The following is a 57,671-nucleotide window of genomic DNA, read 5'->3' on the forward strand; positions in this document are numbered from 1 at the left end:
AACATGCAAATCTCCAAATTCTAAGCAGTTCAAGTCGGCTAAAATCATTTCATGGGGCTATAGTACGCAAAAGTACAGCATAGAGGAAACAGTATGTTTTTATGAGTTCGATCGGTTTTTTGAATTTTAGATTCAATAATGGTTTTTTTAATCATTTAAAAGCTGATCAAATAGGAAAGTGCTTCAACTTGTTATATAACTGCAATCATTTCATGGCATAACTAGAAGGTAAGTCGTATGACATTACAACGTGGTATCTATCAGCATTATAAAGGACAGCTTTATCAGGTCTTTCATGTAGCACGACATAGTGAAACTGAAGAGGAGTTGGTGGTGTATCAATGTTTGTATGGCGATTATTCAATGTGGGTACGCCCATTGAGCATGTTTACAGAGACTGTTCAGGTTGCCGATGGTCAAGTCATACCGCGATTTAAATTAATACAAAGCATTTAATTGCACTAAGCATTAAGTTTTGAGCATCATCGGAGAGTCTAAATATGACCAGCACAGTATTTTTACAACGTATTGCTGATTTGTATGACGAATTTAAACAGCATGATGCTCGACAGTCTGATCGTTTAAAACGTTATCGCAATATTGAAGCAGAATCTGCAAAGTTGCTGGCCATGTTGGTGCGTTCACAACAATCCAAAAGAATTTTGGAAATTGGCACATCGACAGGATACTCGACGCTATGGTTAGCTGAAGCAGCAAAGGCTGTCGGCGCTAAAGTTCAGACCTTAGAAATTAATGCATTTCGCAGTGCTCAAGCAAAAAAATATGCTGAAGAGTTTGGCTTAGAGCCTTTTATTGATTTTTGGGTAGGGGATGCATCTGTCTATTTGGCAGAAGCGAATGAACCATTTGACTTCATCTTATTAGATGCCGAGCGTGGTAGCTATGTGAGTTATTGGGAAGATTTAAAACGTTTGATGCAATCTTGTGGCAGTAGTTTAATCATCGATAATGTCATTTCCCATACTGCTGAAGTAAAGCCAATGCTTGAGTTAATTCGACAGGACGAAAACTTTATGAGTACCATCTTGCCTGTTGGGGCTGGTCTATGTTTAGTGGTGGCGCGCTAATCTTTATTTGTGATGATTTAAACGATAGCTCTGTGGACTGCAGCCCATGACTTTATTAAATGCACGCGTAAAGTTGGCAGGATTGGAATAACCTAATTCATAAGCAATGTGTGTGATGGTAAAGCTGGAGTTCTCAAGTAAACCTTTAGCACGTTCAATACTGATTTCTTGTTTCAGACGGTGAAATTCAACACCTTGCTGCTGTAAATAACGCTGTAGTGTTTTAGTCGAGATGTTTAATACTTTCGCGCATTCTTTTAATGTAGGAATTTGATTGGCCTGACGCAGCATCATGCTTACCCATTCTACAATTTCACCTTCATGGTAAATCTTTTGGATTTGTTCCTGACAGCGCTGCTCAACCACTTTTAAACTATGTGCATCTGCTAATGGTAAAGGTAGGGCAAGTTGTTGTTGGTCAATTACCACACGTATACCCGAGATCCATGCATCGTTAAAATGGAAGTTCGCTTTTATTAAATGTACATACAGTTCTTTATATTTTGGTTCGGGTACGCTAAGATAGATTTGATAACGTTGCAGTTGCTGTCCTGCTAATTCTAATAAACTGTAGTAAAAAGTGACGGCAATAGCTTCAATATGGAAGGCAAGACATTGTTTATTCATTTGCAAGATGGGTTCAAACAATAACTCAACTTTTTGCTGATCTGTTAAATACTGAATAGACAACTTAAAGCTTGGCATGATGAGTCTAAAATATTGTGCAATCAGTCGTAGAGCATGTTCGAGATGGGGACTCGTCATCAATGCATAGCCTACTAAGCTATGAGAGCTTAATTTAATATTTCTGCCTAATTGAAATGCTAGGTCTTCAGTATCGGGGAGGCTTAAAGCAAGCTCAATGAACTGTTCAATTTGTTGGATAGACAACAGGTCAGATGTGGAAATTTGCTCTCTAAAGACAGTTAGTATTTGATTATTATAATGATTTGTCTGAATCAATATATCAATTAACCGTAAATAATAACGAGAAGGAATGACAGGAATTTGTGATTGTTGCATTTTAATTAGGCAGTAAAGTCTTAAAATGATAATAGCAAGTCTTAAAATGATAATAAAGGACAACTTTAAAAGAACACAATTCAAGCAAGAAAACCAATATTTGATGAAAGGAGTTTCTAATGAATATGCATACACAGCTCGATATAGAACAAGCGACTGTTAAATTTAGAGACAAGAAACGACATTGGTGGTTATTGGGTTTGGCGGTTCCCGCAATCGCAATGAGTGGCTTGGCTGGCTATCAGTTTGGCCCAAAGAAAACAAAAAAGTTTTTTGCTTCATTTGGTCCATTATTTTTGCATGGTGTGATTCCTAGTCTAGATAAATTAATAGGAGAGGACACTGAAAATCCGCCAGTGGATGCGATTGCAGATCTAGAAGCTGATCCATATTATGCACGTATTGTGAAGCTCTATATTCCTTTGCAATACGCAACAAATATATATGGAGCTTATCTAGCAAGCCGAAAAAATACGTCTGTTTCGGATCAAATTTTATTAGGTACATTGGTGGGTATGGTCAATGGAGTCGCGATTAATACAGCACACGAACTCAGCCATAAAAGTGGAAAGCTGGAACATTATTTATCACATTTAGCATTGGCACCGTCAGGATATAATCATTTCCGTATTGAGCATCCTTATGGACATCATCGTCGTGTTGCGACGCCTGAAGATCCTGCTTCTTCACAGTTCGGTGAAAGCTTTTGGAAATTCTTGCCAAGGACAGTTATTGGGAGTTTTAAATCTGCCATTGAAATAGAAAAGAATCGCTTAGAGCGAAAAAAACTACCATTTTTTTGCAAAGAAAATGAATTAATACATGGTTGGGCGATGTCTGCCATTTATCATGCAGCCATGTTAAGCAAATTTGGTATCCGCTCTGTGCCATTCCAAGTCACGCAGGCTGCTTATGCCATCACCTTGTTTGAGTCAGTTAATTACATCGAACATTATGGTTTAAAACGTGAAAAGAAAGCCAATGGCCAATATGAGCGAACCTTGCCAGAACATAGTTGGAATAACAATAATGTGGTGACGAATTTATTTTTGTATCAGTTGCAACGACATTCTGACCACCATGCCAATCCTGCACGTAGTTTTCAAACCTTACGACATTTTGAGGATGCACCCCAACTACCTGCAGGTTATGGGGCTATGATTCTACCTGCTTTTGTTCCAGCTTGGTGGTCGAAAATCATGGATGATCGAGTGGTAGAGCACTACAAAGGTGATCTCAATCGAATCAATGTTTATCCTGAAGCAAAAGAAAAAATGTTTGCTAAATATGCTGAGTAGCTTGAAGCAAAATAAAATATCTCTACTTATAAGTCAGCTCATTATTGGGCTGATTTATGAGGATGAAGCTGAGATACATAATCGTTTAAAGTGAAGATCAAATTCGAGATATTTATGCACAAATGCGGTTTTATCTGTAGAGCGGAGTAAATTATTATAGATAAATTCAGGAACAGGATGATAAAGCTCACCAGAGCCATTATTATAAAAAATCTTCAAATAACGCGTAGAAACATCATATTTCCAAGAGGTTACAATAACATTTTTTTTCATCTATTTACCCCCATCTCATATTGATCATTTGTTACATATACGAAAACTCTTTATTCCATAATTTGACACTACTCCAAGTCACGCAGCCTGACAATTGATAAATGAAGATTGCAATGAAGATATAAGTATAAGAATTGTTAATAATTTAATAATGATATCGCGCTAAAAAAGAAACCACCCTTAGAGGGTGGTTTCAGACTCATTGGGATAATCTAATGAATTAGATTTTACCAACTAAGTCAATCGATGGAGCAAGAGTCGCTTCACCTTCTTTCCATTTAGCTGGGCAAACTTCACCTGGGTGAGTGTGAACGTATTGAGCAGCTTTTACTTTACGAAGTAATTCGTTTGCATCACGGCCGATACCACCAGCGTTGATTTCAACGATTTGGATTTTACCTTCTGGATCGATTACGAATGTACCGCGATCAGCAAGACCAGCAGACTCAATTAAAACATCAAAGTTTTTAGAAAGAGTCCAAGTAGGATCGCCGATTAATGGGTATTGGATTTTCTTGATTGCTTCAGAAGTGTCGTGCCATGCTTTGTGCGTGAAGTGAGTGTCAGTAGAAACACCGTAAATTTCAACACCTAGTTTTTGGAACTCTGCATAGTTGTCAGCCAAATCTTCTAATTCAGTTGGGCAAACAAAAGTAAAGTCAGCTGGATAGAAGAATACTACTGACCATTTGCCTTTAAGATCAGCTTCTGTAACTTCAACAAATTGACCGTTATGGTATGCAGTCGCTTTAAATGGTTTAACTTCAGTATTAATTAAGCTCATCATTGTCTCCATGATTGAGGTTTATCTTTAAACTAGGAACTTGTTTACGAGATGTAGAATAAATAATTTTTCATTATTGGGGAAATAGTATTTTTACATGACTGAAATCGGAAAAACGAATGATTCGATTTAAGTCCATATTTTTCCCCAAATTTATCCTGATTTGACGCCAACTTCATGACGACAAGATGACAGGACAGTTAAAATTAATGTGTTAGACAACATGCAGTTTCTGATACCAAAATTCAAGGGTAGAATTGAAAAAATTATAAAAATGTTTAATTTCTAGACTATAATTTAGACTTTGAGCCAAGTTGCTCGTGTAGATAGCGATTTAATATTAACAATGACTGATCAATTAAGAGCAAAATTTGAGAATTTAGAACTGAATGCTGGTCTAGGAAAAATTAGCGCCTTTATTTCGGTTTCTTTGGGGGGATTAAGCATATTTGGTGCGTTATGTTTTTTATTTCCAACTGTGCTCACCATGCCAGAACTTCGTCCTTTTTATACACAATATTATGATGTTTTTTATTTTAGCTTAATGACCGCAATCGTTCTGAGTGTTGGCTTTGGTGCGTTTAGCTCAATTGTTCGCCAAAATCGTTATGGTTTTTATGGGCTTTGTTTTGCTTTAGTTGCTGCGGTTCTAGGTTGTGGTTTGATCAAAGCACCAACACTGCCAACTTTATCATTTTATGCTGGTATTGATTATTTCATCTTAACGCTTGTCATTTTAGCGCTTGTCTTTATTCCACTAGAAGGTTTTTTCGCCAAAAATCCTGAACAAAAAATTCTACGTGTGGGGTGGGTGACTGACATGAAATATTTTATGTTTAGTCACATCGGAATCCAGCTTTTTACATTTCTGACAGTCATGCCGATTCAGTATTGGATTACGCATCTTCCGAACAATCCAATCGTTCCTTATGTACAAGCTCAGCCGATTTGGTTGCAGTTTATTGAGTTATTGATTGTTGTGGATTTTGTGGTGTATTGGCTACATCGGGCGATGCATGAAGTCGATTTTCTTTGGCGTTTTCATGCGATTCATCATTCTACTGAACATATGGATTGGCTAGCTTCATCACGTTTGCATGTGGTTGAAGTATTAATGACGCGCTTTATCGCAACTTTGCCGATTTTCTTATTGGGTTTTCATACCTCGGCAGTATTTGCTTATCTGATTTTTATTTCCTTTCATGCGATTTTTATTCATTCGAATGTGCGCTTTCGCTTTCCTTATTTACGCTGGTTAATTGCCACACCTGAATTTCATCATTGGCATCATTCATCAGAGAAACCGGCGATTGATAAGAATTATGCTGCATTTATTCCTGTATACGATGTCATTTTTAAAAGTGTATATATGCCGAATCATTTGGCAAGTGTATATGGAACAGTGGGATATAAGATCCCAAATAGTTTTATCCAGCAATTTACTTGGCCATTTAAAAAGTATGTTAAACGGTTGCGTAATCGTTTTAATCCTTCATCCAAACCATAAACGTTGAGTGGTAACTGCATCGAGAGTGTGAATTGATGCAGTTTCTTTGCATAGCGTGGCTTTAAGGCGTAAAATAGCCGACTATTTTGTTTTTCAGGAAAGCTGTTCAGTGCAGAGTCATTTAAATGTAGATCAATTGGTTATGGCACGTGACCGTCACCGTTTAAATCGACTGCGCAAGGATAAAAAAACAGAAACAGCAGAAATCGAAAAGCTCTTTGAACAGTCTAATCATAAAGTCAAACAGCGTCTCGCTCGATTGCCTCAGATCAAGCTCAATCAAGATTTACCTGTTACTCAATATGCTGATCGTTTAATTGAAGCGATTCAAAAGCATCAAGTGATTATCGTGGCAGGTGAAACAGGTTCAGGTAAAACCACACAACTGCCACAAATTGCAATGCTAGCAGGTCGTGGCTTAACAGGTATGATTGGTCATACCCAGCCACGTCGTTTGGCTGCACGCAGTGTTTCGCAACGTATTGCGGAAGAAGTGGGCCAGAAACTGGGTGAGGCGATTGGTTTCAAGGTACGCTTTAATGAGCAAGGGTCACAAGATTCAATTGTACGTTTGATGACCGACGGTATCTTGTTGGCTGAGCTGACCAATGACCGCTTTCTTTCAAAATACGACACGATCATTATTGATGAGGCACATGAGCGCTCACTCAATATTGATTTTATCATGGGCTATCTCAAGCAACTTTTACCAAAGCGCCCAGACTTAAAAGTGATCGTTACTTCGGCAACCTTAGATGTAAATCGCTTTAGTCAATATTTTAATGATGCACCTATCTTTGAGGTGGAAGGGCGAAGTTACCCCGTTGAAGTTCGCTATCGTCCTATATCTGAATTGAGCATTGTTGGTAGTGATGATGATGAGTTTGATGATTTTGAAGAAAATCTTCCTCGTGCAGTCGTACAAGCGGTTGAAGAGTGTTTTGCTGATGCAGAGGGCAAAGGCCACCCCGAACATGCCGATATCCTGATCTTTGCCAGCACTGAACAAGAAATCCGCGAATTGCAGGAAACCTTACAAAAGTATGGACCTCGTCATACTGAGGTTCTACCTTTATATGCCCGTTTGGCCTTGGCAGAGCAGCAAAAGATTTTCAGTCCAAGTGGTAAAGGCAGACGTATTATTATTGCCACCAACGTTGCGGAAACAGCGTTGACGGTTCCAAATATTCGCTATGTGATTGATAGTGGTTTTGCCCGTATTTCACGTTATAACTATCGTTCGCGTGTGCAACGTTTACCGATTGAAGCGATTTCACAAGCTGCAGCCAATCAGCGTAAAGGGCGTTGTGGTCGTATCGCTGCAGGTGTATGTATTCGCTTATACAGCGAGGAAGACTTTTTAAGCCGTCCAGAATTTACAGAACCTGAAATTAAACGTACCAATTTGGCTTCTGTAATTTTACAGATGCAAAGTCTCGGCTTGGGTAACTTAGAGGATTTCGATTTTATTGAGCCACCAGATTTCCGTTTGGTGAATGATGGTCGTAAGTTGCTCATCGAGTTGGGGGCATTAAATGAACGGAAAAATGAACTGACAAAAGTCGGTCAAATGATGGCGCGTATGCCGATTGATCCGCGATTAGCGCGTATGATTATTGGTGGCGCGCACTTTGGTGTGCTCAAAGAAACCTTGATTATCGTCAGTGCACTCGCCATCCAAGATCCACGTGAACGCCCTGCGGACAAACAAATGCAGGCGGATCAAAAACATGCGTTATTTAAAGAAGCGGATTCAGATTTTTTATTTTATTTAAAGCTATGGAATACCCTGCAAACCAGTCCTGACACCCAATCAGAGAACAAGCGTCGCCAATTTGCGCGTCTGCATTTCTTGAGTTGGTTGCGATTGCGAGAGTGGAAACAAACCCATCAGCAATTAGTTGAACTCGCTGAAGGTTTAAAGCTGAGTTTTAATGAAAAAGGCGCGAATTATGAAAATTTACACCGCGCGCTCTTAACAGGTTTGCTTTCTTTTATTGCCAATAAAACGGATGAACGTAATACCTTTATGGCAGTACGTCAGCAGAAAGCCAAAGTTTTTCCAGCCAGTACCTTACATAAAACCAATACCGCTTGGGTCATGGCCTTTGAAATGGTGGAAACTTCGCAAGTGTATTTACGAACATTGGCAAAGATTGATCCAGAATGGATTTTGCTGGCAGCACGTGATCTATTGAAATATCACTATTTTGAGCCGCATTGGTCGAAAAAAGCAGGCATAGTAAATGCTTATGCGCAAATTTCATTATTTGGTTTGATTATTGAACCCAAACGTATGGTGAATTTTGAGAAAGTAGATCAACCAGCAGCGCATGAAATCTTTTTACGTGATGCCCTGACGACTGGGAACTTGGGTATTACACCGCCGTTTTTGAAACACAACTTGCTAAAGCTAGAAGAAGTTGAGCGTGTTGAGGATAAATTACGTCGTCGTGATTTGGTGGTGGATGAAGAAACCATTTATCAATTTTATGCCGAGAAAGTTCCTAAGGAAATTGCGAGCCGTCGTAGTTTTGAAGACTGGCGTGCAACAGTAGAGCCAGATCATCCGCGTTTCTTATTTGTTGATGATGACGCATTGTGGATGAATGATCGTCCAACCACGCAGCAATTTCCAGATTATTTACATAATGGTCAATTGCGTTTGGCTACGAGCTATCGTTTTGATCCTAGTCATGATGAAGATGGTGCAACCATTAAAATCCCAGTACAGGCTTTAGCACAAGTGGATGAAAAGCAATGGTCGTGGGGGATTCCCGGTTGGAGACAAAATCTGATTGAAGCTTTGTTAAAAGCTTTGCCGAAAGATAAGCGCCGTAATTTAGTTCCTATACCTGATACTGCGAAAAAGCTGTTACAGGGGATCGATGCTGTACATTTAAGAGAGCATTTATTTAGCTATTTAGCATTTGCTTTACGTGGTGAACAAATCACAGAAAAAGATTTTTCTTTTGAAAAAATTGATCAATATCTAGTGCCTTTTATCAAAGTACTGGATGAAAAGGGCAAATTAATCGCACAAGGTCGTGATTTAGAAGAGCTAAAAGCACGTTGCCGGATTGAAACGCATCGTCCTGTGAAGCAACAACAGGGTGAGTTCCAAAACTTTCCTGAGAGTTTTGTATTTGAAGCATCACAAAAAGTAACTGGTGTGGTGGTGCAACAATATCAGGCATTGGTTCCTACCAAATTATTTGCTGAGCTTGATGCTAAAGATGAATCTGGTGTGGTAGTTCAAACCTTTAACGATCAAAGTGAAGCGATTAAGCAACATCGAGAAGGTGTGATTCGTCTCGTACATTTGCAGTTAGGGGATTTAATTCGTCAATTGAAAAAGCAGATTTCCAAACCTTTGGCTTTGGCCTATTCACCTTTAGGGGATCTTGCAAAACTAGAGCAGATGCTGGTTTATGCCACGCTGCAAGTCTCGATTCTGGAACTTCCTAAACATGCGGATGAGTTTCAGCAACTTTTACTTGAAATCAAAAAGCATTTTTTGACAAATGGTCAAAAGGTTTTAAGTGATATTACGGAAATCTTTACGCAGTGGCAGAAAATTCGTCGTGAGTTATTGGTGCTTGATCAGAGTATCTTTGGTCGGAGTATAGATGACATAGAAGATCAACTTGATTTAATGTCATTAGTGGACTTTGTTTATAGTCGTCCTGCTGATCTTTGGCAGGAATATCCACGTTATTTAAAAGCATTGCTATTGCGTTTAGACCGTTTGCCAAATAATCTACAACGTGACCTTGCGGCAATTAATGATGTCGATCCATGGATGGACAAAGTATTTAAGTTCAAAAATGATCCTAAAATCAAAGAAATGTATTTGATGTTAGAGGAGTTGAGAATTTCCTTGTTTTCTCAACCGATGAAAACAAAGATGCCAATTTCACCAACTAGATTACAAAAACTATGGGATCGATTAGCAATCGGTTAAACTGAGCGACAATGAAAGTTAGAACCATTCTTTACAGGAGTTTTACATGGGCATCCGTATAACAGGTACAGGTTTGTTCCACCCAACCGAATCTATTTCCAATGAAGAGTTGGTTGAAAGTTTAAATGCTTATGTAGAACAGTATAATCAAGCCAATGCTGATAAAATTGCAGCGGGTGAACTAGAAGAACTGCGTGGCTCTAGTCCTGAGTTTATTGAAAAAGCTTCAGGGATTAAGCGTCGTTACGTGGTTGAGAAATCTGGTATTCTTGATCCAACACGTTTGCGTCCTCGTTTACAAGAGCGTAGTAATGATGAGCTTTCACTTCAAGCGGAGTGGGGTGTAATTGCTGCAAAACAAGCGATGGAAAATGCAGGGGTTACTGCTGAAGACATCGATGTCGTGATTTTGGCATGTTCAAATATGCAACGCGCATATCCAGCCGTTGCCATTGAAATCCAGTCAGCATTAGGTATCAAAGGTTATGCTTATGATATGAATGTGGCTTGTTCAGCAGCGACATTTGGTTTAAAGCAGGCCTATGATGCAGTGAAATGTGGTGCTCGCCGTGTTTTACTGCTTAATGTTGAGATTACATCAGGTCATTTAGATTATCGTACGCGTGATGCACACTTTATCTTTGGTGATGTTGCGACAGCTTCAATTATTGAAGAAACTGAAACAAAATCAGGTTACGAAATCTTAGATATCCATTTGTTTACCCAATTCTCAAATAATATCCGCAATAATTTTGGTTTCTTAAACCGTAGTGAAGATGCGGTTGTCGATGACAAATTGTTCCGTCAAGATGGCCGTAAAGTTTTTAAAGAAGTTTGCCCGCTTGTTGCGAAAATCATTACCGCGCAATTGGAAAAACTCCAATTAACACCTGAGCAGGTTAAGCGTTTTTGGTTACACCAAGCCAATGCTAATATGAACGAGTTAATTTTAAAACTTGTCGTTGGTAAAGAGGCGAATTTAGAACGCGCACCAATTATTTTAGACGAGTTTGCCAATACCTCTTCTGCTGGCGTGATTATTGCCATGCATCGTACAGGCGAGCAAGTGAATGATGGTGAATATGCTGTGATCTCTTCGTTCGGTGCTGGTTATTCTGTCGGCTCGATTATTGTGCAAAAACATATCGCATAAATTTTTATAAATAAAAAAACACCGCATTTAAAAATGCGGTGTTTTTTTTATTTAAGCATGGGCATTTATTTCAACATAATCGCGAGATCTATCAGTTGAGGGGTCGTGCTGCTACCAATCGTTGAGGCAGCTAGATTGGGTGTACCGTCTACATTAATAGCAAGTCTAGCCCTTGGTGTCATAATCGTTGTATCATTATTTAAATCAATCCGATATAAAACAGATGGTCCTGTCATTCCTGAGACGGTTGCTAAGGCAAAACCGTTATCACCACCCGCAATATCAAAGCCATTATCTAGCCCTAAGTTGATGCCTAAAGCACCAATTGAATTGAGTACACCATCGTTTGGTGGACTTTGTTTAACTAAAAGTTGGTTGCCTTGATCTAGGTTAAATAATTCTGTACCAATCATTGCGATCGGTGTTTGGAAGCTATTGGTGTAAGCTGCTGCGGTTACAACAGCACCTTCGATTCCATTGAGTTCACCATCGGTAATGGTGTCACCAGTGTCAACATTGATACGTAAGCTCTGTCCGGTATTGCTAATAACACGTAATCGGTCTGCTGCTGGGTTAAAGTCAACGGCAAAGTTGGTACCTAGCAGTGTAGTGAATGGATTATCATCACCCATTGCAGCTTTCAATGAGGTTTGAAGGGTGGCCATACCTGTTTGCATATTGATAGTGTATAGATTTGATTGATCACTTAATCCATAAAGCATGCCTGATTTATCGGTCATAGTTTTGAATCTGAAATCTATCCCGATAATTTTTTCTCCAACCTTTAAACCTGTGATATTGGTCTGTTTGACTGTATTTGGGCTATTTACCATAAAGTGCAGTAATTGATTATTCGCACTGAGGCCAAATGCATGAGCGCCACTATCTTTGGCACTTTCAAGTGCTAAACCGCGAATTCCAGCAGTTTGAAACAGATTTGGTAGGTTTTTACTTTCTACTACAGCAGCATTGTCTGAACCTACAGCGGCAAGGTTTAAGTGGTGAAGTTGATAGTTTCCAGCAGCTTTGAGGGCTGCATAGCCGACATTATTAATAGGATCAATATCAAAACCACCGCCACCAGAAATGTTAACACCCTGAGCGAGCATTGCTGAGTTACTCAAAGTACCTGCATTGGCGTTTTGCAGATAGATACGATCAGTATTTTGATCAATACTAAATAATCGTGTAGAACCCGTACCAGCCATTGCGTTGGTATATGCGGCAGCGATAATCGAAACTGAGTCAGTACCTGAACTGATATTGCCATCGGTGATGGTTGCGCCTGTATCTACATTGATTCTTAAATTTTGCCCGTCATTGCCAATTACTCTTAGACGGTCAGCTGCTGGATTGAAATTTACAGTCATTAAATCAGGATTACCCGTTATTTTGCTGTAAGGTGCATTGCCATCTGTTGTATCACTTGGGTCTGCAACTAATTTACTTACCCATGTAACTCGACCTGTTTGAGGATTAAGTGTGTAAATATTGCCCATGGTGCCAACAGCATAAAGTTTGCCGTCTTTGGGGCGGTGGTCAATACCGATGAGTTGTTCATCTGCTTGTAAGCCTGTAATTTTAAGATTGGATACTAATTTTTCAGGTTGATCACGGTTAATTGAGCTGATCATCCCATTGGCTGTTAAAATTAGTACATCGCCCGTATTGGTAGCTGAGGGCTTAGAATCATTATTAGAATCACTGTTACATCCTAAAAGAAACACGCTACCGAGGATTGCAGTGCTTAGTGATAAAGTTTTTCTATTCATTTTTTCATATCCTGATTAATACTTTTTTGATAAGAAGTTGTTGGTTTTATTCCGTACCATGTATAAAACGAGAACTTCTAATGATTTTGTGATGAGTTATAAATAAAGATTGAAACCTCTATTTTTTTCATTGTTAGTTCAAATAGTTTTTATCAACCTTAATCAGGATATAAGTGTGAGTATTCAAAGTAAATTTATGTTTTTAAGTGATTTTTTTGTAATAGGGTTTTGAGTTGTAATTCTTCACGCCGAATTCACGGCTGATCAGAAAGGCTTAAGTTGTGACATGATCTGGTTGAAATATATTGTAAAAAAAAGAGAATATAATATTCTCTCTTTCAGCTAAATTATTGAGTTAGGATTAGGCTTCTACAGTTTGTACTGCAATCTTTTTAGCTGGATCTACTTTGCGGCGTACTGCTGGTACAGGCTCACCATGATATTGGCGATCAGCAAAGTAGCTTGAACGAACCATTGGTGCAGACCAGATATTTCTGAAACCGAGTTTACGACCATGTTCTGCATAACGCTCGAATTCTTCTGGTGTGACAAAACGGTCGATTGGTGCATGTTGCTTAGATGGTTGTAGATATTGACCAATCGTTACGTAATCAACATCATGAGCACGAAGATCATCAAGCAATGCAATCACTTCTTCTTCTGTCTCACCAATACCAACCATCAAGCCGCATTTAGTGGGTACATCAGGGCAGTATTCTTTAAACATTTTCAAAAGATTTAAAGAATGTTGATAGTCTGAACCTGGACGCATTGCTTTATATAAGCGCGGAACAGTTTCAATATTGTGATTGAAAACATCAGGTGGGCATTCAGTCATGATACGTAAGGCGATATCCATACGACCACGGAAATCAGGAACTAGAATTTCCAATAATGTTTTCGGACTCAAATCGCGGGCTTCTTTGATACAATCAACAAAGTGTTGAGCACCACCATCTAGAAGATCATCACGATCCACCGATGTAATTACGGCATACTTTAAACCAAGATTGGAAATCGTCTCAGCCATATGGCGTGGTTCATCAGGATCAAGTGTATTTGGTCGCCCATGCGCGACGTCACAGAAAGGACAACGGCGAGTACAAATATCACCCATAATCATGAATGTGGCAGTACCACCACCGAAACATTCTGGTAAATTAGGACAAGCTGCTTCTTCACACACGGTATGAAGCTTTTGTGAACGTAAGGTTGTTTTGATGCGCTGAACTTCGTCTGGCGCAGTCATTTTGACGCGAATCCAGTCTGGCTTGCGAGGCACTTCAACCGTAGGGATAACTTTTACAGGAATTCTTGCGACCTTTTCTGCGCCACGAAGTTTTTGACCCTGTTCAGGTTTACGGTGTTCAGACATATCTTTTCTACAACCTTTGATTTCAAATCTCTTGTTATTATAGTCAAATTTGCTGCGGGATAGGACGAATTAGGTATTCATTTTAAAAATGTCTATATATAAAATATACGATTGAGAAATATATCAATTCAACGCATATTAGTTATCATATATTTAGAAATACGCAGCGAGAAATCAAAGGAGCTTTTAATGCCACGTAAGAAAGAGGTCGTTGGTGGGAATATTGTCAAATATGATGCAGTAATTCTCGGTTCTGGCCCAGCTGGTGAAGGCGCGGCAATGAAGCTAGCTAAAGCAGGTAAACGTGTAGCAATTGTTGATGTTCGTGATCAACTTGGTGGTAACTGTGCACATGTAGGTACAATTCCAAGTAAAGCATTACGACAAACTGTTTCGAGTATTATTCGTTACCAGCGTGATCCAATGTTTCAAAAAGTAGGTGAATGGAAACAGTTCACGATGAAACAGGTATTACGTAATGCGCACAAAGTGATTCAACAACAAGTAGATACACATACCCGTTTTTACGATCGCAATAAAATTGAAGTTTTTCATGGTCGTGCATATATCCAAGATAAAAATACAGTTTTAATTTTTGGTCAGGATGGTATTAAAGATACCATCATTTGTAAACAGATCGTGATTGCTACAGGTAGTCGACCATATCAACCGCAAGGTCTGGACTTTAATCATCCACGTGTTTTTGATTCAGATAAGATTTTAGATCTTGATTATACGATTCAAAAGATCATCATTTATGGTGCAGGTGTAATTGGTTGTGAATATGCCTCTATTTTTATTGGGCTAGACCATAAAGTTGATTTGATTAACACACAACAAAAGTTACTCAGTTACTTGGATGATGAGATCGCAGATGCATTGTCATATCACTTACGTGAACAAGGTGTATTGATTCGTCACAATGAGCAAATTGATCGTTTAGAAACTTTTGATGATCATGTGGTTTTACACTTGCTCAGCGGTAAGAAAATCAAAGCAGATGCAATCTTGTGGTGTAATGGGCGTTCGGGCAACACGGATGGTCTGGGCTTAGAAAATGTTGGCTTAGTACCGAATAGCCGTGGTCAATTAATGGTAAATGATCAATATCAAACTGAAGTGGAAAATATTTTTGCAGCAGGTGATGTAATCGGTTGGCCGTCACTCGCATCGGCAGCATATGACCAAGGGCGTTGTGCGGGTGCTAATATGGTTGGCGAGAAAAATGTCAAACCAATTAAAGATGTACCGACTGGCATTTACACCATTCCAGAAATTTCCTCGATCGGTAAAACTGAACAGGAACTGACTGAAGAAAGAATCCCATACGAAGTTGGACAAGCGTCTTTCCGTCATTTGGCTCGTGCACAAATTACAGGGGATACGGTGGGGGAATTAAAGATACTATTCCATCGTGATACCTTAGAAGTGTTAGGTATTCACTGTTTCGGGAACAATGCTGCTGAGATTATTCACATTGGTCAGGTGGTGATGCATAGTCCAAACAATACCTTGAAGTATTTTGTTGAAACAACTTTTAACTATCCAACGATGGCAGAAGCTTATCGTGTGGCCGCTTTAAACGGTATCAATCGTTTATTCTAAGCGAAGGATATTGTCTGATATTATAAAAATGCCAATCAACTTGATTGGCATTTTTACATTGTGAACGAAAGAAAGGTAAGAATGAAAACTCAAAAAAATAATTGGATCTTATTGATTGTCATTGCGTTACTGGTATTTGCTTATGTTGGTTTGGATTTTAAGCAAAATAGTACACAACGTGGAGAAGTTTCCTCATCAGTTGAGCGGCATCCTGTTGATGATCAGGCCAAGATCATGCAAGCCTTTCAGCAACAGCGAAGTAAACTTCAAGTGCGTTCACAGGGGAGCGTTAAGGCACTTCTTCCTGATGATAACGATGGCTCTAGGCATCAGCGAATCATTCTTCAATTGGACAATGGTTTGACACTATTGGTTGCACATAATATTGACTTGGCACCACGAATAGAGGGGCTGCAAAAAGGTGAAACGGTTGAGTTTTATGGGGTGTATGAATATAACAATAAAGGTGGGGTTATCCATTGGACACACCACGACCCAAGAAGAAAACATATTGATGGATGGTTGAAATATAAAGGAAAAATGTATCAATAATATATGAGGGTTAAGGAGAAAGAATTATTTATTCATCCCAGAAATCTCGATCAAATGGTTTAAATTGAAGAGCATCTTTCTTTGAGATGCCAAATTCATTGATTAAATTGATATAAGCTCTCTCAACATTTTCAAGTGCTGACTCTTCAATTGGACCATATATTTCACCATTTTTCATAATAAGTGCATAAATATAGTCAATTGAGCCACCAAAACACTCATATTCAATAAAAAGCCATTGTCTAACATGATTAATATTCATCGCTCTAAAAAGAGCTTTTATTTCATCTGGTGACGATGGCGTTTTAATTGACGGGGAGAGCTTTATCCCAATGCCATGGAATGGTTCTTTGATATCTTTCCAAGTAGCCCCGTCAATAGGAGAAAAAGGGCTTTTCATTTGCTCGGTTAATGCAAAAAAACCTACAAATTGATATGACATTTAAATCCTATTCCTGAATATTTAGAGGCTTGTTGCATGATATGCGCTAAATCAGCTTGTAAGCGCCAATTTATGACGAGATTTCCATTTAGGTAGGACTTTAGCTAAATAAGCATCCATACACCATACAGGGCCAATCAGAAGGAATTGCAGATCTTTGAAGAATGATGGTTTCTTACCTTCAACTTTATGCCCGTAAAATTGACCAATCCAAGCAATGACAAAAATTCCAATATAAAAACCGACACCGACTGGAAGAATGATGATTAACCATGCCATTACTGCGAGAAGCGCAGCCATCGCGACAGCAAGTACGATGTCCAAACGTGCATAAAAAACTAAAGTGAGCACAAGCAATAGAGCAGTGAGTAAGGTGCTAAAATGCGCCAAGATCCCAATAATCGAAAACAGGATCGCAGGAACGCAAACCCAATGGATTTTCTTGTTGGTCTGATTTTGATGACTATCGCTATATTCTTCAAACCACTCATCGATCGATTTCACAGCGCTCTCCTTGCAATAATATTTTTTTATTTTTTTCAATATACCGAAGAACCGCTTTAGCGTCAAAAAGATTGAAAGGGATATTTTATTTAGATTGGCAATAAAAAAAGCCACACATGGTGGCTTTAATTATATTGCAATGAATGATCTAAACTTATGAATTTGGACCATCAACGCGTTCGATACTAACTTTACCCAGACCTGCATTTGTAAGTCCGATTTGCTTCGCCGCACCATAAGATAAATCAAGTACACGGTTACCATGGAAAGGACCACGATCATTAACCTTTACCACAACACTTTTACCATTATCTCGATTGGTTACGCGAATATAGCAGTTGAGCGGAAGGCTACGGTGTGCAGCGGTCATTGCATTCATATCGAATGTTTCACCACTTGCAGTTTTACGGCCGTGGAATTGACGACCATACCAAGAAGCAACACCAGTTTGACTAAACTTACGTACAGTGTTTGATGCAACTGTATTCAGTTTTTCAATCACTGAAGGCTCTTCTTCAGGGATGTCGATTTTAGCAGCGATCGTTTGACGACGTACTTGGTCACCTGAGCGCTCAGTGATTGAAAGACTATTTACGTTAGAAAGACGCGAATTAAAATTTTGAGAATCTTTGCTAAGAACGCGGGCTGCCAAATTAGAACCTTCAACATCGCTGTTCAACGATGAAGACTGAACCATTTCAGCATGTAACGGGCTTAAACTTAAGCCTGCCGTCAGCGCTAGAATATATTTTAGCGAAAACTGCATTGTATAAACTCCTAGAGAACATGCTTTTCTATTTCAACAGAACAACCTGAAATATAGTGCACATGTCTAATTATTCACTTTTGCAATTTGCAATTCGGAGGGCAGTTTTAACCACTTTATGCGTTTTAACGGCCCGTTCACTTGGTGTGGATAATATTCATCGCTTAGGAAGTGTGTCTAGTCATTGGAGATAAATAGCAACAAAAAGTACAAAAACACACAAATATTGATCATTTATTGATCAATATTGTAACAAAATATGAATTTTGCTGATTTAGTGTGCTTTGTACCCATTTTTTTTATTGACTTTTTGTAAAGTTTGGAAAAATTAGTCTATCGACTCGCTACTTCAGTGCCTAATAACCATACAGCAGTCGCATACATACGACTTCTGTTATAGGTTGTAATCACTTGGAAATTCGGAAAAGTGATGTAATAAATTGGACCCGAACGATCTTGTAGCTGAATGACATTCACAAGATCTAAATCGTCAATTTTTACCAGTGGATTAACAGGCGCAATCCCTAGTCGTTTTAACTCACCATAAGGCGTAGGAAGGGTTAAATCTTTGGCAATAATACTTTCAGGGTCATTACCGAGATAACGTGCTGGAAAGCCAATTGGGCGATCACGTTCCCAACCATGCTTGGCTAAATAATTTGCAATTGATCCAATTGCATCAGTAGCAGAGTTTCTTAAATCAATATGACCATTACCATCATAATCGACGCCCAGTTTTTGGATATTGCTCGGCATAAATTGCGGGTAACCAATTGCTCCTGCATATGAACCAACGATGCTATTGGTTGGATAGCCTTCTTTGTAAGTCCATGCGATGAGCGCGGATAATTCATCACTAAAATATTCAGCTCGACGTGGATAACCAAAAGCCAGCGTTGCTAAAGCATCTCGTGTCACGAAAGAGCCTTTATTTGCCCCGTAGCCTGTTTCTACCCCTAGAACACCGAGGATGACGGCTTTAGGGACGCCAAATTGTTGTTCTGCACGATTTAGCGCGTCTTCATACTGATTTTTAAAGCGGATACCACGTTGAATTGTACCTTCGACCAAAAACATAGAACGATATTCGTACCAAGGTTTACTTTCACCTGGACGTGTCATGATATTTAAAATATTAGGTAGATTGCGAGCACCGCTCATGGCTGTATCAACTTGCTCGCTACTCAAGCCATATGTTGACATTGTTTTTTGTTTAAAAGCCAAATAATTGGGATGGGAGTAAAACTCATTGGCATGAACCCAATTACAGCTTAAGAATAAACCCGCACTCAAGCTAAGAAGTCGAACTGTTTTACTTAAAGTGTTATTCAACATATGTTTATTAAATTCCTCGTTATCGATGCGTATGAATAGACATAACCAGTCCAAAAGTCGCCATAAGTGTAATAATTGCAGTTCCGCCATAGCTCATAAAAGGCAAAGGCACACCCACTACAGGTAAAATACCACTGACCATGCCTGCATTTACAAATACATAAACAAAAAATGACAAACCAAAGGCGCCTGCAACTAAACGACCATAGTTATGGAAACTTTGTAGACCAATTTGAAAAGTTCTAAAAATAATTGCGAAATATAAAAGGATCAGCAGGGTCACGCCAATTAAGCCAAACTCTTCTGAATAAGCGGCAATAATAAAGTCGGTATGGCCTTCAGGGAGAAAGTGCAGATGGGATTGAGTACCTTCCAGAAAACCCTTGCCAGAGAACCCCCCAGAGCCAATCGCAGTTTTGGACTGGATAATGTTCCAGCCTGTGCCTAAAGCATCTGCTTCAGGATTTAATAAGGTCAGCACACGTTGCCTTTGGTAATTATGTAATAAAAAGTGCCATGCAATTGGTATCACGATTGCAACTGCACCCGCAGCAGCGGCTATTAATTTCCAAGATAAACCACTCAAGAAAAGTACAAAAATCCCGCTTGCAATTACCAACAGCGATGTACCTAGGTCAGGCTGTTCAGCAATCAGTATAAATGGAATAAGAATCAGGATAAGGGATAGAAATACCTGAGAGAAACTAGGTGGAAGCGCTTTACGAGACAAAAACCATGCGATCATCATCGGCATGCCAATTTTCATAAATTCACTGGGTTGCACGCTTCCAAAGCCTGGGATATCGATCCAACGTTGTGCCCCCATACGCACTTCACCAAAAATCATCACGGCCAGTAAGGACAAAACCCCGAAAGCATAAAAATAGGGTGAAAATGCCTGATAAACTTTGGGTGGTATCTGTGCCAAGCTCAACATGACCACAAAGCCAATACAAAAGCTGATGGCTTGTCTGCTAACCAAGCCCACATTTTGTGCTGAAGCGCTATATAAGATCGTCAGCCCAAGAATGGCATTTAAGATCAAAAATAGACAAAGCCATGGGTCAATATGGAGCTGTTGCCAACGAGAGGGCTGTGTCGCGGTGCTTAAGCCATCACGCGGTGCATGACGTAAAAATTTGTATTGTGAGCTTGGGGACATGCGAATCTAGATCAGGTAAATCAAGGCTTTGGGAATGCTAACATAAACGCTAATTTAGACAATGAAAATTTAGAAATTGTGACACTTCTTGGTTTTAAATCAGCATAAAAAAAGCGACGATTTTAAAATCGTCGCTTTGATAAAAATGTTGGCTTATTTTTGAATCAACAACTGATCAAAGTGCTTAGTAAATACTTCTAGCTCTTCTTGACTCAAGCTTGGGATAAGTTTTTTGATTACAATATGTACAGCAGTTTCAACACCGCTGGTTGCTACACTTGCAACACCGCGTTTAACCATACCTAAACCAAGAGTCTTGTTGTATTCAGTCATAAAGTGTTGAATAAGCGCATCTGCAAAAGACTTAAACTGTTGGGTTAAAGCATCGCGTTGGGCTTTACCGTTACCAGCTTGAACTTCAGCAAAGCTTTTCTTCATTTCTGTAACAAGACTATCTGGTAAAACTGTACCAATACGTTGTTTACCCTCATTATCAGTAAACAAACTTTTTTCCATAAACGCTAAAGATTCTAAGACTTGTTCGTTAGAGGTTTTACCTAGAAGCTGTTTCATCAAGGTTTCAACAATGCTACGGATTTTAATTGCAAGTCCTTCAGTCGTGTCACGCTTTTCACTTGGTGGAAATTGTTGAACCAGATGAACCAACATAGTGTCAATTAACTCATCAGTAAGCTGTAGAGAAATTTTGTCACGTAAAGGGTATTGTGGTTCTTTGCTGTCACGATTGGCTTGTGCAAGTTGAATGTCTTTACTCAAGCTTTCTGATGGAAGAATACCGAAATAACTGGTCATTGAAGAACGTCCTCTATATCAAATTTATTCGTTTTATTGTCGTGCCAAGCGAATTGGCTCAGGCATCCATGACACATCTGATACTCGACATGGATTAATATCCAATCCACCACGGCGAGTATAAGTCGCATAGACCATCAACTTTTGAGGTCCGAGCAATTTCCATATGTCAGCGAATATCTGCTCAACACATTGCTCATGAAAACCATTATGCTGACGGTAGGAGATAATATAGGCTAATAGGCTACGATAACAAGGTTTTTTGCCTTGAAAACGAATAAAAACTGTACCCCAGTCAGGTTGACCCGTGACTGGACAATTACTTCTAAGCAAGTGCGAGTACAGTTCAATTTCGAGCTCTTCATTTTCGTCGGCATCTAATCGCAGCAGGCTTGCATCTGGATGCTCAGACAAGCGATCAGGTATCAGGTCATCGATACAAATACCTGTTGGTTTAGATATTTCTAAATCATCAACTTGAAAGAGTTGCAGCTCAATTTTTGCACCTGCGGCAAGGGATAGATCACGCTCGACAGTTTCAATGAATGCTTGTTTCGATTCAAATTTAGTAAAATTCAAACTATTGAAATAAAGTTTGAGCGACTTCGATTCGATTAAATTAGGTGAGCTAGCAGGCAGTGTTAAACGGCCAATCGCGACCTGTGGCAAGCCTAGTGAGCTGAGCCATGAAATCTCAAATACATGCCACCAGTCTTTACCTTGAGTGATCCCTTCAACATCTGCATATTGCTGACGAGATTCGGCACGAGAGATAGGAAATAAAACCTCAGGTTGATATTGAGTTGGGTATTGGGTTTCTTTACCCAATTGAGAATGTTCAACACTCATTCACGCATTCCTGAACCACGAGCTAATAAATGATAAGCGATTGCATACAAGACGATACAGCAGAGTGTCACAATGCCCAAAGAAAAGGAAACATTAACGTCACTATGCCCTAAAATGCCAAAGCGGAAAGCATTGACCATATATACAATCGGATTGATTAAAGATAGGTTTTGCCAAAATGGGCTTAATGCACTAATCGCATAGAAAACACCGCCTAAATAGGTAAGGGGTGTTAACACAAAGGTTGGAATAATAGAAATATCATCAAACGACTTTGCGTAGACAGCATTGATAAAACCACCCAGAGAGAACAATAACGAGGTGATGATGACGGTATATATTGTCACAAAGAAATTATAAATTTCTAAGTGGGTAAAGAACAAGCTCATCAAGGTCACAATCAAGCCAACCAAGACACCACGACACACCCCACCAATTACATAGCCCCAAAGGATTAAATGTAATGGCACGGGACTCATGATCAATTCTTCAATGCTTTTTTGGAATTTCGCACTAAAAAAACTTGATGAAACGTTGGCATAACTGTTGGTAATGACTGCCATCATGATTAAGCCAGGCACAATAAATTGCATATAGCTAAAGCCACCCATTTCCCCAATACGTGAACCCACCAGATTGCCAAAAATCACAAAATATAAACTCATGGTGATTGCAGGCGGGAGTAAGGTTTGTGGCCAAATACGCATGAAACGGCGTATTTCTTTAACAACTAAAGTCCACAGTGCGGTTTGTAACTGACTAAAGTTCATTGATCCGCTCCTGTAAGATTTTTTTCAACCATTTTGACGAATAATTCTTCCAAGCGATTAGATTTGTTGCGCATACTACTGACTTGAATGTTTTGTGATTGCAATAACAAGAATAAGTCATTCATGGTATGTGCTTTATCCATAGTGACTTCTAGCGTTACTTGATCAATCAAATTAAATTTGAAACCAATAATATTTAAATCCATGTGATTTATAGGTTCAGCCAAATCACAAATGAACGATTCTTCATTGAGCTGGTTCAAGAAGCCTTTCATCGAGGTGTCTTCTTTAATCACACCACGATCAATAATGGCGATGCGACGACACAACATTTCGGCTTCTTCGAGATAATGTGTGGTGAGAATGATGGATGTGCCGTTTTCATTCATCTCAGTCAAAAATTCCCACATTGAACGACGTAATTCGATATCTACACCGGCCGTTGGTTCATCGAGGATAAGCAGTTTCGGTTCATGCATCATGGCACGTGCAATCATCAAGCGGCGTTTCATACCGCCTGAAAGCATACGTGATTGAATATTACGTTTTTCCCAGAGCCCGAGTTTTTCTAAATAATACTCTGCACGTTGTTCGGCTAATTTTCTAGGAATGCCGTAATAACCCGCCTGTGTCACCAAGATATCAAAAGTTTTTTCAAACTGACCGAAGTTAAATTCTTGTGGAACAACACCTAAACATTGTTTTGCGTGTGAAGGGTGAGTATCCAAATTGTGGCCAAAGATCTCGACTGAACCCGATGTTTTTTTGGTTAGTGAGCTGATGATACCGATCGTGGTTGATTTACCTGCACCATTAGGTCCTAATAATGCATAAAACTCACCCTCAGGCACGGTTAAGTTAATACCTTTTAACGCCTGAAAACCATTACGATAAGTTTTGGACAAATCGCTCAATACCAAAGCATCAGTCATAAAACGTCTCACGTTATTAAATAGAATGGGTATTCTGAGCGATATGGAACAAGAAACCAAGTGTAAAAGTGGTTTATCTTGTTCTATATATAGAACAGGGTTTCACAGAGCAGAGGAACCGATTACCTCAAATAAAATTAAGTGTTAATTGATTTAAATTGTTTAATGAGGAAATCAATAAAAATCTGCAATTTTTTTGAAATGTTTTGACCATTTGGATAAAGCGCGTAAAAGTTCATCATTGGGCTATGATAGTCCTCCAAACATCTGCAAATCTCACCAGCATCAAAATATTTTTTTGCAATAAAATCAGGTAAAAAGACGATCCCGTGACCTTTGGTGCATAAATCTAGTAATAGGTCGCCATTATTACAGATAAATTTTGGATAGCATTGGATCAACTCTGTTGTTTCATTTCTCCTAAGGGTGATTTTATTGTGGCTGTTTTTTTGGCTATACAGCAGGATATCGTGTTTTTTTAACTCGTCGATTGTATTCGGTATTCCTTTTTTTTCCAGATAATCCTTTGATGCATAGAAGCTACGTTTGTAAGTTCCAATCACAGTGTTCTGGAAGTTGTGATCTGCTGTGTCATCGACCCTTAGAGTCAAGTCAAATTGTTGTTCGTAAATATCAACAAAGCTATCCGTAAGATATAAGTCGATTTTAATGAAGGGAAATTGTTGAATAAAATCTGAAATGATATTTGTCAATACATCACGGCTAAACGAGAGGGGCGCATTAATTTTTAACTCACCTTCTGGATATTGTTGATCATAACTAATCTCATATTTTGCCCATTCTAATTCACTCATCATGACTTTGGCATGTTGATAGAACTTTTCTCCACAGGGCGTGAGATTCATTCGACGTGTTGTTCTGATAAAAAGTGAAACCTTTAAATCATTTTCAAGATACTGAATTCTTTTAGAAACTAAATCTCGTGAAATATTTAAATGTTTAGCTGAAATACTAAAATTTCCATGTTCAACGACGCTTAAAAAAGTATTGATGCAGTCGATTCTATCCATGATTTATCCATTTAAATGTTATTAAATGGATATTCATGCATTTAGATAAACGAAGCAAGTATGTTTCTGATTGTATTCAAATCGCAGACAAATTGATTCAATTTTGCTATCTATTTTTTTACAGCCAGTTTTGTTTTCATAGAACGACATCGTTTACAGTCAGTATGTCGAGTTTGAAAATGAACAAATCACTTTTAGAACAATTATCACCAACAAATTGCCAAGTCATTTTTATAGACCATCAACCGCAAATGGCTTTTGGGGTACAATCAATTGACCGCCAAGTTCTTAAAAATAATACAGTTGGTTTAGCAAAAGCTGCGAAAGTTTTCGGTATTCCAACTACGATTACAACGGTTGAAACAGAAAGTTTCTCAGGTCACACCTATCCAGAATTATTAGATGTTTTTCCTGATGCGCCTTTACTTGAACGAACGTCAATGAACTCATGGGATGACCAAAAAGTTCGTGATGCATTAGCAAAAAATAATCGCAAAAAAGTGATTGTGTCTGGTTTATGGACAGAGGTTTGTAATAATACCTTTGCTTTCGGTGCAATGCTTGAAGGTGATTATGAAATTTATATGGTGGCAGATGCGTCTGGTGGTACTTCAAAAGAAGCTCATGATTATGCGATGCAACGGATGATTCAAGCGGGAGTAGTGCCAGTGACTTGGCAACAGGTTTTACTGGAATGGCAACGTGACTGGGCGCACCGTGAAACTTATGATGCTGTGATGGCTATTGTACGTGAACATTCGGGCGCCTATGGAATGGGTGTGGACTATGCTTATACGATGGTACATAAAGCACCAGAACGTACAACAACGCATCACCAAGTTATGTCACCTGTTCCTGCAAAATAATAGATCATTGAAAGGCAGGATTTCATGCCTTTCTTTTTCCTTATCACAAAAAAAAGTGGGGTAAAAAATGGCTCAAATTGATTTAATTCTAAGAAATGCAAAAATTACCACGTTGAATCCACAGCAACCTGAGGCTCAGGCAATTGCAATTACAGCGGGCAAGATCATTGCCGTTGATGATAACGATAAAATTATGAAAATGGCGACATCGACTACGAAAGTTGTTGATTTAAATGGTCGTCGCGTAATTCCTGGTTTAAATGACAGTCACTTGCATTTAATTCGTGGTGGTTTGCATTATAACATGGAGTTACGGTGGGAAGGTGTTCCCTCAGTTGCTGATGCATTACGGTTGTTGAAAGAGCAGGCTGAAAATACACCAGCTCCTCAATGGGTACGTGTAGTTGGTGGTTGGAATGAATTTCAATTTGTTGAACGTCGTCTACCGACATTGGATGAGATCAATAAAGCGGCGCCTGATACACCAGTATTTATTTTACATCTATATGCTAAAGCGATGCTCAATTGTGCTGCTTTAGATGCGCTTGGTTTTAATAAAGACACGCCTGATCCACCAGGAGGCACGATTCAACGCAATGAAAAAGGTGAACCGACAGGTTTATTGTTGGCAACACCTTCAGCGATGATTTTGTATTCAACTTTGGGCAAAGCACCAATTCTTGAACGTGACGATCAAGTCAATTCAACACGTCACTTTATGCGTGAGCTAAATCGTTTAGGAATTACTTCATTAATTGATGCGGGCGGTGGTGGGCAAAACTATCCCGAAGATTATGATGTGATACAACATTTGCACCAAAAAGAGCAAATGACGGTACGTGTTGCTTATAACTTATTTGCGCAGAAAGCAGGTCAGGAATATCAGGATTATCAAAAGTGGACTGAGATGACCTTTCCTGGAGATGGCGATGCTTTTTTACAAATGAATGGTGCGGGCGAGAATTTGACATGGTCTGCTGCTGATTTTGAAAACTTTCTAGAACCTCGTCCAGAACTCACCAAGGGTATGGATGCTGAATTAGAGCGCATCGTGGAATTGCTCGCTGAGAAGAAATGGCCATTTCGTATTCATGCCACTTATGACGAAAGTATTGAGCGTTTTCTGAATGTCTTTGAGCAAGTCAATGAGCGTAAACCGTTTGCCACTCGATTTATTATTGATCATGCAGAAACGGTGTCAGAAAAGAACATTGAGCGAATTGGTGCTTTGGGTGGCGGTATCGCAATTCAACATCGTATGGCCTTCCAAGGTGAATACTTTGTCGACCGTTATGGTGCGGATGCAGCCAAAGCTACGCCACCCGTGAAAAAGATGCTTGAGTTAGGTGTGCCAGTCGGAGCAGGTACAGATGCAACCCGAGTTGCCTCATATAATCCTTGGGTTTGTCTATATTGGTTAACCACTGGAAAAACTGTGGGTGGATTACCGTTATACGATGAGAAAAATTTATTAGACCGTCAGACTGCATTGAAACTTTGGACCAAAGGTTCGGCATGGTTCTCAGGGGAAGCAGATGTGAAGGGTGCTTTGGTGCAAGGTGAGTTAGCTGATTTAGTTGTGCTATCTGATGATTATTTCTCAATTGAGGCTGAAGAAATAAAAAATATTGAATCAGTAATGACCGTATTAGGTGGAAAAATCGTATATGCGGGTGCTGAATTTAAACAGGATGATTCACCTTTACCTCCAGCCTCGCCAACATGGTCGCCTGTGAGAAAATTTGGTGGGTATTGGAGAGCTACAGAAAATCGCAATGCGCCGTCTCATCAACCATTGCAAGCTAAGTCAGCCGCTTGTGCATGTACCAATAGTTGCGGCATGCATGGTCATAGTCATGCATGGGTTCTCGATGTCCCAGTGAAAGATAAAAAATCTTTTTGGGGAGCTTTAGGTTGTTCGTGCTTCGCTTTCTAACGATTTCTTTTGCTGAGGTATGACTTTATTACGTCATACCTCGGAGATTGCTGCCATGAAAATGTATTTCTTATCATTAGGTGTGGGACTGCTGGTGGGGGTGTTGTATTACGTTTTGAATGTACGCTCGCCAGTTCCACCCATTGTTGCTTTAGTTGGATTGTTGGGGATGGTGGTAGGTGAAAAGCTTATTCCATTGATCAAAGATATTTTCCCCTCATAATCGATACAGTTAGGTTTTATAAATGGTTCAGAAAAATCAATCTTGCTCTGATCTGTAAAAAGATTATTGGATGCGCAATCCAATAATTTGATGAGATTAGGAGTAGTTAGAACAGAACTTAATAAGCGATTGCGAACAGAGTTACATTCGGAAAATGAAGACAATCAAATCATAGATTCTAAAAAATCCAGCATAGGTTTTTGGACTGAACTCACGTTTAAACTTCTAATCAAACAGTGTAAGAAATAATAAATTAGGTGGAAATGATGCAAACAGAATTTGAAAAAAAACATAGCGTCTGGCGTACATGCCGTGATCCTGTTCTATTGACTATCGTTGGTGGTGCGATCGATACCATTGGTTTTATTGCCTTATTTGGATTTTTTACAGCACATGTGACAGGTAACTTGGTGTTGGCTGGCGCAGCGTGGGTGAAAGGTGGTGCAGGCTTATGGATCAAACTAGCTGCTATTCCGCTATTTATTCTTACTGTAGCAATTACGAAATATTTGATTGATAAAAGCAGTCAGAAAAGTAAAACCTTATGTGCTTTATTTCTAGCAGAAGCGATTTTCCTCACAGCTTTTATGTTGGCAGGTATTTACTTCGAACCATTTACTGATCCAGATAGTATTACCATTGCGGTGACAGGGGGATTGGGACTTATTGCTTTGGCGATACGTAATACCTCAAGTAAAACACTGATTAAGCACATTAGTCCAAGCACAATGATGACAGGGAACACCACCCAACTTGGTATTGATATTTCAAATTATCTTCGGAATCGTACCGCAGACCATCGTAGTAAGCTTGAGCATAGTCTAAGTATTGTTTTAGGTTTCGTGATTGGGGCTTTTTTAGGTGCATTGCTCTATGTTTATTTAGATTTCTGGAGTGTTGCTTTCTTTATTTTACCCGTCTTGTATCTGTCATTTTTAGCTTCTCAAAACCGCTTTATCATGCCTGAAACTTAGAGTATAGAAATGAATAAAAGCAGATTGGAAGCAATAAGTGATGGTGTGATTGCAATTGTCATTACCGTAATGTTAATCGAACTTAATATTCCGCAGGGCAATACTTTTGCCGCTTTACAACATGAGTTACATACCATCCTAAGTTATGTACTGAGTTTTATTTATCTTGGGATTTATTGGAATAATCATCACCATTTATTTCAATTAGTCAAAACTGTGAATGGAAAAATCATGTGGATTAATCTGCATCTGATTTTTTGGTTGACCCTGATACCGTATACAACCGCTTGGTCAGCTCAAAGCAATTATGCAGCTATACCTACAGCGGCTTTTGCTTTTATTTTATTCATGTGTTCACTGTCTTATGATATTCTCGAGCGGTTGATTATGCGCGAGCAGGGTGATACCTCTATAGCTCGGAAAGTCTTGGGCAAAGATAAGAAACTTGCTGCTTCTGTTGTATTGTACGCCAGTTCGATTTTTTTAAGTTTTGTTGATACCCGTATTACTTTATTTATCCTGATCTTGTTGGCGGTATTGTGGTTCTTTCCAAATAAGCATATTGAAGATTATTGTTCAGCAAAACAAGAATGAGGGTTATGCTGATTGGGTGAGAGGAAAACTTACAAAATGAGCTATTTAAATTTTTCTCTGATGCTTTGTGGTTTACTTTCACTCAGTGCATGTCAGGTGATTCATTTAAAAGAAGAAAAATTAAGTCACTCATTGAAAAGTAAAGTTGATAACTTTCTCATCACGAATAAATTTAGTTATCAAACGGAAAACTTTCTGTATTTGACGAAAACAAATCAAGCACATTGTCTGAATAACGTCGATGATTGTGTGAATCAAATAAAAAAAATAAATGGTAAAGAAGATGATCTCTATGCCGCCGTGAGTGAAATCTATTTAGCTAAAGCCATGAGTATCAATACTGATAAATGTAATCGACTCGGCAAGACAAATAATTGTTTGGATCAGAAATTACGCTTTCTGGATAAGAGCCTTCGTCATAGTTATGCATATCTTTTTAAGTCAAATAGTTCAGCTCAAGAACGTATTTTTGATTATCGTTTGAATCAAGTACGAATTATTTATAATGTTTCCATTTCCCAAATGCTCACAAGTGCATTTAAACGTGATGGTCGATTGAACGATATTTGCTTTGAATCTCACTGTTATCTTTTGGATTTTAAAAAATATCCCGCATTAGAGACACTTCAACTAAACGCTTTTAAATCTAGTTATAACATGAACTTTTCTGGGTTTAATATTGTGAACCGTCAGGATGGTTTAGGTGCGGAGTTTGTTGCTGAGCGTGACGAAAAACCGATTCAGCCGAAATTTATTTTAAATCCCTATGATTATTTTAAAGACCGACCAAATCCAAATATCCATCAGCCTAAATTCTTTCCAATTACTGCCATAGCAGAACCTAAAAAAGCCAGTAACACCAATGAGATACTAGGCAATACAAATTTTAAGATACATTTATTTGATCCATTTCAAACAACACGAGTTGAAGTTGAAGGCTCCTCTTATGTCATCACAGGAAATTATTCCGCGCCCTATGGTGCTTGGCTGGCTAAAAACAATTTAGGTGCGCTCGGTTATTGGACTTTAATTAATAAAGAACGAAATTTGATCATGCCGCATTTGTATATGTTGGAACCCTATCATCCACAAAAAAAAGTGGTGGTCTTGATTCATGGTCTAGCCAGCAGTCCTGAGGCTTGGGTTTCTTTGACCAATGATATTATTGGGGCGGAAGATCTCAGAGAAAACTATCAAGTTTGGAATGTTTTTTATTCGACCAATATGCCAATTTTTGAAAGTCGTTATCAAATTCATGCTTTGCTGCAGCAAGCATTTAATCAATTTGATACCTCAAGCCAAGCTCATCACCAAGCTGTTTTGATTGGACATAGTATGGGTGGCGTGATTAGTCGATTACTTGTGAGTCAGGCAGATATTTCATCAGCAGCGATACAGAAAATGAATGCAGCACAGTTGTCCCAATATCAACAACAAGCTGCCATAAAACAACGTTTTCAATTTGTGCCCTTAACCAATTTTTCTAGAGCCATATTTATCGCTGCACCTCATCAAGGTACACAATATGCTGATCGCTGGTTTACACAAATTGCTCGCAAAATTATAAAACTGCCTTATAAGTTTTATACTGCGGTTGAGCAAGGTCAGGGGTTAGGCAAGCCCCACCAAAAAGGTTTGATTGAAAATGGCGCTGGTGATTTGAGTCATGGTTCTAACTTTATGCAGCTCAGTAAACAGATTCAACCTGAAACAAATGTTATTTATCATTCGATTGTTGGCAATACAACTTCATTGAAGGCAGTTGATAAAATGACGGATGGAATTGTGCCATATCAAAGTTCTCATTTACCCAACGCTGCCTCAGAGTTGATTATTCGTGGTGGACATTCTATCCAAGAAACCCCTGAAGCGATTTTGGAAATACGACGTATATTGCGTTTGCATTTGACTAAAACACAAACAAGCTCATCTCAATAATAAAACCCCCTAAGATTAATGATTCTCTTAGGGGTTAAGCATGCGTTTAAGGCGCGATAAAGTGACTTACTATTGGTAAGAACCGTAAGCGAAGAAAATCCAGCGATAAAACTAGCGATATAAGCCAAACCCAGATTCGGGATTAAAGCAAAAACAAACATGGTCAGTGCTGTGCCTAAACCACCAATTGATCGGTATTTAACTTCACAAAAAAAGCGACCTCATAAGAAAAAGCCGCGAAGTACGCCGCTGCCTAAGGCTAAACTATTTGAAAAGTTGAGATAGCACTAAATGAATATGATATTGAGTGGTAGATTTTTTGTTAAAGTTATATAAAATTTAAGAATTCCCATATTTCTTTATAAGCGCATTCATTTGATGATTAGAATATTAATATTTTGTATAAGCTTAGTGGTTATTAGTCCTGTGTATAGTACTGACGTTTTTTTCGAAAAAAAACCATCCATCTTAATTGCTAAAGATGATGAGGTTTATAGTAAGAATAACAGCAGTGAAAATGTAGATTTTTTTGAGTTATCACAGCAACTAAAAATAAAATGGGCAAATCAAAAGTATAATTATGCTACACAAAGATCTGAAGATCTATTTCACACTTCTAATATGAGCGCTTATGATAAAGCTCAATATACTGGCCAAAATAGGTCTTTAGATAATAAAAGATATTCGAAGCTCATTGAGTCTACGTCTGATAGACGAGTAATTTCAGAAGAAGAATATCAAGAGCAAATGAAGCAAAATAGGAAAAAAGAAATCGATGATAGATATTTACTATACATCTTGGATAAGTAATTTCAGAAGAAGGATGCCAACAGCAAATGAAGCAACATAGAAAAAATTTCATTGATAATTGCTTTCAATTTTAGCAGTCAGCTTCAACAAACAAAAATAAGTAATAATTGTGGATGTAATTTTCTAAATTAATGAAATAGTCTGGTGGCAATGATCATTAGATTCACAGAATTAGGTCACCCTAATACCTAAGTTGCCACTTAAATTTGTGTCACTTAGGAATCACGGCATATTAGATTTTTGATATACCGCTAAAAATGTACTGTTATTTTTACGGTACAAAAAGATATTTAACGGTACAACGTGTTAAAGAAGAAAGAATGAAAATCTTGTTTTGTAAGGGTTTTGGAGCTATTTGATACTTAATTTTGGTGCGCTCAGCGGGACTCGAACCCACGCCACAGGCTTCGGAGACCTGTACTCTATCCAGTTGAGCTATGAGCGCATGCGAGCCACATCATAGGGAAAAAAAACAGGCAGGTAAATATGTATACCTGAACAAAGCTGTTTCTTGGCTATTAAAGCAGCAGTTTTAAGTTCCAATGGCCTGATTATGTACTCACAATACTATAAGTGCTCTACAGAATAATTAATTAATCTAAGTGTTTGATTCAGCTGGGTAGGTGTAATGCGAGACTCTTGCAATGAAGTGATCCATTGCATTTGACAGGCTTTCAGTTCAGGTAAAGTTTTTACTTTCTGAATCTGTTGGATTAAAGGGCGTGCCATCAAGCCACAATAATTGCTCAATGTTTGGATCATCAGTTGCTGAATTTCTACAAATGCGAGTTTTTCTAAGTTTACTGCTTCCGAATCTATTATTTCTATCGCTTGAGGGGATGCTATTGGTTCACTCATCGCATTCCTCACATCTACAAGCGGAGCCGAATGACTTAACTTTTCGGAAGTATTATTTTCCTCATTTAGTTTAATTTGTATTTCATTCACTGGGCCTGGTGATGTGACTTGCTCAGCCAATAATCCCATCTCGATTAATTGATGTATCAGCTCTGTCGGTGCGAGCTTTTCTTTATGGTTTTGGTTTAGTTCATGAAAATCTTCGTGATCAATTAAAAGTAATAAGCGGCGTTGACGTGCAGTTAAAGTAATATTCCGTTGTTTTAAAGCAGTCTGTCCTAGCTCAGTTTTAAAATAATGTGACATCTTTTCGTCTTTCCCCAATCAAGACTTTGATAGGGGGCTAAGATAGAGTTGAAACGTGACAATTATATTAACAATTTATTAAATATCATGATTTTGCTTTAAATAAATGAAAATTGTGAACGATGAATCTATTTGATCAACTGTGTTTCCAGTGCTTTTCGTAAATAGACATCAAGGTCATTTTGACGAAGCAGCCATTGTACATAATCTGCTGGTAAATCCTGAATAGCAGTTCCCTTGTGTTTTCCAAAACTCAGAGATTTCGGGATACGGGCTTCTTCAGAGGCGAGGTAAAGTTGCTCGATATTTTGAATATTAAGGTGATGAATAATATGCATCAAAATATTGGCAGTTAAGATGATATCTGCATCTGCACGATGTGCGCCTTTCAACATTTCTCTTGCTTTATCACTGCCTTTTGAAATTAAGTAGATTAATGCTGAAATGTTATGTGCTTCAGCATCAGGCCATACGTGGCGTGCCAAGGCAAGTGTGCAGATTGGTTTCAACCGAGAGATTTCCACACCACAACGTGCGATTGCTGCAATGTCATAATCAATATTGTGGCCAATAATATAAGTTGTTTCTTCGGGAAGCTGGAATTCTTTATAAAAGGGTTGGTCAGCCAAATCAGATTCTAAAATATGATGGACGGCCATGGCTGCGAAGGATATAGGTTGACCGACTTGATATAACTGATCAAAAATTTTCTTTTTGTCTAAACTGAGTTTGCCGCTTGCTATTTCTATAGGGGCGTAGGCAATTTCAATTGGCAAACCATTTAGTGTATGTGTTTCAGTATCTAGAATGATGGTTTGCATAGAAATTGGCCCGTTTAAAGTTGAAGTCTTGCCCTTATCTTACAAGAAAATGGGTTTAAATATATTTTGAATACAAATTAGAAGATTGAATTCTGCATCTTTAAACGCTGTGATGTATAAATAGAAACCAAAATTAAAAAGAGCTTGAAATAAAGCGTGATTAGGCGTAATTCTTGTAGAGATAACACGACTTTAGAAACGTGATTTCTAAAGCGAATAATGATAACGAAAATAGTTAAGGGAAAATCAAATGAAAAAGAAGTTATTGACGGTTGTGATACTGAGTTCTAGCGTGTTTTTTACCGCTTGTGGTGGCGGAGATGGAAATACAAGCTATATACCCAAACCAACGATACCTGAAAATAATATTCAACAGCCTGTAGTTGGCATACCAGAGCCTTATACAAAATCCGATTTTAGTGCAGTAGCATCTGAAAGCTTGGTGATGACCTATAAAATGCTAGGGCAGAATGATAAAGAGACTATGGCAACTAGCCTGCTGTTTGTTCCAAGTGGTCCAATGCCTGCAACGGGATGGAAGATTGTTGCATGGGCGCATGGTACAACTGGCGTTGCGGATCAATGCGCGCCAAGTCGTCAAGCAACCCATGTGGCTATTCAAACTATGATTAGCCAATTCCTGACAGCAGGTTATGTGGTAGTTGCACCTGATTATGAAGGCTTAGGAGAACCAAGTGGGCGTGAGCTACATCCTTTTTTAAATCTAAAAAGTGAAGCTTATTCGATTACTGATGCTGTGGTCGCTGCACGAGCTTATCTATCTAGTCGTGGAAAACTCACTTCAAGACAATGGATGACAGTCGGGCATTCTCAGGGTGGGCATGCAGCTTTGGGGGTCGCACAATACGCAAGTCGAGCCAAGCTTGATTACAAAGGAACTATTGCGATTGCGCCAGCATCAAATCTTGAACTTATATTAAGAAGGGGGGAAGAGTCAGTTGAGAATGCACCTATTGGGCAAAAAATTGGTATGTATGCGCAACTGGATACTTACACCGCATTGATTACCGCTGGACTACGTAATCTCCAGCCTACTTTTAGCTATTTAAATATTTTTAAGTCGCCTACAGATGAAATCGCAAGTCGAGCTGAAATGGATTGTGCAGATGTATTAGGAGGTAAGTTTGGTGCTGCTATGCAAATGTATTTGGAGAGCAATGTTGATTTAACAAACTATCCTCGTACGCAAACAAATTTCATGACGATTCCATTGGTTAAAACGTTTTTAGAAAAGGATTCTCAACCAGCTCAAGTTAAACTAAATCAGCCAGTAATCATTTATCAAGGTGCGAAAGATACAACTGTTCCAAAATTAGCCACAGATGCATTGGTATTGAGTGCAAGGAATAAAGGTTCGAACATTCAGTATATTACAAATGCCGAATGGGATCACGGTACAGTTTATGGTAACAATATTTTGAATATTGTGAATGATGTAAAAATGGCAATGCCTGCTAATAACTAATTCATTGGGAATAATTTGCAAATAAATTATTCCCGAATTTTTACTTTTAAAAAAGCAATATCAGAACATATTGTTTCAGTCGGCTCGTGCTTATAGATTTCTGATTTAAAATCAATTTTTTCAATGTCGTTGAAACCAAATGTTTTATAAATTTGCATACTTTCATTAACCGCTTGTTTGTATAATAGTCCAGCCGAAAAATATGCAATTAAGGCTAAAGATGAACTTACGAGCATAGCTAATGCTGACTCTATCAAAATTTCTTCGTAAGATTCCCATTTAACTAAAAAGAAAATATTTATTAAAAAACTTAATATAAAAAATGACAGTCCAATTGTTTTCTGTCTTTTTTTTAAACCTTCTATAGTGAAGCCATGTTGAGGAAGTGAGTAAATCAGATTTTGTTCTGGGTGATAGATTGCATACGCAAGACTTATGTCAGTGAAGCTATTGGGATCGATAACGACGTAGAGTTCATCATCCTCTTGAAAAAAAATATGTTGAGCAATCCCCATAACTGTATGATGAGCAATTTTAAAACTATATATCTTATAAGTTTTATTTATCTTATAAGCTAAAACGCGAGCATCAATATCAAACAACTTTGCTATGAGTGTTTGGGCTAAAGCAGCTTGCTCTTGTTCTATCTGAGTTTCATAATTCCGATTTCTTACACAATAAAAATCATATGTTTTTAAATGCTGAATTTTTCCGTTAATGCGAATCATTTTATCTAGACAATTAATTATAAAGCTCAATGATAACTTTAAGGAAAATTCTTAATTAATCAAAAGTGAAATTTTTATCAACATGAGCAATTTTTATTGAGAATTAAGCAAACTTCATTCTTCTTACTTATAAACTTCGTGCTACAATACGCACCAATCTTTAGCACGGCTTAAAAGCCCTAATTTATAGGACCCTCCGCTAATGTTTGCCAATATCTCTATTGCTGAATTTGATCCAGAATTAGCTCAAGCGATTGCTTCTGAAGGCGACCGCCAAGAAGCGCATATTGAGTTAATTGCTTCTGAAAACTATTGCTCTAAAGCTGTAATGGAAGCTCAAGGCTCAAAACTTACTAACAAATATGCAGAAGGCTATCCGGGCAAACGCTACTATGGCGGTTGTGAATATGTTGATGTAATCGAGCAACTTGCAATTGACCGTGCAAAAGAATTGTTTGGTGCAGATTATGCAAATGTTCAGCCACACGCAGGTTCACAAGCAAACTCTGCAGTTTACTTAGCATTGCTTAACCCTGGCGATACAGTTTTAGGTATGAGCTTAGCGCATGGTGGTCACTTAACTCACGGTGCTAAAGTAAGCTTCTCAGGTAAAACATATAACGCGATTCAATATGGTTTAAACCCAGAAACGGGTGAAATCGATTATGAAGAAGTAGAACGTTTAGCTTTAGAACATAAGCCACGCATGATCGTTGCTGGTTTCTCAGCATATAGCCAAGTTGTAGACTGGCAGCGTTTCCGCGATATCGCGGATAAAGTTGGGGCTTACTTATTTGTTGATATGGCACACGTTGCAGGCTTAGTTGCTGCTGGTGTTTATCCAAACCCAGTTCAAATTGCTGATGTTACAACGACGACAACGCATAAAACACTTCGTGGTCCACGTTCTGGTTTGATCCTTGCAAAAGCAAACGAAGAAATTGAGAAAAAACTTCAATCAGCTGTATTCCCAGGCAACCAAGGTGGTCCTTTGATGCATGCGATTGCTGCTAAAGCAATTTGCTTCAAAGAAGCAATGTCTGAAGAGTTTAAAACTTACCAACAACAAGTTGTTAAAAATGCTCAGGCAATGGCAGAAGTTCTAATTGCGCGTGATTACGATGTTGTTTCTGGCGGTACAGAAAATCATTTATTCTTATTGTCTTTGATCAAACAAGATGTAACGGGTAAAGATGCTGATGCTTGGTTAGGTGCAGCACATATCACTGTGAACAAAAACTCAGTTCCAAATGATCCACGCTCTCCATTCGTCACTTCTGGTATCCGTATCGGTACTCCAGCAGTTACCACGCGTGGTTTTGGTGAATCGGAAGTTCGTGAACTAGCTGGTTGGATCGCTGACATCATCGATAGTAAAGGTGATGAGAAAGTTATTGCTGATGTGAAAGCTAAAGTTGAAGCAGTTTGTGCAAAATTCCCTGTATATGCAGATTAATTTGTATATCTAAAAAAGCGCCGTAAGGCGCTTTTTTATTATCTAATAAAAATGGATTTGATTTTATCAAGCCCATAAAAAAGCACCCGTAGGTGCTTAGCTTTTATCAATGACGACGATGCTTTTTCTTTTTCCATTTTTTCTTTTGGTTCTGGCGTTGGTCGTAATCACGATCTTGACCTACTTTTCGACCCAAAGCTGCACCGCCCGCAGCACCTGCTGCTGCTCCAATATAACCACCAGTCGTACCACCCATGTTACGACCTACAGCATAACCACCAACACCACCTAAACCGCCACCAATTGCAGCTTCGGTACGAGTACGTTTGCTACTTGCCGCAGCAGCGCCACCAGCACCACCTACAGCAGAACCAATGAGAGCACCATTATGACCGCCCATTTCTTTACCAATCGCAGTACCTACAACACTACCCAGCGCAGAGGTAGCAGCAACACGTGTTGCATTATCAGCATATGCTGTCGTTGCTACAGTTGAGCCCGCTAAGATCGCACCCAATAATAAAATATTTGCTTTCATTTTGACTCCATGTCCATCATCTATCGGACATCATTTCTAATGGCTGCAAATGTAACAAAGTTTGAGTGATAAATTGTGAAGAGTATTCACCGTATTATTGCGGTTTAGTGAATGGGTTGTAATGTTTTGTTGCGGTAAGCTTTATATTTGAACTTACTTTATAAGTTATCCATAAAGCCCATGGGAGGTTTCAACAGACTGAATGAATTATCGTTATCTAAGCAACATAATTTGTGATGAAATGATGCCGTAATATTAAGTTAGCCAGTTTCTCTATGTCTTTTGATCCGTAGAATCTGTAAACTATGCGCAATTTTTTGATTTTACTCGTGCTTCTTTTTTGATTTGCACCGAGTTTTTAGATTTTGAGATATTCCGCCCATGAAAGCATCACTCCGTTTAAGACTAGATCAACTTTGTGATCGTCACGAAGAGCTGACTGCATTACTCGCTGATGTAGAAGTGATTTCGGACAATAAACGTTTCCGTAAATTGTCTCGTGAACATAATGATTTAACTGAAATCACCGAAGTTTGGGGTAAATATCGTCAAGCAGAAGAAGACATTGAAACTGCTGAAATGATGAAATCAGATCCAGATTTCAAAGATATGGCAGAGGAAGAAATTAAAGAAAATAAAGCACTATTAGTTGAGCTTGAAGATCAATTGAATGTGTTAATGATTCCTAAAGATCCAAATGATGCCAATGCAGCTTATCTTGAGATTCGTGCAGGAACAGGTGGCGATGAAGCGGCAATTTTCTCTGGCGATCTATTCCGTATGTATAGTAAATATGCTGAAACGCAAGGTTGGCGTATTGAAGTACTTTCAGAAAATGAAGGTGAGCATGGCGGCTATAAAGAAGTGATTTGTCGCATTGATGGTGAAGGCGTATATGGCCGTCTGAAATTCGAAAGCGGTGCGCATCGTGTACAACGTGTACCTGCGACAGAGTCTCAAGGTCGTGTACATACTTCAGCGTGTACCGTTGCGATTCTTCCAGAAGTTGATGTCGATACTACAGTTGAAATTAATCCTGCGGATTTGCGTATTGATACTTACCGCGCTTCAGGTGCGGGTGGTCAGCACATTAACAAAACCGATTCTGCAGTACGTATTACCCATATTCCTTCTGGTGTAGTGGTGGAATGTCAGGAAGAACGTTCACAGCATAAAAACAAAGCCAAAGCGATGGCTCTGTTAGTGTCGAGATTAGAAAATGCCAAACGTGCAGCTGCCGACGCTGCAACTTCAGAAATGCGCCGTGACTTGGTTGGTTCTGGTGATCGTTCTGAGCGTATTCGTACCTATAACTACCCACAAGGTCGTATGACCGATCACCGTATCAATCTGACCTTATATAAGTTAGATGCGATTATGGAAGGGGATTTAACAGAATTGTTGGATAGCTTGCATCGTGAATATCAGGCCGATCAGTTAGCAATGCTTGCACAGGAAAATGGCGGCTGATGAATATCGCTCAAGCATTAGAAATCAAAGGTGAAATAGACAGCTATGAGCGTCAAGAAGCTCTATGGCTGCTTGAACACATTTTAGGTGTGAACTCTTTGGAATTAAAACTAAGACTTGAGCAAGAGTTAACTGAAATTCAAGAGCAAGCTTATCTAGATGGGCTTGCACGCATTGAACAAGGTGAACCACTGGCTTATGTCACAGGTTCACAGCCTTTCTGGACGCTCGATTTAAAAGTCACACACGATACTTTAGTACCGCGTCCAGATACCGAAATCCTTGTTGAAACTGTGTTAAAGCTGTCACTGGATCAGCATGCAAGTATTGTTGATTTAGGAACAGGAACGGGTGCAATTGCTCTGGCATTGGCAAGTGAGCGTCCGCAATGGTCTGTGACAGCAACTGATATTTACCAGCCCACATTGGACGTTGCTCAGGAAAATGCCTTAAAGCATGGTTTATCTCAGGTCAATTTTGCATGTGGGGCTTGGTTTGAGGCTTTAAGCCAACAAAAATTTGATCTAATCGTTTCTAATCCACCTTACATCGATCCTGATGATGTACATATGCAAAAGCTAAAATCTGAACCAGAACGGGCTTTGATTGCAGCTAATCACGGTTTGGCCGATATTGAAACAATCATTGCGCAAGGTAAAGATTGGTTAAAAGCAGAAGGTTGGATTGCCCTTGAACATGGATATGATCAGGGACAAGCCGTGCGTGAAATCTTTGAGCAGCACGGTTTTAACCAAATCCAGACCATCAAAGACTATGGTGGAAATGACCGCGTGAGCTTGGCACAAAAATAGACTAATTACTTTGCGTAGAATGCTTTACAGCTTGTGCCAACTCAATATTACCTTGTTGTTCTAAGCCCTCTACTATTCCCATCGCATCGATCGGATCACGATTTTGGCTCATTTTAAACTGGCCGACCATTTCAGATACCTGGATTTCAACAGCAACAATATGTCTTAATTCCTCTGCGATATATTCGCTTGGTGCATCTGACATTTTCCATGGTTTGTCCTGCTTGGCTTCATGTGTTCGAGTCAGGCGTGCCAAGATGCCACGTAAGATTTTTTCATCTTGAGAAAAATAAATTTTACCTTTGACATGAACCACTTGATAATTCCAAGTCGGCACATGCTGATGGTGTTGCTGTTTAGATGGATACCAATTGGGAGTGATGTATCCTTGTTGACCTTGGAAGATGACAAGGACTTCAGAACCATTTTCTATCTGTGTATGGAGTGGGTTGTTTTTGGCGATATGAGCAACTAAAGTCGCATTTTGTTCATCATCAACTAGCAACTCAACGGGTAAATGCATGGCATCTAGCCCCGAATTATTTTGTGTGATCAGGGTTGCAAAAGGATATTGGCGAATTAAATCATGTAAGACTTCTAAACGGTTTTCTTCAAATATTTTAGGGATGTACATGAGTTAATTCCATTCACTAGCCTAAGTAATTTAGACGATTTTGTTTGTTCGGTGCAGATTTTCGGTAACTTCCTGGACTCACGCCACTCCATTTTTTGAAAGCACGATGGAAAGCACTTGGATCATGGAAATTAAGATCATCACTAATACTTTGGATAGAGTCGTTAGTCTTGCTTAGTCTCTCAATCGCAATATCACAGCGAATATCATTTTTAAGTTGCTGGTAACTTACACCTTCTTGTTTTAGTCGTCTTTGAATCGTCGCTGTAGACATATTTAATTGTTGTGCAATGTCTTTCAGTTCAGCCCACTCTGATGGAGGTTGTAAGAGTAGCTGCCGACGAATTTGAAGACTAAGCGAATTTTCATTTTTAAAACGCACAATCAAGTTATAGGGTGTATGTCTCAGAAAGTCATTTAACGCTTGTTTGTCTTTTTTAATCTTATGTTTGAGATAATGTGCATCGAACTCAATACAATTTTGGGTTGCATGAAACTGGATGTTTTCACAAAAACGAATTCGATAATCTTGTATTTCCACAGGCTGATGGCATTTAAAAGACATCTTCTGAAATGCAATGCGTTGATCACTTAACCAACACATTAAGCTATGCACCAACATCAAGAACGTAGAATAGGTGAACATTCGTTTCGGTTGCTCACGATCATGCAGAATTAAATAAGCTTTGCTCCCATTTTGAACTAACTCACCATGAATATCATCAAGTACTAAACTCAGGAATTTTAGAATTTCTCGAATGGCTTGCTCTAATGTATCTGCTTCAAATGCAAGTTTCGCCAACAGCTTATAACTGCCTCGACGCATAGGGTGAGAGTCCATACCAAGAAACTCATCATTCATACTTTCAGCAAGTTCTGTCCATAATTGAGCACATTGAGTAACGGGAATACGAGCTTTGGCAGAAGTTAATAATTCAGCTGAAATCCCAGCTCGATTTGCAATGTTGACTATATTTAAGCCACGACTTGCAGCAACGCTTAATGCCTCACGTATCAAAGCATTTGAAATTGTATCTTTGGCAGAATTAAGGTCGATTGGAGAATTTTTGCTCATACACGCATGAAATACAGGAGAGTAAATAGTTGAATGCTCAAAAGTTGCATTAAATTTGCTACTTTTTGGAATTGTATCGAAAAAAAGTTGCGATTACTCTCAGTTATAAAAATTTATAGCTTTTAATTTGATAGGAAATGTAAATGAAAATTCAAGGAAAACATTTTGTTATTACCGGCGGTGGATCGGGACTAGGTGCAGCAACAGCTGAGTATTTAATTGAAAAAGGTGCTTCAGTGACTTTGGTGGATATGAATGCTGAGGTCGGAGAACAACAAGCCAAAGCTCTAGGTGCTCAAGCCGAGTTTGTTAAATTGGATGTAACTGATGAGCAAGCTGCAGAGCAGTTCTTTAAAGAAGTTGTTGAAAAGCACGGACAACTGCATGGATTGGTGAATTGTGCAGGGGTAGGGCCATCAGCAAAAGTAGTAGGGAAAGATGGTGTACATGATTTGGCAATGTTCTCCAAAGTTTTGCATATCAATGTTACTGGAACATTTAACATGCTGCGATTTGCGGCAGATGCAATGAGTAAAAATAGTGTTGAAGACGGTGATGAAGATCGAGGCGTGATTGTTAATACGGCTTCGGTTGCGGCTTTTGATGGTCAAATTGGTCAAGCGGCGTATTCAGCATCAAAAGGCGCTGTTGTTGCGATGACTTTGCCGATTGCACGTGAGTTAGCGCGTCATAGTATCCGTATCATGACAATTGCACCTGGTATCATGGAAACACCGATGTTGAAAGGTCTGCCACAAAATGTTCAAGATGCGCTTGGGCAAATGGTTCCTTATCCTTCACGATTAGGACGTCCTGAGGAGTTTGCTCGCTTAGTTGCTCATATCGCTGAAAACTCTTATCTCAATGGTGAAGTGATCCGTTTAGATGGCGCAATTCGTATGGCCGCAAAATAATTAGATCTATTTGAAAAGTGCAGTTAATGCTGTACTTTTCACTTTTTAATGTATCAGTTTGTAGCCTATTTTGACGCATTTCAAATTTGCTTATATAGTGATAATGAAAACTATTATCAAGATTGGATTGAGATCATGCGATATTTGAACAAAGGTTTACTTGCGTTATTGGTATGTTCGAGTGTAAGTATTTCAGCTTTTGCGAACTTTACTCAAGCACCTCTACCTTATAAAAGTGATGCTTTAGAGCCTGCTATCGATCAACAAACGATGGAAATTCACTATGGTAAACACCATAAAGCTTATGTCGATAATTTAAATGCTGAAATCAAGACCTTTCCACAATTGGATAAAATGAATATTGAGCAGATTCAGCAACAGATTTCTAAATATAATGCTGCAGTTCGCAATAATGGTGGTGGTCATTTTAACCATGCATTCTTTTGGGAAACATTAGCCCCAGCTGACAAAACAGGTAAAATTAGCCCTAAGTTACTTAAGCAGATCAATCAAGACTTTGGGTCCTTTAAAGCTTTTCAAGATCAATTTAATCAAGCAGCTACTAGCCGTTTCGGTTCAGGATGGGCATGGTTGATCGTAAATCCGCAGGGTAAATTAGAAGTTACTTCGACACCAAACCAAGATAACCCGCTAATGGATATTGCAGAGAAGAAAGGTCAACCTTTATTAGGTTTAGATGTTTGGGAACATGCATATTATTTGAAATATCAAAATCGTCGAGCTGATTACACCAAAGCATTTTGGAGCGTAGTGAACTGGAATAAAGTAAATGATCGCTATCAAAAAGCGAGCAAGTAATACTTGAAATAATTTTGGATAAATTTAAAAAGGTGATGGTAGCAACCATCACTTTTTTATTTAGGTCATTTTATTGATTTTCCCAACGCTTATACGCACGATTAAAGCTAGAGAGTGATGAATAACCTAAATTCCTTGCAATTTCATCTCTTGCCATAAAAGGATTCAGTAATAATTTTTGTGCTTTCGATTTTCTTACCTGATCATAAAGAATTTGAAAACTTACATTTTTCTCTTGTAGCATCCTTTGCAAAGTACGTTTGGTGAGATTGAGTTTTTGAGCAACTTGCTCAATATTGAGTAGACCTTCATTTTGATCATCGATCGTATTTTTAACACGATATAAAATATCTTGTGTCGCCACCAGCTCATCAAGCTCTTTCTGACATAATAATTTAAATTTTTCAGACGTCAGTGGGTCAGACATGCTTAATGGTGTCTCTAAAAATTTAGCTGAGCTTATTAAGCGAGTATGGGGTTGTTCATAATGTATTTCTGCAAAGCTAGATGCTAAAATATGTTCAAAACGAGAAAAATATTCAGGGCACTTACATTGTAGATCTATACTTGGTTTAAAATCTGGAATAAAGAACCTTACCAAATGCACAAAGCCAGTTAAAAAGAAAACACAGCTAAATTCATAAGCTTGTAAGTCACAAGGATTGTTAAAATCCATTACAGATTTATCATAAATAATATTGTAATAAGCCAATTCTTTTTCAACGACAAAATGTAAATCAACAAAAGAACATTGCAGACTCACAAATTGATTGATGGTTTGAATAGCATCAAGTGGATTCTTGGCAATTGCAACAGTGAAACCAAGTAAACCATGAGAACTGATTTTTAATTGTGTACTTGCAAAAAAACCAATGCCTTGCTCTTGAGTTAAATCAATCGCTCTGGCAATGACTTTTTTGAAAGAAGTTAGGCTAATTTTATAATTAATATCATGCAATTTTTCTATTTCTACACCTGTGCTCCAAAATAGTTCTGCTGCTGAAATATTCCATCGAGCTATAACTTCACTGAGTAAATGAACATAAGAACTACTAATAAAATGTGGATGATGAAGGCGGGGAATACTCATGATATTAGAAAAATTCCTTTTTCAATTTGGCTTAAATCTAATAAAAATTAAAACAGTAAACTTAATTTGGAAATGTTCATTCATCGGATTTTTTTCATTTCATACCAAAATTGGCGTGAATTGTTATGATTTTGGCATCATATGTTTTAGTCTAAAAATCACACAATATTTCGAAGGAGTATACTTTGCAAGTCCTGTGTATGTTAGGAATGGATCCTCATACATCCTTTAGGACTAAGTAGTTGTAATAAAAATCAAAAATGCTTGGAGCAAAAAAGTGAAGAAAAAATATTTCAATGCGATAGTTTTAACGACGGGCATGCTCATCAGCGGCGGATCAGTTGTACATGCTGGTTTGTTTAGTTTTCTATCACCAAAAGCATCATGGCAAAACTGTGATGTAAAATCTTGTTCAGTAGGTGGTAGCACCAATGTCACCTCTAGTTATGCAAAAACAAAATATCCGATTGTATTAACCCATGGAATGTCGGGGTTCTCGGCTGTAGGTCCGTTACAGTACTGGCATGGAATTACAGAAGATTTGGTGAGTAATGGTGCGAATGTATTTGTTACACAACAAGCAGCATTTAACTCATCGGAAGTACGCGGAGAACAACTGCTCTTACAGACCAAACAAATTTTAGCGATTAGTGGTGCTGAGAAAGTGAACTTGGTCGGGCATAGCCATGGAACACATTCAATTCGATATGTAGCTGGAATAATGCCAGATAAAGTTGCATCAGTTACCGCTGTTGCAGGACCAGGTAAAGGTTCAAATGTAGCGGATGTTGTCTATGACTTTACACAGTCACCCGTTGGTCCTATAGCTGCACCTATCATTTCTGCTGGCGTAAATGCATTTGGCGCGTTGATTGGAATAGGCTCAGGTAATTACTATGACCAAGATTCTTTGGCTGGACTTTGGTCACTGACGACTGCCGGGGCTGCAGAGTTTAATCAACGTTTCCCTGCGGGAATACCGATGACAGCATGTGGTTCAGGGCGAGAACTTGAAAGTAATGGGGTTCGTTATTATTCATGGACTGGAACAAGCCCATTTACAAATGCACTCGATCCATTTGATTATGCTTTAACAGCGACTTCACTCCTGATTCCAGGCGATAGTGATGGATTGGTGCCACGTTGCTCAAGCCATCTTGGTACCGTGATTCGTGATAACTATGCATTTAACCATCTTGATGAAGTGAATCAAGTCCTCGGTTTAGTTGGTTTCTTACAAAATCCTGTCACACCATTTCGTTTGCAAGCTAACCGTTTAAAAAATCTAAATTTATAAACAATATATGATAGGGGAGTAATTGATTTACCCCCTTAGCTCGATCATGGAAGTTGAAAATTAGTAGAGTAATGGATTATGAATGTTCAGAATTTTAATAATAAAAAAATCATTTTAATTGCGATCATATGTTTAATCATTTTTCTTGCTTTTATTTATTGGATATTTAAGCCATCAGTTCAAGACCAAAGCTCTCAGAATACTTCACATTCACAGAGTGGATTAAATAGTGGAAATTTTGAAAATAACCAGCAGGGACAACTCTCAGGAAAGTTACCAGTACTTGCCCCATCTTTACAGGGCACAGAAATTGATTGTCCTCTCCAAGTCGATGGAGAAGGTAAATTGATACTCACGATAGGTATTCGAAGCTGTTTTGATTATTTCTTTTCGAGTTTGGGAGAAAAAACAGAAACTGAATTGATCGAGGATATTCGTCAGTATCTTCGCGCTACCTTGCCAGAAACAGCAGCAAATTATGGGATTTATTTACTTGATCAATATGTTGCTTATACCCATGCATTAAAAAATTTGAAAACAACTACGTATTTTAAAAAAGATGAAATTTATAAATTTCAAAATATTATTGATCAAATGTCGAAGTTACAACAGCAATTCTTCAATGCAGCAGAAATTCAAGCATTTTTTGGAAATGAGCGAAGTTTTAATCAATTTAGTATTGATCAAATGCGTATACATGCCAATAAGACTCTAACCTCACAGCAAAAAGCAATTGAGTTAGCAAAGTTAATAGATCAATTGCCACCTACATTGGCCGATGGTGTCAAAGTATCAATGCAATTTGCAGAACTACAACAACTTACCCAAGAAATCAAAGACCAAGGTGGCTCTGCTCAAGAGTTGCGGAATATGCGAGAAAGTTTGTTGGGTGTTGAGGCTGCTGATCGTTTGGAGAAAGTCGATCAAGAAGAAGCAGTTTGGCAGAATCAGGTAAATAATTATTTGTCACAACGTGATCAGATTTTAAAAAATAATGTTGATGATGCGAGCAAACAGCGCTCCCTTGAGCAGCTTAGAAATAATTCATTTACATCCAAAGAGGAGTTATTACGAGCACAAACTTATGAAATGATGCATGATCGAAAGAAATCGTAATGGAAGTTGCCTGTGCGGTAGTGAACATTTTCTACAAGTTGTTATGAGTCTAATTTATTTTCTAAGCTGCCTATACGGCAGTGAACTTCAAACTGGAGAGATGATCGTTGCTCAACAATTTCTAAGCTGCCTATGCGGCAGTGAACCACCCGCTTTTGCAGCCCGTCCACCTCGGCCTTTTCTAAGCTGCCTATGCGGCAGTGAACGCAATAATTCAATTTAAGTGAGATCAAGTTGTTTTCTAAGCTGCCTATGCGGCAGTGAACGATAAGTCAGCAATTTCACTATCTCGTCTACTTTTCTAAGCTGCCTATGCGGCAGTGAACAAGCAACTCATAGCATATTTGAAGCCCTGCGATTTCTAAGCTGCCTATGCGGCAGTGAACCTGAAGCTCAGTCGATTTATAGATACAAAGAATTTCTAAGCTGCCTATGCGGCAGTGAACCTCCGACGCCCGATCCCCGCGCGTTATCAAAATTTCTAAGCTGCCTATGCGGCAGTGAACCGTCATTAGTTGCACGTTTATTGTTGGGTGCTTTTCTAAGCTGCCTATGCGGCAGTGAACTTTAAAAAGTTCAGAATTAGCCTTGACCCATATTTCTAAGCTGCCTATGCGGCAGTGAACTCGCCTGAAACCAAATCCGAAACATAAATATTTTTCTAAGCTGCCTATGCGGCAGTGAACTGGAAGATTTGATTAAGACATACAGTAATCAATTTCTAAGCTGCCTATGCGGCAGTGAACAGCTGGGTGTATAACAATATCACTCAATGCTTTTTCTAAGCTGCCTATGCGGCAGTGAACACGATATTAATCTTATCACGCTCCGTATCAATTTTCTAAGCTGCCTATGCGGCAGTGAACTCGTAGCGTCTAACTACCATGTAGTCATCAGTTTTCTAAGCTGCCTATGCGGCAGTGAACTGATGCCATCAATATTAGTAAATATGTTCCATTTTCTAAGCTGCCTATGCGGCAGTGAACCAGACCAATGGGTATGAAGATGGCCACATGGTTTTCTAAGCTGCCTATGCGGCAGTGAACAAGCATACGACAATGCTTTTGAAGAGGCAGTATTTCTAAGCTGCCTATGCGGCAGTGAACTATATGAAAGAATTAGAAAAATGTGGAATAACTTTCTAAGCTGCCTATGCGGCAGTGAACATGCTAAGCATTTGTTTATTAATGGTTTTTATTTTCTAAGCTGCCTATGCGGCAGTGAACATGCGCCAAGATCATGAAGTTGCAACTGAGTTTTTCTAAGCTGCCTATGCGGCAGTGAACGATTATCCTCAAGCTGTGCATTTAAATCTGCATTTCTAAGCTGCCTATGCGGCAGTGAACATCCAGATGCAGAAGCTTTTTAGTATTGTTATTTTCTAAGCTGCCTATGCGGCAGTGAACTAAATGACGTGGTTAAAATTTTTGAGGGCTTTTTTCTAAGCTGCCTATGCGGCAGTGAACGGCGAAGAAGGCGAAGTCCTTAGCGAGTATAATTTCTAAGCTGCCTATGCGGCAGTGAACAATCCGTCTGGAAATCCCTTAAACAGTACAAATTTCTAAGCTGCCTATGCGGCAGTGAACCGTCTCGCGCTGCTTCAATCCAGACAGTGTTATTTCTAAGCTGCCTATGCGGCAGTGAACATTGCAATTTACAAATACTGGGACCGCGTTAATTTCTAAGCTGCCTATGCGGCAGTGAACGTTGGGCATCAATTATTACTAGCATTCAAAAATTTCTAAGCTGCCTATGCGGCAGTGAACATAGAGATATTCAAAGTTGCCAAATTCGCCATTTTCTAAGCTGCCTATGCGGCAGTGAACTTGAAGAAATTTCAGGAAAGAATTCTTCACTGTTTCTAAGCTGCCTATGCGGCAGTGAACAATAATGAATATTGCTTTGGCAATTAAAAATTTTTCTAAGCTGCCTATGCGGCAGTGAACATGCATTGCTTTGTGTCCATTATTACCAGTGTTTTCTAAGCTGCCTATGCGGCAGTGAACCAAGGAATTAATCGGACAGCAGTGCATCGAGTTTTCTAAGCTGCCTATGCGGCAGTGAACTATAAACTTTTTCGAAGCCATCAACACATTCGTTTCTAAGCTGCCTATGCGGCAGTGAACTATAAAATAACATAAATAAATTAACAAAAAACAGTGATTTGGGGTGGAAAACACTTCAATACCCAAAGTTTTTATGCTAATTCATAACTTATTGATTTTATTAAGCTGTTAAAGAGTAATAAAAATATTGGGGTAAAACAGTTTATTTGTCAAAAAATAAATGGCGTAGCAAACAAACATTTAATGCTTTGCTAAATGAGATAAGCCACTTAAAATCAGCAATCACTAAGCCGATTTTGAGATAATGGAACGTGTCTGATCATCTAGAGCATACATTTGAATTAACTGATGACGAGATGCATTTATATAGCCGTCAGATTTTACTAGATGGTTGGGATATTGAAGCACAAGAAAAATTAAAATTGGCCAATGTACTGATTGTTGGTGCTGGTGGGATCGGTTGTACGAGCGCAGAGTTACTTGCTCGCGCAGGTGTAGGAAAAATAACAATTGTTGATGCCGATACCATTGAGATAAGTAATCTACAAAGACAAATCGCATTTACCTCACATGATTTAGGGCAATACAAAGCTGAAATCTTGGCAAAACATCTACAAGAGATTAACCCACATATACAAGTCAGCTATCAAAATACACGATTTGACGAAACGAATGCTGATGAATTGGTACAGCATCAAGATGTAGTGTTAGATGGTTGCGATAATTTTACAACGCGTTATCTCGTCAATGCAGTATGTAAAAGACATCAAGTACCTTTAATTAGTGCATCAGCAATTGGTTTCGAAGGTCAAATGTTCATGGTAGAAGCGGATTCAGCATGCTATGAGTGTTTGTTCCCTAAAGAAAACCAGACCAATGAAGGCTTACGCTGTGCTGAATCAGGGGTGCTCGCAACTACACCTGTGATGATAGCGTCATTACAAGCACATCACACTTTGTTGTTTTTGGGCTTAGGTTTAATGCCACTCAAGCAAAAATTATTGCTTTGGAATGGCTTGAATCTAACACAACGTATTTTGCAATTCGAAAAAGATGTAAATTGTCCAGTTTGTCAGGCAAGTGCGTCGGTAAATTGAATAAATTTTGCTAAACTAATGCCATCTTCGAGGCAATGAAAGATTATGAAAAGAAATATTTTAGTTGATGGATTAAGATCTGTTGCACGTATAGGTGAAACAGTGATTGTTGCAGCACAAGCAGGTGTCAAATATGCAACTGAGAAGCCTAGTAATGCAAAATTGATGCGTGAAACTTTTGAATCCTTAGGTTCAACCTATATTAAATTAGGGCAATTCATCGCGAGCACGCCATCTTTGTTTCCCCGTGAATATGTTCAAGAGTTTCAGGGCTGTCTAGATCAAACTCCAACTTTACCATTTAGTTATATTCAGCAGGTATTGGCTGAGGAGTTTGAAGGTAAAGATCTAAATTCGATTTTTAGTTTTATTGATGAGAACCCACTCGCTTCAGCTTCGATTGCCCAAGTTCATGCCGCCAAATTGGTAACAGGCGAAGATGTAGTTTTAAAGGTACAAAAACCCGGTGTTGAAACCATTTTATATACTGATTTAAATGTGGTGCACTGGGCAACCAAACTTTTAGAAAAAGCTGTACCAAAAATTAAATTTGCATCGTTATCTGAAATTGTGGATGAGATCAAAACACGTATGGTGCGTGAAGTTGATTTTATTGAAGAAGCACAAAACTTAGATGACTTTGTTCAGTATTTGAATATTTCGGGCAATCAAGCTGCAACGGCACCAAAAGTTTATCATCAATTCTCTACACGCCGTGTTTTAACCATGCAGCGTTTATATGGTGTGCCACTGACAGATTTTGACGTTGTAAAACAATATGCAAAAGACCCAACACAAGTATTAATTACAGCGATGAATACATGGTTTGGTAGTCTAATGTTGTGTAAAAGCTTCCATGCGGACTTACATGCAGGCAATCTGATGCTGCTTGAAGATGGTCGAGTGGGTTTTATTGATTTTGGGATCGTTGGTCAATTAAATCCAGAAGTGTGGACTGCTTGTATGGCGTTTATGGATGCCTTACAGCACACTAATTATATCGCTATGGCTGAGAACATGCTCAAAATGGGGATGACCAATCAGAAGATTGATACCCAAGTGCTTGCGGCAGATTTAGAGCGTTTATTTAGTGGTGTTTTATTGGCAGATCCGCAAGAAATTTTAAGCTCGAATCCTGCAGATTTGAATGACATTATGATGGATATGGTGGCTGTCGGCGAACGTCATGGCATCAAATTCCCTCGTGACTTCGCTTTATTATTCAAGCAAATGTTATATTTTGATCGTTTCATGCGTGTTCTTGCACCGTATACCGATATTTATGCTGACCAGCGTTTGAAAATGGTTCACAATATTGAACCTGCTTCATTGTTAAAGCATTAAAAATTCCCTCACCGAGTGATAATTGCTTTTTGTCCCCCTTTTTATAAGGGGGATTTCATTTACTCAAAATTAGTAATGGTTTAAATAGATGAGATGTTAAGTGATGGATGCCATTATTATTGAAGGTTTAAAGGTTGATACTGTAGTTGGTTGTTTCAATTGGGAACGCCAAATTATTCAACCTTTAATGCTTGATCTCACCATTCATAATGATTTGTCGCAAGCGGCCCGTTCAGATGAGTTGGATGATACGTTGAATTATGCACAGATTTGTGAGATTGCTGCTCAAGTGATTCAAGATGCAAAACCTAAACTAATTGAGCATGCGGCCCAATTGGTGCTTGAGAATCTGTTTAATACTTTCCCTTCAATTGAATCTATTTCTATAACGATTCGTAAACCCGCCATCATTGCCCAAGCCAATGCAGTAGGAATTCGCCTTGAACGCAACAGAAACAATTTTTGCGCTCGCGCTGGCGAGTAATGTTCAACAATCCGAAAATTTCAATTTTGCTTATACTCAAATTGCGAATTTAGGCATAGTGGAATTTTCTTCCATATATGAAATCCCATGTCGAGATGGTGTGGGGGATGATTATTGGAATTCAGCGTGTTTATTAAAAAGTCATTTAAGCATTGATGAAATTGTTGATATATTAAAAAAATTGGAGCAGCAATCTGGGCGCGTTCGTCCATCGCATCATATTAGTTTAGATATCGATGTGATTGCGTGGGGTGAAAACTTAGATCAGATGCAGTTTAATCCTAAAAAATTACCACTGGCTTTAGACGTCAAGATTCCTTTGTATGAGCTGTGGCAAAATCAAATATTGCAATATGATCAAAACAGAAAATATCCAATTATAACGATGTAATTTATTTAGAATGAATATGATAACAATAGGAATAACGTGATGAAAACTTTAGTTTCCATTTCTATTATGGCGGTTTTGTTCTCTGGTTGTGCGGCGATGAGTGTTGAGCAATGCAAAACTGCAAATTGGTTAAGTGTCGGTGAAAAAGATGGCTCGGCTGGACACGAGTCTCGTTTGGATAAATATTATTCATCCTGTCAAAAAGCCAATGTGGTTCCCAACCAGGCCTTATACGAAAAAGGCTATCAAAAAGGATTGGGGTATTACTGTAGACCTGAATCCATTTTCAACGAAGCATTAGAAGGGCGTGGCGATTACCGTGTTTGTCCAATAGAAAAGCGTGAAGCATTGCGCCCTTACTATCAAGTCGCACATGAGTATTATCAAGCAAATTCAGAATTTAATCGTTCACAGAGCGATGTAAGTTATTATTTGCGAGAGTTAGATCGTAAAGATTTATCTGCAAAAGATCGAGATGAATACAAGAAGCGCTTATCAGACGTGCGGTCAAATCGTAATAGTGTGCAATTCCGTTATCAGGATGCAGTACGAAATTTAGAACGTTTTAAAGCAGAACATGGTTTACCGTGATTGATAAGATGGCGTTATATCTTTATATAACGCCATTCATTTTTAGATGTAATAACTGGTTTTAGTCATTAGTTTAGAAATGGCTGTCATCGTAATACGTACAGGAACAGGCAAATCCACACCACCAGCTTTTAATGCGGTATCTCGATGATGGAGTTCATCTTCATTCATTTGCTCGAGGATTTTACGTGAGCGTTGATCTTGTTCTGGTAATTGTTGAAGATGTTCTTGCAAATGCTGACTCACTTGACGTTCAGTTTCAGCCACAAAACCTAAACTATATTTATCGCCTGCGATGCCTGCAATTGCGCCCATACCATAAGATAAACCGTACCAAATTGGATTTAATACACTGGTATGGCTATCTAACTCTTTCAAACGATCTTCACACCAAGCAAGATGATCTTGCTCTTCTACGGCTGCTTGCTGCATTTCTTCACGAACATGCGGTAGTTTGGCAGTGAGCGCCTGCCCATGATAAAGCGCTTGTGCACATACTTCACCACTATGATTGACACGCATCAAACCTGCGACATGACGAGCATCACTGACACAGAGTTGTGCAGTTTCGTCATTTGCGGGATTGCTGCGCTGAGAAGTTGTTGCCCCTGGAACTAAACTGCGTAATGCTTGGTCGAAAGAATGGATCAGTTGATCGAGACCTGTGTAGTGACGCATAGATTAATCCTCTAAAGTAGTAGGCGCATTTTTCAGTAATGGTTTCAGGCGTGTTAATAGCCAGAATGAAAAAATGGCACTGAGAACAGCAGTAATGCTAAATAAGATTTTAATATCAATTTTCAAAATGCTTAAGATTAAAATTGAGAAAATTGCAGAAGAGACCATAAATACAGCATTTAATATGTTATTTGCAGCGACAACACGCGCGCGATGAGAGCGTGGTGAGTAGGCTTGCATCATGGCATACAGTGGAACGATGTAAAATCCACCACTAATACCGAGTAGCGTTACAGCCAACATAACATGATAATAGACAGCACCTTCAGAGAATACGTCTTTTAAGCTGAGTAACTCACCTGTACGTTCTGGTACAAAAGTTAAACTTGCTGCTAAGTAAAATGCAAACACGGTTAAACCGATGGCACCATACGGTACCATTTTGATATTGATTTCTACGCCGCCAATACGTCGACACAATAATGAACCAATCCCAATTCCAACCGAGAAAAAAGTGAGTAATAGACTTACTACATTTTCAGAGGCATGTAGATTCTGTTGAGTAAGCTGAGGAATTTGAGTGAGGTAGGTCGCACCATAGAACCAATACCAAGAATTTCCAAGTAAGACAGTGAAAATAATAGGAATACTTTTGGCATATTTTATAGTTTGAAAACTGGTACGAAAAAAATTCCAATCAATTTTTAAATCAGGTGCAGCAACTTTCTGCGGAAGGATAAAGCGACTTGCCAAATAGCCTAAGCAAGCAATAATTAAAACTGTGATACTAATCCACAATAAATTACCTGCAGAAGCGGCAATTACAGCGCCACCAAGAATCATACCGAACAAGATTGCAATCGATGTACCCGACTGAAAAAGTGCATTTCCAGACATGAGTTCTTGTGGTTTTAGAATTTCTGGTAAAATTGCATATTTAATTGGTCCAAAACAGGTCGAATGCGTTCCCATCAAAAACAAAGCAAATAACAATAGCCATAGATTACCCAGCAAAAATCCTGCTGTTCCGATCATCATGATGACGATTTCAAGGAGTTTTAAAAAGCGAACCAGTTGAGATCTTTCATATTTATCAGCCACTTGACCTGCTGTGGCGGAGAAAAAGAAATAGGGCAAAATGAACAGTAATGCGGCTAAATTGTTGAGTGTACTGACTGCTGCACTTTGTTGTTGAATCCAGCCATAGGTGATCACCAAAAGCAGCGCTTGTTTATAAACATTATCGTTTAACGCACCAAAAAATTGAGTGAAGAACATCGGGGCAAACCGACGTGATGTCATTAACTGTTCATCTTGTTTCATCATGTGTTCACTTCATTGTGTTTTATAAAAAAATGTGACGATCTGTAAAAATACTGAGAAATACATGTATGATACTTTCAATGTTTGATTGGATGAAAATCAACAATTTGAGGTTGTTTTCAGCGATCAGAAACGATAAATCAAAAAAGTACGTTTAGAGACCTACATGCCATCTAAATCTAAGTTTAAACAGACAACATTGGTTCATTCTATGCATTTAATATTTAAAATGCAGAGCTTTCCTAAACTTATTTGTAGTGGTTTTTTGATTAGCTATTGTATATCAGCAGCTTACGCAAATGAAGAAGTAGTGGCTGTGGTTGAAAATTCGACAATTGAACGAATGAAAGACCAAGTGAAATCGATTCCTTCACCTGAAATTCCATATCATACTTTCCAAATGGAGCAACAAAGCTACAATCCAGCTCAAGACAGTATTGCTGTCCTAAAACAACAAGAAGAAGCACCAAATCAAATTGACACGCTGAAACCGATTCAATTGGATGAAAATTTGGAGAATCTCCCTGTTATTCCTGTTGATCAGAGTATGGCAAATGAGATTTTCCAGATTGCAGAAGAAGCCAAAAGCGATGCATTAGCTTCTAGAGACAACGTAACTAAAAATCCTGAACTGGTTGTAAATGAAGTATCACAATCCGAATTAACAGAAATCAGTAATCCGCCTGTAAATATTGACCGGTTAATGCAAGAGATCCAAGCTGATAGCCAAATCATTGTTGAGGCAAATGAATCTGGAAGAACTTTAGCTGAGTTGCAACCAAAAACTGAGCAAGCAGAAGAAAAGGTGGGTTTCTTTAAACGTATATTCAATCGTTTTAGACCTGAGAATTTACTTGGTGCAGAAAGAGTTCCACGGATCAGTGCTGATGTAGCAGGCGCGCCGCCTGTCTTGGCCACCAACATTAAGGCAAAGCTTTCAAGTTTTACCCAAGAAGCATTTGAAGATTTCAATGTGGCTTTACCGCAGCTTCGATCATTGACCAGTCAAGCCGCTCAAGCTGTTGGTTACTATGATGCACGCTTTAATTTTGAAAAATTAAGTGATAGCCGGGTGAAAGTGACCGTAGAGCCAAATGAGCCTGTAACGATTGATAAACAAAATATTGAATTTACCGGCGAAGGGGAAAATGCACCTCAATTCCAAGTTATTCGTTTAATTCCAGAACAAGACGAAGGTGATATTTTTAATCACGGTAGATATGAAGAAACTAAAACTAAAATTAGTAATGCTGCTTCTGACAATGGATATTTCGATGCTTATTGGCGATTGCATGATGTTAAAATTAGTCAACCAGAAAAGACCGCAGAAATTAACTTAAAATACGAAACAGGTGAGCGTTATAAGCTAAAAGCCGTTGAGTATAAAATGAGTGATCCAAGTAAACCTTTACCGCTCACGCAGAAAGTATTGGATAGCCTAGCTCCATGGAAAGAAGGTGATGATTACGCATTCTGGCGTGTCAATGTATTGGCCAATAACTTAACGAATACACGTTATTTTAACTACACATTGGTTGATACTATTAAACCTGATGCAATTCAGCCGCCTTTAGATCTACCGCCTGATTTACAAACTTTAGTTGACCAACAACGGGTTGAGCAGTCACAACTATTTAGTGCTCAACAAAAAGCAGATATTGCACGGCAAAAAGTAATCTCTGCCGAAGAAGTGACACAAGATGTAGTAGATGAGTCCCAATTCTCAGGAAGTGAGCCAGCCTCAGCATATTCTTTAGCGCGCTCGATGCCAAATGTCCAAAATGAGGAGACCGAGCGTCAAGAGTTAGAAAACCAAGCTCGACTTGAAAAGAAAATTCCTGTGGTCGTAACTCTGAATGCGGATCGACTCAATACAATTGAGACAGGGGTCGGTTATGGTACTGATACAGGGGCTCGTATTCGTACCCAGTATCGCCG

At 38.7% G+C, this 57,671-nt stretch carries 52 protein-coding genes, 1 tRNA gene, 2 pseudogenes and 1 CRISPR repeat array (1 of these 56 running past the window's edge); of the genes and pseudogenes, 29 read left to right on the forward strand and 26 right to left on the reverse strand.

The window, feature by feature from the left end:
• Nucleotides 1-237 precede the first annotated feature (237 nt).
• A complete protein-coding gene (locus tag DK207_RS05310) occupies nucleotides 238-456 on the forward strand; it encodes a DUF1653 domain-containing protein (RefSeq protein WP_109440260.1) in 219 nt (72 codons plus the stop codon).
• A gap of 44 nt (nucleotides 457-500) precedes the next feature.
• Nucleotides 501-1,088, forward strand: a complete 588-nt coding sequence (locus tag DK207_RS05315) for an O-methyltransferase (protein ID WP_109440261.1) — start codon at nucleotides 501-503, stop codon at nucleotides 1,086-1,088.
• A 3-nt stretch (nucleotides 1,089-1,091) separates the two neighbouring features.
• Here the strand turns inward: DK207_RS05315 and DK207_RS05320 are convergent, their stop codons facing one another.
• The gene (locus DK207_RS05320) at nucleotides 1,092-2,111 is read right to left on the reverse strand and encodes a helix-turn-helix domain-containing protein (RefSeq protein WP_109440262.1); all 1,020 of its coding nucleotides are present in this window, start codon (nucleotides 2,109-2,111) and stop codon (nucleotides 1,092-1,094) included.
• A gap of 119 nt (nucleotides 2,112-2,230) precedes the next feature.
• On the opposite strand from DK207_RS05320, the gene DK207_RS05325 reads away from it, so the two are divergent.
• Nucleotides 2,231-3,409, forward strand: a complete 1,179-nt coding sequence (locus DK207_RS05325; protein ID WP_109440263.1) for an alkane 1-monooxygenase — start codon at nucleotides 2,231-2,233, stop codon at nucleotides 3,407-3,409.
• A gap of 54 nt (nucleotides 3,410-3,463) precedes the next feature.
• On the opposite strand, the gene DK207_RS05330 is transcribed toward DK207_RS05325, so the two are convergent.
• Both DK207_RS05330 and ahpC read right to left on the reverse strand, forming a co-directional pair.
• The gene (locus DK207_RS05330) at nucleotides 3,464-3,682 is read right to left on the reverse strand and encodes a KTSC domain-containing protein (RefSeq protein ID WP_109440264.1); all 219 of its coding nucleotides are present in this window, start codon (nucleotides 3,680-3,682) and stop codon (nucleotides 3,464-3,466) included.
• Nucleotides 3,683-3,902: 220 nt separating this feature from the next.
• The gene (ahpC, locus tag DK207_RS05335; RefSeq protein WP_109440265.1) at nucleotides 3,903-4,466 is read right to left on the reverse strand and encodes an alkyl hydroperoxide reductase subunit C; all 564 of its coding nucleotides are present in this window, start codon (nucleotides 4,464-4,466) and stop codon (nucleotides 3,903-3,905) included.
• A 346-nt stretch (nucleotides 4,467-4,812) separates the two neighbouring features.
• Here ahpC and DK207_RS05340 point away from each other — a divergent pair, with 346 nt between their 5' ends.
• From DK207_RS05340 to DK207_RS05350, 3 genes are all read left to right on the forward strand, one after another.
• Nucleotides 4,813-5,973 (forward strand): sterol desaturase family protein, encoded by a 1,161-nt coding sequence (locus tag DK207_RS05340; RefSeq protein ID WP_109440266.1) that lies wholly within the window; start codon nucleotides 4,813-4,815, stop codon nucleotides 5,971-5,973.
• Between the two features lie 109 nt (nucleotides 5,974-6,082).
• Complete coding sequence (gene hrpA, locus DK207_RS05345; RefSeq protein ID WP_109440267.1) at nucleotides 6,083-9,937, forward strand: ATP-dependent RNA helicase HrpA; 3,855 nt, start codon at nucleotides 6,083-6,085, stop codon at nucleotides 9,935-9,937.
• Nucleotides 9,938-9,983: 46 nt separating this feature from the next.
• Nucleotides 9,984-11,090, forward strand: coding sequence for a beta-ketoacyl-ACP synthase III (locus DK207_RS05350; protein WP_109440268.1), 1,107 nt, complete (start codon nucleotides 9,984-9,986; stop codon nucleotides 11,088-11,090).
• A 65-nt stretch (nucleotides 11,091-11,155) separates the two neighbouring features.
• On the opposite strand, the gene DK207_RS05355 is transcribed toward DK207_RS05350, so the two are convergent.
• Nucleotides 11,156-12,862 (reverse strand): DUF4394 domain-containing protein, encoded by a 1,707-nt coding sequence (locus tag DK207_RS05355; protein ID WP_109440269.1) that lies wholly within the window; start codon nucleotides 12,860-12,862, stop codon nucleotides 11,156-11,158.
• Nucleotides 12,863-13,223: 361 nt separating this feature from the next.
• A complete protein-coding gene (gene lipA / locus DK207_RS05360; protein WP_109440270.1) occupies nucleotides 13,224-14,237 on the reverse strand; it encodes a lipoyl synthase in 1,014 nt (337 codons plus the stop codon).
• 189 nt (nucleotides 14,238-14,426) lie between these two features.
• Here lipA and sthA point away from each other — a divergent pair, with 189 nt between their 5' ends.
• A complete protein-coding gene (gene sthA / locus DK207_RS05365) occupies nucleotides 14,427-15,842 on the forward strand; it encodes a Si-specific NAD(P)(+) transhydrogenase (RefSeq protein ID WP_109440271.1) in 1,416 nt (471 codons plus the stop codon).
• Between the two features lie 81 nt (nucleotides 15,843-15,923).
• Nucleotides 15,924-16,394, forward strand: a complete 471-nt coding sequence (locus tag DK207_RS05370) for a DUF3465 domain-containing protein (RefSeq protein WP_109440272.1) — start codon at nucleotides 15,924-15,926, stop codon at nucleotides 16,392-16,394.
• A gap of 28 nt (nucleotides 16,395-16,422) precedes the next feature.
• Here the strand turns inward: DK207_RS05370 and DK207_RS05375 are convergent, their stop codons facing one another.
• The 10 genes from DK207_RS05375 to DK207_RS05420 form a co-directional block, all read right to left on the reverse strand.
• On the reverse strand, nucleotides 16,423-16,836 hold the full coding sequence (locus tag DK207_RS05375) for a hypothetical protein (protein ID WP_109440273.1): 414 nt from the start codon (nucleotides 16,834-16,836) through the stop codon (nucleotides 16,423-16,425).
• A 51-nt stretch (nucleotides 16,837-16,887) separates the two neighbouring features.
• Nucleotides 16,888-17,340 carry a DUF962 domain-containing protein gene (locus DK207_RS05380; RefSeq protein ID WP_109440274.1) on the reverse strand — a complete coding sequence of 151 codons (453 nt, stop codon included), beginning with the start codon at nucleotides 17,338-17,340 and terminating at the stop codon, nucleotides 16,888-16,890.
• A gap of 154 nt (nucleotides 17,341-17,494) precedes the next feature.
• Complete coding sequence (locus DK207_RS05385; RefSeq protein WP_109440275.1) at nucleotides 17,495-18,106, reverse strand: septal ring lytic transglycosylase RlpA family protein; 612 nt, start codon at nucleotides 18,104-18,106, stop codon at nucleotides 17,495-17,497.
• Between the two features lie 333 nt (nucleotides 18,107-18,439).
• The gene (mltB, locus tag DK207_RS05390) at nucleotides 18,440-19,441 is read right to left on the reverse strand and encodes a lytic murein transglycosylase B (protein ID WP_109440276.1); all 1,002 of its coding nucleotides are present in this window, start codon (nucleotides 19,439-19,441) and stop codon (nucleotides 18,440-18,442) included.
• A 19-nt stretch (nucleotides 19,442-19,460) separates the two neighbouring features.
• Nucleotides 19,461-20,603: a rod shape-determining protein RodA gene (gene rodA, locus DK207_RS05395; protein WP_109440277.1), complete on the reverse strand. Its 1,143-nt coding sequence runs from the start codon at nucleotides 20,601-20,603 to the stop codon at nucleotides 19,461-19,463.
• A 153-nt stretch (nucleotides 20,604-20,756) separates the two neighbouring features.
• A complete protein-coding gene (locus tag DK207_RS05400; protein WP_109440278.1) occupies nucleotides 20,757-21,416 on the reverse strand; it encodes a hypothetical protein in 660 nt (219 codons plus the stop codon).
• Nucleotides 21,417-21,449: 33 nt separating this feature from the next.
• Nucleotides 21,450-22,265: an NADPH-dependent 7-cyano-7-deazaguanine reductase QueF gene (queF, locus tag DK207_RS05405; RefSeq protein ID WP_109440279.1), complete on the reverse strand. Its 816-nt coding sequence runs from the start codon at nucleotides 22,263-22,265 to the stop codon at nucleotides 21,450-21,452.
• Nucleotides 22,262-23,035 carry an ABC transporter permease gene (locus tag DK207_RS05410; protein ID WP_109440280.1) on the reverse strand — a complete coding sequence of 258 codons (774 nt, stop codon included), beginning with the start codon at nucleotides 23,033-23,035 and terminating at the stop codon, nucleotides 22,262-22,264. Before DK207_RS05410 ends, queF begins: the two co-directional genes overlap by 4 nt.
• Nucleotides 23,032-23,967, reverse strand: a complete 936-nt coding sequence (locus tag DK207_RS05415) for an ABC transporter ATP-binding protein (RefSeq protein WP_109440281.1) — start codon at nucleotides 23,965-23,967, stop codon at nucleotides 23,032-23,034. The genes DK207_RS05410 and DK207_RS05415 overlap by 4 nt, the downstream gene beginning before the upstream one ends.
• 137 nt (nucleotides 23,968-24,104) lie before the next feature.
• The gene (locus DK207_RS05420) at nucleotides 24,105-24,998 is read right to left on the reverse strand and encodes a LysR family transcriptional regulator (RefSeq protein WP_109440282.1); all 894 of its coding nucleotides are present in this window, start codon (nucleotides 24,996-24,998) and stop codon (nucleotides 24,105-24,107) included.
• Nucleotides 24,999-25,177: 179 nt separating this feature from the next.
• Between DK207_RS05420 and DK207_RS05425 the strand changes: the two genes are divergently transcribed.
• From DK207_RS05425 to DK207_RS05455, 7 genes are all read left to right on the forward strand, one after another.
• The gene (locus tag DK207_RS05425; RefSeq protein WP_109440393.1) at nucleotides 25,178-25,864 is read left to right on the forward strand and encodes a hydrolase; all 687 of its coding nucleotides are present in this window, start codon (nucleotides 25,178-25,180) and stop codon (nucleotides 25,862-25,864) included.
• Nucleotides 25,865-25,931: 67 nt separating this feature from the next.
• Entirely contained in the window at nucleotides 25,932-27,800 is a 1,869-nt protein-coding gene (locus DK207_RS05430; RefSeq protein WP_109440283.1) for an amidohydrolase, read from the forward strand.
• A gap of 55 nt (nucleotides 27,801-27,855) precedes the next feature.
• Nucleotides 27,856-28,023, forward strand: coding sequence for a DUF1427 family protein (locus tag DK207_RS05435; RefSeq protein WP_109440394.1), 168 nt, complete (start codon nucleotides 27,856-27,858; stop codon nucleotides 28,021-28,023).
• Nucleotides 28,024-28,289: 266 nt separating this feature from the next.
• The gene (locus DK207_RS05440; protein WP_109440284.1) at nucleotides 28,290-28,997 is read left to right on the forward strand and encodes a YoaK family protein; all 708 of its coding nucleotides are present in this window, start codon (nucleotides 28,290-28,292) and stop codon (nucleotides 28,995-28,997) included.
• 9 nt (nucleotides 28,998-29,006) lie between these two features.
• Nucleotides 29,007-29,591 carry a TMEM175 family protein gene (locus DK207_RS05445; RefSeq protein WP_109440285.1) on the forward strand — a complete coding sequence of 195 codons (585 nt, stop codon included), beginning with the start codon at nucleotides 29,007-29,009 and terminating at the stop codon, nucleotides 29,589-29,591.
• Nucleotides 29,592-29,627: 36 nt separating this feature from the next.
• Entirely contained in the window at nucleotides 29,628-31,529 is a 1,902-nt protein-coding gene (locus DK207_RS05450) for a lipase family alpha/beta hydrolase (protein ID WP_109440286.1), read from the forward strand.
• A gap of 426 nt (nucleotides 31,530-31,955) precedes the next feature.
• Complete coding sequence (locus DK207_RS05455; RefSeq protein ID WP_416224657.1) at nucleotides 31,956-32,339, forward strand: hypothetical protein; 384 nt, start codon at nucleotides 31,956-31,958, stop codon at nucleotides 32,337-32,339.
• A 369-nt stretch (nucleotides 32,340-32,708) separates the two neighbouring features.
• On the opposite strand, the gene DK207_RS05460 is transcribed toward DK207_RS05455, so the two are convergent.
• The 4 genes and pseudogenes from DK207_RS05460 to DK207_RS05470 form a co-directional block, all read right to left on the reverse strand.
• Nucleotides 32,709-32,784 (reverse strand) — tRNA-Arg (locus DK207_RS05460).
• A gap of 122 nt (nucleotides 32,785-32,906) precedes the next feature.
• Nucleotides 32,907-33,143: pseudogene (locus tag DK207_RS16070) on the reverse strand (hypothetical protein); the annotation flags it as partial.
• 155 nt (nucleotides 33,144-33,298) lie between these two features.
• Nucleotides 33,299-33,503: pseudogene (locus DK207_RS16075) on the reverse strand (hypothetical protein); the annotation flags it as partial.
• Nucleotides 33,504-33,631: 128 nt separating this feature from the next.
• Nucleotides 33,632-34,324: a 3'-5' exonuclease gene (locus DK207_RS05470; protein WP_109440289.1), complete on the reverse strand. Its 693-nt coding sequence runs from the start codon at nucleotides 34,322-34,324 to the stop codon at nucleotides 33,632-33,634.
• Between the two features lie 250 nt (nucleotides 34,325-34,574).
• Here DK207_RS05470 and DK207_RS05475 point away from each other — a divergent pair, with 250 nt between their 5' ends.
• Complete coding sequence (locus tag DK207_RS05475; protein WP_109440290.1) at nucleotides 34,575-35,810, forward strand: alpha/beta hydrolase; 1,236 nt, start codon at nucleotides 34,575-34,577, stop codon at nucleotides 35,808-35,810.
• 26 nt (nucleotides 35,811-35,836) lie between these two features.
• On the opposite strand, the gene DK207_RS05480 is transcribed toward DK207_RS05475, so the two are convergent.
• Nucleotides 35,837-36,538, reverse strand: coding sequence for a hypothetical protein (locus DK207_RS05480; RefSeq protein ID WP_109440291.1), 702 nt, complete (start codon nucleotides 36,536-36,538; stop codon nucleotides 35,837-35,839).
• A gap of 202 nt (nucleotides 36,539-36,740) precedes the next feature.
• Between DK207_RS05480 and glyA the strand changes: the two genes are divergently transcribed.
• Nucleotides 36,741-37,994, forward strand: coding sequence for a serine hydroxymethyltransferase (gene glyA, locus DK207_RS05485; protein ID WP_109440292.1), 1,254 nt, complete (start codon nucleotides 36,741-36,743; stop codon nucleotides 37,992-37,994).
• 106 nt (nucleotides 37,995-38,100) lie between these two features.
• On the opposite strand, the gene DK207_RS05490 is transcribed toward glyA, so the two are convergent.
• Nucleotides 38,101-38,532: a hypothetical protein gene (locus DK207_RS05490; RefSeq protein WP_109440293.1), complete on the reverse strand. Its 432-nt coding sequence runs from the start codon at nucleotides 38,530-38,532 to the stop codon at nucleotides 38,101-38,103.
• A gap of 381 nt (nucleotides 38,533-38,913) precedes the next feature.
• On the opposite strand from DK207_RS05490, the gene prfA reads away from it, so the two are divergent.
• Together prfA and prmC are read left to right on the forward strand one after the other, a co-directional pair.
• Entirely contained in the window at nucleotides 38,914-40,002 is a 1,089-nt protein-coding gene (gene prfA / locus DK207_RS05495) for a peptide chain release factor 1 (protein ID WP_109440294.1), read from the forward strand.
• Nucleotides 40,002-40,814, forward strand: coding sequence for a peptide chain release factor N(5)-glutamine methyltransferase (prmC, locus tag DK207_RS05500; protein WP_109440295.1), 813 nt, complete (start codon nucleotides 40,002-40,004; stop codon nucleotides 40,812-40,814). Before prfA ends, prmC begins: the two co-directional genes overlap by 1 nt.
• Before the next feature lies 1 nt (nucleotide 40,815).
• On the opposite strand, the gene DK207_RS05505 is transcribed toward prmC, so the two are convergent.
• Together DK207_RS05505 and DK207_RS05510 are read right to left on the reverse strand one after the other, a co-directional pair.
• On the reverse strand, nucleotides 40,816-41,448 hold the full coding sequence (locus tag DK207_RS05505; protein WP_109440296.1) for an FMN-binding negative transcriptional regulator: 633 nt from the start codon (nucleotides 41,446-41,448) through the stop codon (nucleotides 40,816-40,818).
• Between the two features lie 16 nt (nucleotides 41,449-41,464).
• Nucleotides 41,465-42,523, reverse strand: a complete 1,059-nt coding sequence (locus tag DK207_RS05510; protein WP_109440297.1) for an AraC family transcriptional regulator — start codon at nucleotides 42,521-42,523, stop codon at nucleotides 41,465-41,467.
• A gap of 143 nt (nucleotides 42,524-42,666) precedes the next feature.
• Between DK207_RS05510 and DK207_RS05515 the strand changes: the two genes are divergently transcribed.
• Both DK207_RS05515 and DK207_RS05520 read left to right on the forward strand, forming a co-directional pair.
• A complete protein-coding gene (locus DK207_RS05515; RefSeq protein WP_109440298.1) occupies nucleotides 42,667-43,437 on the forward strand; it encodes a 3-hydroxyacyl-CoA dehydrogenase in 771 nt (256 codons plus the stop codon).
• 135 nt (nucleotides 43,438-43,572) lie between these two features.
• Nucleotides 43,573-44,256, forward strand: a complete 684-nt coding sequence (locus DK207_RS05520) for a superoxide dismutase (RefSeq protein WP_109440395.1) — start codon at nucleotides 43,573-43,575, stop codon at nucleotides 44,254-44,256.
• Nucleotides 44,257-44,326: 70 nt separating this feature from the next.
• Here the strand turns inward: DK207_RS05520 and DK207_RS05525 are convergent, their stop codons facing one another.
• Nucleotides 44,327-45,346, reverse strand: coding sequence for an AraC family transcriptional regulator (locus DK207_RS05525; protein WP_109440299.1), 1,020 nt, complete (start codon nucleotides 45,344-45,346; stop codon nucleotides 44,327-44,329).
• Between the two features lie 277 nt (nucleotides 45,347-45,623).
• On the opposite strand from DK207_RS05525, the gene DK207_RS05535 reads away from it, so the two are divergent.
• The 7 genes from DK207_RS05535 to DK207_RS05565 all read left to right on the forward strand — a co-directional run bounded on the left by DK207_RS05535 (nucleotide 45,624) and on the right by DK207_RS05565 (nucleotide 53,732).
• A complete protein-coding gene (locus tag DK207_RS05535) occupies nucleotides 45,624-46,643 on the forward strand; it encodes a lipase family alpha/beta hydrolase (protein WP_109440301.1) in 1,020 nt (339 codons plus the stop codon).
• 78 nt (nucleotides 46,644-46,721) lie between these two features.
• Nucleotides 46,722-47,759 (forward strand): lipase secretion chaperone, encoded by a 1,038-nt coding sequence (locus DK207_RS05540; protein ID WP_416224658.1) that lies wholly within the window; start codon nucleotides 46,722-46,724, stop codon nucleotides 47,757-47,759.
• A gap of 58 nt (nucleotides 47,760-47,817) precedes the next feature.
• A CRISPR array of direct repeats spans nucleotides 47,818-49,885; the repeat unit is 28 nt; unit sequence TTTCTAAGCTGCCTATGCGGCAGTGAAC.
• 296 nt (nucleotides 49,886-50,181) lie between these two features.
• Complete coding sequence (locus DK207_RS05545; protein ID WP_416224660.1) at nucleotides 50,182-50,922, forward strand: HesA/MoeB/ThiF family protein; 741 nt, start codon at nucleotides 50,182-50,184, stop codon at nucleotides 50,920-50,922.
• Between the two features lie 45 nt (nucleotides 50,923-50,967).
• The gene (locus DK207_RS05550) at nucleotides 50,968-52,266 is read left to right on the forward strand and encodes an ABC1 kinase family protein (protein WP_005081125.1); all 1,299 of its coding nucleotides are present in this window, start codon (nucleotides 50,968-50,970) and stop codon (nucleotides 52,264-52,266) included.
• Nucleotides 52,267-52,369: 103 nt separating this feature from the next.
• Entirely contained in the window at nucleotides 52,370-52,750 is a 381-nt protein-coding gene (gene folB, locus DK207_RS05555; RefSeq protein WP_109440303.1) for a dihydroneopterin aldolase, read from the forward strand.
• The gene (locus tag DK207_RS05560) at nucleotides 52,707-53,141 is read left to right on the forward strand and encodes a 2-amino-4-hydroxy-6-hydroxymethyldihydropteridine diphosphokinase (RefSeq protein WP_109440304.1); all 435 of its coding nucleotides are present in this window, start codon (nucleotides 52,707-52,709) and stop codon (nucleotides 53,139-53,141) included. The genes folB and DK207_RS05560 overlap by 44 nt, the downstream gene beginning before the upstream one ends.
• A 39-nt stretch (nucleotides 53,142-53,180) precedes the next feature.
• The gene (locus DK207_RS05565; protein ID WP_109440305.1) at nucleotides 53,181-53,732 is read left to right on the forward strand and encodes a DUF2799 domain-containing protein; all 552 of its coding nucleotides are present in this window, start codon (nucleotides 53,181-53,183) and stop codon (nucleotides 53,730-53,732) included.
• Nucleotides 53,733-53,774: 42 nt separating this feature from the next.
• Here DK207_RS05565 and coq7 read toward each other — a convergent pair whose 3' ends face one another.
• Complete coding sequence (gene coq7 / locus DK207_RS05570; RefSeq protein WP_109440306.1) at nucleotides 53,775-54,410, reverse strand: 2-polyprenyl-3-methyl-6-methoxy-1,4-benzoquinone monooxygenase; 636 nt, start codon at nucleotides 54,408-54,410, stop codon at nucleotides 53,775-53,777.
• A 3-nt stretch (nucleotides 54,411-54,413) separates the two neighbouring features.
• Nucleotides 54,414-55,736, reverse strand: coding sequence for an MFS transporter (locus tag DK207_RS05575; RefSeq protein WP_109440307.1), 1,323 nt, complete (start codon nucleotides 55,734-55,736; stop codon nucleotides 54,414-54,416).
• Between the two features lie 163 nt (nucleotides 55,737-55,899).
• Here DK207_RS05575 and DK207_RS05580 point away from each other — a divergent pair, with 163 nt between their 5' ends.
• On the forward strand, nucleotides 55,900-57,671 hold the 5' portion of the coding sequence (locus DK207_RS05580) for an autotransporter assembly complex protein TamA (RefSeq protein ID WP_109440308.1). It continues 934 nt past the right edge of the window; the window shows 1,772 of its 2,706 coding nt (coding positions 1-1,772); it begins with the start codon at nucleotides 55,900-55,902; its stop codon lies off the right edge, out of view.

This window comes from Acinetobacter haemolyticus (assembly GCF_900406815.1).
Taxonomy (GTDB): Bacteria; Pseudomonadota; Gammaproteobacteria; order Pseudomonadales; family Moraxellaceae; genus Acinetobacter; species Acinetobacter haemolyticus_A.

Bases quoted from the DNA above. Each gene is read 5' to 3' on its own strand.
- DK207_RS05410 (WP_109440280.1), bottom strand. From the start codon at position 23,035: ATGAACTTTAGTCAGTTACAAACCGCACTGTGGACTTTAGTTGTTAAA.
- DK207_RS05525 (WP_109440299.1), bottom strand. From the start codon at position 45,346: ATGAGTATTCCCCGCCTTCATCATCCACATTTTATTAGTAGTTCTTAT.
- prmC (WP_109440295.1), top strand. From the start codon at position 40,002: ATGAATATCGCTCAAGCATTAGAAATCAAAGGTGAAATAGACAGCTAT.
- DK207_RS05540 (WP_416224658.1), top strand. From the start codon at position 46,722: ATGAATGTTCAGAATTTTAATAATAAAAAAATCATTTTAATTGCGATC.
- DK207_RS05445 (WP_109440285.1), top strand. From the start codon at position 29,007: ATGAATAAAAGCAGATTGGAAGCAATAAGTGATGGTGTGATTGCAATT.
- ahpC (WP_109440265.1), bottom strand. From the start codon at position 4,466: ATGAGCTTAATTAATACTGAAGTTAAACCATTTAAAGCGACTGCATAC.
- DK207_RS05315 (WP_109440261.1), top strand. From the start codon at position 501: ATGACCAGCACAGTATTTTTACAACGTATTGCTGATTTGTATGACGAA.
- rodA (WP_109440277.1), bottom strand. From the start codon at position 20,603: ATGTCCCCAAGCTCACAATACAAATTTTTACGTCATGCACCGCGTGAT.
- DK207_RS05575 (WP_109440307.1), bottom strand. From the start codon at position 55,736: ATGATGAAACAAGATGAACAGTTAATGACATCACGTCGGTTTGCCCCG.
- DK207_RS05510 (WP_109440297.1), bottom strand. From the start codon at position 42,523: ATGAGCAAAAATTCTCCAATCGACCTTAATTCTGCCAAAGATACAATT.
- DK207_RS05340 (WP_109440266.1), top strand. From the start codon at position 4,813: ATGACTGATCAATTAAGAGCAAAATTTGAGAATTTAGAACTGAATGCT.
- DK207_RS05370 (WP_109440272.1), top strand. From the start codon at position 15,924: ATGAAAACTCAAAAAAATAATTGGATCTTATTGATTGTCATTGCGTTA.
- DK207_RS05505 (WP_109440296.1), bottom strand. From the start codon at position 41,448: ATGTACATCCCTAAAATATTTGAAGAAAACCGTTTAGAAGTCTTACAT.
- mltB (WP_109440276.1), bottom strand. From the start codon at position 19,441: ATGTTGAATAACACTTTAAGTAAAACAGTTCGACTTCTTAGCTTGAGT.
- DK207_RS05470 (WP_109440289.1), bottom strand. From the start codon at position 34,324: ATGCAAACCATCATTCTAGATACTGAAACACATACACTAAATGGTTTG.
- DK207_RS05435 (WP_109440394.1), top strand. From the start codon at position 27,856: ATGAAAATGTATTTCTTATCATTAGGTGTGGGACTGCTGGTGGGGGTG.
- DK207_RS05515 (WP_109440298.1), top strand. From the start codon at position 42,667: ATGAAAATTCAAGGAAAACATTTTGTTATTACCGGCGGTGGATCGGGA.
- folB (WP_109440303.1), top strand. From the start codon at position 52,370: ATGGATGCCATTATTATTGAAGGTTTAAAGGTTGATACTGTAGTTGGT.
- DK207_RS05425 (WP_109440393.1), top strand. From the start codon at position 25,178: ATGAACAAATCACTTTTAGAACAATTATCACCAACAAATTGCCAAGTC.
- queF (WP_109440279.1), bottom strand. From the start codon at position 22,265: ATGAGTGTTGAACATTCTCAATTGGGTAAAGAAACCCAATACCCAACT.
- DK207_RS05430 (WP_109440283.1), top strand. From the start codon at position 25,932: ATGGCTCAAATTGATTTAATTCTAAGAAATGCAAAAATTACCACGTTG.
- coq7 (WP_109440306.1), bottom strand. From the start codon at position 54,410: ATGCGTCACTACACAGGTCTCGATCAACTGATCCATTCTTTCGACCAA.
- DK207_RS05450 (WP_109440286.1), top strand. From the start codon at position 29,628: ATGAGCTATTTAAATTTTTCTCTGATGCTTTGTGGTTTACTTTCACTC.
- DK207_RS05420 (WP_109440282.1), bottom strand. From the start codon at position 24,998: ATGGATAGAATCGACTGCATCAATACTTTTTTAAGCGTCGTTGAACAT.
- DK207_RS05375 (WP_109440273.1), bottom strand. From the start codon at position 16,836: ATGTCATATCAATTTGTAGGTTTTTTTGCATTAACCGAGCAAATGAAA.
- DK207_RS05385 (WP_109440275.1), bottom strand. From the start codon at position 18,106: ATGCAGTTTTCGCTAAAATATATTCTAGCGCTGACGGCAGGCTTAAGT.
- DK207_RS05355 (WP_109440269.1), bottom strand. From the start codon at position 12,862: ATGAATAGAAAAACTTTATCACTAAGCACTGCAATCCTCGGTAGCGTG.
- prfA (WP_109440294.1), top strand. From the start codon at position 38,914: ATGAAAGCATCACTCCGTTTAAGACTAGATCAACTTTGTGATCGTCAC.
- DK207_RS05520 (WP_109440395.1), top strand. From the start codon at position 43,573: ATGCGATATTTGAACAAAGGTTTACTTGCGTTATTGGTATGTTCGAGT.
- glyA (WP_109440292.1), top strand. From the start codon at position 36,741: ATGTTTGCCAATATCTCTATTGCTGAATTTGATCCAGAATTAGCTCAA.
- DK207_RS05475 (WP_109440290.1), top strand. From the start codon at position 34,575: ATGAAAAAGAAGTTATTGACGGTTGTGATACTGAGTTCTAGCGTGTTT.
- DK207_RS05400 (WP_109440278.1), bottom strand. From the start codon at position 21,416: ATGACCAGTTATTTCGGTATTCTTCCATCAGAAAGCTTGAGTAAAGAC.
- DK207_RS05325 (WP_109440263.1), top strand. From the start codon at position 2,231: ATGAATATGCATACACAGCTCGATATAGAACAAGCGACTGTTAAATTT.
- DK207_RS05550 (WP_005081125.1), top strand. From the start codon at position 50,968: ATGAAAAGAAATATTTTAGTTGATGGATTAAGATCTGTTGCACGTATA.
- DK207_RS05330 (WP_109440264.1), bottom strand. From the start codon at position 3,682: ATGAAAAAAAATGTTATTGTAACCTCTTGGAAATATGATGTTTCTACG.
- lipA (WP_109440270.1), bottom strand. From the start codon at position 14,237: ATGTCTGAACACCGTAAACCTGAACAGGGTCAAAAACTTCGTGGCGCA.
- DK207_RS05490 (WP_109440293.1), bottom strand. From the start codon at position 38,532: ATGAAAGCAAATATTTTATTATTGGGTGCGATCTTAGCGGGCTCAACT.
- DK207_RS05415 (WP_109440281.1), bottom strand. From the start codon at position 23,967: ATGACTGATGCTTTGGTATTGAGCGATTTGTCCAAAACTTATCGTAAT.
- DK207_RS05440 (WP_109440284.1), top strand. From the start codon at position 28,290: ATGCAAACAGAATTTGAAAAAAAACATAGCGTCTGGCGTACATGCCGT.
- DK207_RS05565 (WP_109440305.1), top strand. From the start codon at position 53,181: ATGAAAACTTTAGTTTCCATTTCTATTATGGCGGTTTTGTTCTCTGGT.
- DK207_RS05480 (WP_109440291.1), bottom strand. From the start codon at position 36,538: ATGATTCGCATTAACGGAAAAATTCAGCATTTAAAAACATATGATTTT.
- DK207_RS05320 (WP_109440262.1), bottom strand. From the start codon at position 2,111: ATGCAACAATCACAAATTCCTGTCATTCCTTCTCGTTATTATTTACGG.
- DK207_RS05545 (WP_416224660.1), top strand. From the start codon at position 50,182: ATGCATTTATATAGCCGTCAGATTTTACTAGATGGTTGGGATATTGAA.
- sthA (WP_109440271.1), top strand. From the start codon at position 14,427: ATGCCACGTAAGAAAGAGGTCGTTGGTGGGAATATTGTCAAATATGAT.
- DK207_RS05350 (WP_109440268.1), top strand. From the start codon at position 9,984: ATGGGCATCCGTATAACAGGTACAGGTTTGTTCCACCCAACCGAATCT.
- DK207_RS05310 (WP_109440260.1), top strand. From the start codon at position 238: ATGACATTACAACGTGGTATCTATCAGCATTATAAAGGACAGCTTTAT.